Raw genomic sequence first — 57671 nt, forward strand, 5'->3', positions numbered from 1 at the left:
TACCGCCACCGATGCCCCCGCTGGTACCGGCGAACCCGATCAGTCCACCGGCCGCGCCGCTGCCCCCGCTGCCACCGACGCCACCGACACCGCCAGTGCCACCGGTGCCACCGACCCCGCCCGTAGCGCCGTCACCGCCGAGGGCAACTCCGCTGCCGCTAATAGCCGCTCCGCCGGCACCACCGACACCGCCGGCACCGCCGATGCCGCCGAGTCCGCCGACGCCGCCGATTCCACCAGCACCTCCGGCGCCACCGATACCGATGAACGCCCCGGCCGCACCGCCGTTGCCACCGACACCCCCGCTGCCGCCCGCGCCGCCGGTCCCGCCACCACCACCGAGGCCTCCAACACCACCCTCACCCCCGGTCGCAACCGCTGTCGTGTCAGCCCGACCCTCCCCGCCGGAGCCGCCAGCACCACCCGCAAAGCCGGGCGCGCCGGTACCGCCGGTCCCACCGATCCCACCGGAACCACCGTCACCGCCATTGCCGACGAACATGCCGCCGCGCCCGCCGCTACCGCCAGCACCGCCAGTACCGCCACTGCCTCCCGCCACGCCTAGTGCCCCGTTGCCAGCGCCGCCCTGGCCACCGATGCCCCCCATGGCGCTACCAGCACCTGTGTTGTGCCCTACACCGCCTATACCGCCCGCACCACCGGCGCCGCCGTCCACGCCCCCGGTAACGCCGCTGCCGCCGTTACCACCGGTGACGACGACATTGCCCATGATGGTGCCGTTGTTCGTGACTGTCGCCTGCCCGCCGGCCCCGCCGGCGCCGCCGTTGCCGCCTTCGGCACCGGCGGCACCACCACTACCGCCATTACCGCCGGTGAAATTGAGGTTGCCCTTCCCGACCGTGCCAAAATTTGTGAAACCCACTTCCCCGCCGTGCCCACCGGTGCCGCCGGCCTCACCGGCACCCCCGTCGACGCCGGGGCCGCCGTTGCCGCCGGTGAGACTGAAAGGACCGAGTCCGCCGAAATTCTCTACGTAATGAGGCATGCCGTTGGCGCCGGGACCGGCCGCCTCACTTGAGCTCGGGTTCATCCCGTCTGTCCCCGCCAGACCGGCACCACCGTCGCCACCGGCACCGCCGGAACCGAACCAGTTGGCGTTACCCCCATTGCCGCCCGGCCCGGGCAGACCGCCACGGACGCCCGGCGCCGCCGACCCGCCGTGCCCACCGTCACCGCCGTCGCCGAGCAAAATCCCACCAGCCCCGCCAGCACCACCGGCGGCACCGACACCACCATCACCGCCCCAACCACCGCTACCGAGATACCTGGCGGCGCCGCCCATACCCCCAACCCCGCCCCCGCCTAGAGCGTTACCGAAGCCACCATGCCCGCCAAATCCACCATTGCCGAGCACGCCGCCAACCCCACCGGTTCCCCCCGTGCCGCCGATGCCACCCAGCGCCGACGAGGGCCCACCCACACCACCCGTTCCCCCGTTGCCGATGAGGCCCCCAGCCCCACCGACACCGCCAGCACCCCCGACGGTCGCGGCCACCATCGCAGCGCCGCCAGCCCCACCGGCCCCTCCATTGCCCAGCAACCAACCTCCGCTACCACCAGCACCACCAGCAGCACCGACCCCACCTGCCCCACCGACGCCGCCATCGCCGAGCAGCCCCGCCGCCCCGCCCGCACCGCCGTTTTGGCCCGCCGCGCCCGAGCCGCCATTACCCCCACTACCGAACAACAGACCACCCGGGCCACCCGCCGCCCCTGTTCCGTCAGCCCCGTCGGCGCCGTTGCCGATGAGTGGGCGCCCTAAGAGCGCCTCGGTGTGCGCGTTGATCGACGCCAGCACGTCCCCCTCGACACTTTGCTGCGCGGCGTTGACGGCCTCGGCGGCCGCATAAGCGCCCCCGTTGGCGCGCACGGCCTGGACGAACTGGTCGTGAAATCCCGCCACCTGGACGCTGAGCGCTTGATAGTCGCGGGCGTGGCCAGAAAACAACGCCGCAATGGCCGCCGACACCTCATCACCCCCGGCGGCCAGCACCGCGGTGGTCGGGGATGCCGCGGCGATGTTGGCTGCGGCAAGTGCCGATCCGATCGCGTGCAGATCGGCGGCAGCCGAGATCAACATCGCCGGAGCCACGGTCACATACGACATCTCAGTCCCCTTACTGGGTTGGTTCCGGGCTGAGACCAGCCCGGAAAGTTTCGGTGCCGCAATACACGTACGTGTGATTGCCGGACACTATGTCCGGGGTGTGCCGGCCGGAATGGCTCTGGGAGTGCCCGCACCGATGGCGACCGTTGTGGTGATCGGTGGATGACGAAACATGTGATGCGACAAAGGCAGACGGGCTCATCGGGTGTGATATCGGGACGCGCAGGTATCGAGTCCGGGCGCGGTCGTGCGGCGTGGCCCCGACGTCGCTAAGTGCCACCACGACCTCCCCTTGAGATACATTTAATGAAGTAAACATCGGAGGATGGCATTTGGCAACTGCCGCCTCCTGGATCAGGCCCGCGCAGTAGGACAGAAAAGCGTTGTAGCAGAGCATCGTTAGGTCGATTAGGTGAACCTGCAGACTCATCGATGCGTCGCGGACAGCCAGGGTGAAATGGAATGCTCAGGCACGAAAACCAAGAGTTGAGCAGCGCCCATCGTCTGTTGGACCAGCCGGTAGCTTTGGTGCGGCCGGGTGCTGTCTTCCGGTGTGACGCGTTCGCGTGTGCGGTGCTTGCAGCGGGCTATCCCTGACACCTGTGTACCGGGTTTGAACCCGCGGCACCGCAGATACGCTGCGACGACGTTGGTCCGCGCTGCGCTGTCGCGGTTGCGATGTCGCGTACGTCAGCGCCTTCTAGCGCCACCGGGTCTGCGGATCGGCTGCCGCCCGTCTGCCGCGCAGCGCAGCGGTCGCCTGCGGCCGCCGATCACTAAATCCAACCCACAAACCGATAACTTCAGTTATAGTAGTTTTTTCCGCTGGCGCTAGCCCGCCACTGCAGGGCGATGCGCTGGGTGTTTCCACGATCGGTTCATTGAGGACCGGATCGGAGGGTGGCGATGTCGTACTTGGTGACGGTTCCGGACACAGTGGCAACGGCGGCAACGGATCTGGCGCGTATTGGCTCGACACTGAGCGCAGCCAATGTGGCCGCGGCGGTGCCCACGACAGGGGTGGCAGCCGCGGGTGCCGATGAAGTATCAGCGGCGATCGCGGCACTGTTTTCCGCCCACGCTCAGGCCTATCAGTCGCTCAGCGTGCAAGTGGAGGGGTTTCACACCCGATTTGTCCAAGCCCTCGCCCGTGCTGGGGGTGCGTACGCGGCCGCCGAAGCGGCTAACGCCGCGCCGTTGCAGGCGGTGCCGCCTGAGGTGTTGGCGGTAATCAATACGCCCACCCAGGCGCTGTTCGGACGTCCGCTAATCGGCGACGGTGCCAATGGGACCGCACCGGGACAGGCCGGTGGAGCCGGCGGGTTGCTGTACGGCAACGGCGGCAACGGCGCGGCTGGGGTGAACCCCGGGGTGGCCGGAGGTGCTGGTGGTGCCGCGGGGTTGATCGGCAACGGCGGAGCCGGCGGCACCGGTGGTGCCTCGGCGGCCGGCGGTGTGGGCGGTCGTGGCGGCTGGTTGTTCGGCAATGGCGGCATCGGCGGCACCGGCGGGTCCAGCGTCACCATGGGCAGCGATGGGGGACTAGGTGGCGCCGGCGGTGCCGCCGGATTATTCGGGTTCGGCGGCCCGGGCGGGGCCGGGGGTGCGGGTGCGGACTTGGTATTCCGGTCCGGCTCCTCCGGCGGCGCCGGCGGCGCAGGCGGCCAAGGCGGGCTGCTGTTGGGCGGTGGTGGAAGCGGCGGGGCCGGCGGAACAAGCGGTGCCGGCGGTGCCGCCACCCCCTTCGGCGGGATCGGTGGTGCCGGCGGGGCCGCTGGCCTGCTCGGGGCCGGCGGGGCCGGCGGGGTCGGCGGGGACGCCCTTGGTCCTCTTGGTGAGGCCGGCGGCAACGGCGGGGCGGGTGGCACCGGCGGGTGGCTGTACGGCGACGGCGGGGCCGGCGGGAGCGGCGGGAACGGCAGCACGGACCTTCTCGGGGAGATATTTCCCGGGGCCGGTGGTGCCGGCGGGGCCGGGGGGGACGCCGGACTGATCGGTAACGGCGGGAGCGCTGGGGCCGGCGGGACCGGCGGGAGCTCCCGAGAGCTTGGTGTTACCGGCGCGGACGGCGGACTCGGCGGGAGTGGCGGATCTGGCGGGTGGCTGTACGGGTCCGGCGGGTCCGGCGCGGCCGGCGGCGCCGGCGGCGCCGGCGCTGGCGGTGGCGGGGCCGGCGGTGGCGGCGGTGGCGGCGGCGACGCTCGGTTGATCGGTAATGGCGGTAGTGGCGGTAGTGGTGGTGCTGGCGGGACCGGCGAACTGGGCACTCCGGATGGGACTGGTGGGGCCGGCGGTGCGGGCGGCACCGGCGGATCCCTACTTGGCGCCCCCGGCGGGACCGGCCTCCCAGGCTGACAGTCCGGCACAAGACTGCTGCCGCGAATCTTTCGAGAACTGGGGCGGCCGCGAAACGCTGGCTGAATCGGGTCCTGCAGAATGCCGGGCTGGCGCGATTGCCCAACACATCGAGTACAAGTCCCCATTGGCCGATGTCACCATCGTTGAGGCGATCGCTTTCCGGCGAGCTATCGACTGTTCAGCGGCGCCGGCCACCGTGTGGGCTTCGTTGGCGATCTCCGTCGAGGCGTTCACGCTAGGCGCCGGTTCGGCCTGTGGCGCCGCTTCGGCACTGGCCGCGGGCCGACGACTCACCCAACTGAGATGGCACCCAGCACGTACACCGACAATGGCAGCATCCGCCGTCACGGATCCGTCATCGAGAGGCGTCGGGTCGCGACACCGCAGTCGACAACGACGTCGGCACGGCGATCAGGGTTGGCGACGCCCACCCGCTATCCAGCAACCGTAGCCGCTGACCGGTTAGGGCGACCCGTTGATCCCGTCGGTGCCCAGCAACAGCCCCCCGGTGCCGCCGGTGCCCGGGTCGCCGTCGAATCCGCCGGCGCCGCCGGCGCCGCCGTTGCCGCCGTTGCCGATCACCACCGCGTCGCCCCCCGCACCACCGTCCCCGCCGAACAAGGCGCCGACACCGCCGGCACCGCCAGCACCGCCGTTGCCCATCACTTCCCCGCCCAGGCCACCAACCCCACCAGCACCCCCGAAGCGGCCGTAGCCGCCGGCGCCGCCAGCTCCGCCGCCACCCAGCCACCTGGCATCGCCGCCGGCGCCGCCATCTCCACCTCGTTCACCGGCACCCCCGAACCCACCAGCTCCGCCACTGGAGAACAACAACCCCGCACTGCCCCCGACCCCACCATCCCCACCAACCCCACCTATGCCGCCAGTCCCGCCGACACCGCCCGCACCGAACAGCAACCCGGCACTACCGCCGGCCCCACCATCGGCCACACCGACTGCGCCGGTGCCGCCGGAGCCGCCGGAGCCGCCGGGGCCGCCCAGCAGCCCCGCGTCGCCGCCGACTCCACCGACACCCCCAGCAGCGCGGGAAGGACCTCCTCCGCCGTCCCCGCCGGTCCCGCCGCCGGCAGCGAGTAGCCCACCGAAGAGCCCGCCGGCGCCGCCGGCCCCGCCAGCACCACCGATGCCGCTGAAGGTTGCCCCGCCGAAGCTTGCCCCGCCGTTCCCACCGGCCCCGCCGGCGCTCAACAACCCCCCGGCGCCGCCAATTCCGCCAACCCCGCCAACACCGTCGCTCTCGGCGATCCCGCCGACCCCGCCGGCTCCACCATCACCGACCAGCCACCCACCGGCCCCGCCGGCCCCGCCAGCCCCACCAACTCCGCCGAAAGCCCCACCCGCCCCACCAGCCCCGCCGGTACCCCACAGCCCGCCGGCCCCGCCGGCCCCGCCAGCCGTACCTAAGTCGGTTGCGCCGGACCCGCCGGCCCCACCGTCACCGAGCAACCAGCCCCCAGGCGCGCCGCTGGCCCCGCTACCCGCGGCGCCGGGAGTACCGTTCCCGATCACCGGGCGCCCCGTCAGATCCTGGATGGGCGCGTTGATCGTGCCGATCACATGCTGCTGCAGCGTGTGCCACGTTGAGGTAGTGGCCTGGGCGTTGAAGCCGTCCAGACCCACCAGCACACCACTGACACCGCCGACACCGTCGACGCCCACCGTTGCGCCGGTCCCGCCGATGCCACCGTTGCCGCCGTTGCCGATCAGCACCCCATTACCCCCAGCACCGCCGACACCGCCACTATTGTCCAGGTCGCTGCCGCCGGCCCCACCGGCGCCGCCGGCCCCCCCATTGCCGATCAGCAGCCCGCCCCGGCCTCCGCCACCGCCGCCACCGCCGTCGCCTGATGGGCCAGTGCCGCCGGCGCCGCCGGCCCCGCCGTTGCCGAACACGCCGCCTGATCCACCGGCACCACCGTCGCCTCCGATGCCCAAAGCGGTGGTGCCGCCGGTCCCGCCGCTGCCGCCGCTGCCAAACCAGCCGCCATCACCACCATGACCGCCATCACCACCATTGGCAACACCAATCGCACTACCGAATCCGCCGGTCCCGCCGACCCCGCCGCCGCCGAACAACAGACCGCCATCACCGCCAGCCCCACCAACTCCGCCAACCCCGCCCTCCGTGCTAGTGGCGCCGCCGGCCCCGCCCGCGCCCCCGTACCCGGTCAGCATGCCGGCATCGCCCCCGTCCCCACCAGCACCCGCGGTCGTACCGCGACCGCCGTCACCGCCGTCGCCACCACCGGCCCCGACCAACCCAGCCAGCAATCCGCCAGCTCCGCCAGCTCCACCAGCCCCGCCAGTTGAATTGTCCCCAAATCCGCTGCGTCCGCCGGTCCCGCCGGCACCGCCGGCACCTAACAACCCTCCAGCCCCCCCAGCCCCGCCAGCCCCGGCGACAACACCGCTCGCGCCGATCCCGCCGGCCCCGCCGGTACCCCACAACCAGCCACCAGGCCCCCCGACACCACCAGCACCACCCGTCGATCCGGCGCCCATCCCGGCCCCACCGGCTCCACCCGCGCCGCCAGCACCGATCAACCCCGCGGCACCACCGGCCCCACCGGCCCCACCGGTTTGACCGGCCGCGCCGGACCCCCCGGCCCCACCATTGCCGAGCAACCAGCCCCCCGGTGCCCCCGCAGCCCCGGTGCCCGGGGCCCCGTTAGCGCCATTGCCGATCAACGGGCGCCCGGTCAATGTCCGGATCCGCGCATTGACCGGGCCCAGTGGGTCAGTGAGGGCGGCGACACCAGCGGCCTCGGCACTGGCGAAGGCATCCGCCCCCGCGGTCAACGCTTGTACAAACCGGGCTTCAAACGCCGCTGCCTGCGCACTCGCGACCTGATAGGCCTGCCCGTGCGCGGAAAACAACGCCGCGATCGCCGCCGACACCTCATCACCGGCGGCCGCCACAATCCCCGCCGTCGACACGGCCGCCGCCGCGTTCGCCTCACTGATCGTCGACCCGATACCGGCCAGATCCGACGCCGAGGCCACCATTTCCTCTGGTACTGCCACCACAAACGACATCACGGTCTCCTCACAATCGATTGAGCCGCGGCCGACTCCCGCAGTACAGCGCCGGCGCCGCGCATACTGTCACCATCTGGTCGCGTCAGCCAGGACACATGATCGTGCGGCCGCTGCAGCCACATACGGCAGCCGAGCAAACCGCCTCGGCGTCGGCGGACGTCGCCAGCCCCACCATTGCCGTACAGCAGCCCACCGTGACCCCCAGCCCAGCTTGTTCCGGGCTGCGTGGCCGACCCGGCCATCGCCGCCGTTGCCCCACAGGAGCCCGCCGTCGGCATCGTCCCCTTCAGTCGTGGTCGTCTTGGCGCCGTTGCCGACGAGCGGGCCTGGTGCGAGTCTGTGGACACAGTCGGTGCGCTCGATGCTTCTGAGCAAGCCGGCCGCATCTTCGACCCCGATGGCCGCTGCGAAGCACTCGGCGGGCTCACTGCGACTCCGACGAATGGCATGCCCCCCCTTTCCGGAAATACAATAAATGAAGTAAACACCCTCGGGATGGGGTTGGCAACCGTTCGCCCCTTCTCCGCCCAAAGAAGATGCAGGAAATCTTCTGCCACAGAGAGTGATTGGATTTGGTCGGCGACAAACACGGCTCGTCGATGCGTCGCAGAAGCCGCTCGGAGGCGCCGGGAGGCGTTTTCGGGGTTGCCGCCGTTCCGCCCGCCGCCATGCCGATCGCCCCTTGGAATGGGTCAGCCTGGGTGGCGGTATGGGGGCGATGGGTGATCGGTTGGGTGGGTCGACAAACACGCTCGTCGCGGATCGAATGCGTTACAAGTCAGGTGGCCCACCGTGGCATTACTGAACGGAGTTCGTATCTGCCTCATCGCAAGTGCGGCTCGACGTCGTTGTTCGCCGCGCTGCGCTGCCGCGGTCGCGCTGTCGCGATCACGCTGCCCGTCTGGCTATTCGAAAGCTACCGGGTTTCTGATTGGCGGTGCGCCGTGGGCACAGGTGGCTGCCGCTAGTTGGCGAGCCCAACTTCGCGAAAATTTACTTCAAATACTGAAGTCTTCTTGCGTTGTGATCGTCCACCGATTCTGCAGGTATCACAGATACGAGGGCGGGCGTCGATGATCGGCGACCGTCATTTTGAGATTCATCGCGACACGGTTCAAGAACCGGATCCGCGAACCCGACTCGCGGCCATGGTCTTAGCGTGTACCGACGAGTTGCGTCGTTCTCACTTCGACTGTGTCAGCCTGGGAGGCGTTGCAGACGCGATGGGTCGTTGGTCGGTTGGTTGATTGGTTGCTTGGCTATGCGCTGCGTGCGTGTCCATCATCGACCCTTCTTCCTTGAGGACGTCAATTCGTGCCTGCTGGCTAGGGCAACCCGTTGCTTCCGTTTTGGCCTAGCAGGACCCCGCCGTTGCCGCCGGTGCCCGGGTTTGCAGGGGGGGTGCCGGTTCCACCGTTGCCGCCGTTGCCGCCGTTGCCGATGAGTGCGGCGTTGCCGCCGGTCCCGCCGTTGCCGCCATCGGTCGTAGCGCTTGCTCCGCCGCCGCCGCCGGCTCCGCCGTTGCCCAGCAAGAACCCGCCAACGCCGCCGGCTCCGCCGGCACCTCCGTCACCGTTGAGGTTGCTTCCGCCGGCGCCGCCGGCCCCGCCGCTGCCAAACAGGCCGCCGTTGCCACCAGACCCGCCGAACCCGCCTGACTCGCTGTTGAGGTCCCCGCTGGCCCCGCCCGCCCCGCCGACCCCGCCGGTCCCGAACAGCAGTCCGGCGAAACCGCCCGCCCCGCCGCCGCCGCCCAAACCCTGGCTGAATCCGCCGGCGCCGCCGGCCCCGCCGCTGCCGAACAGCCCGGCTAGGCCACCCAACCCGCCGGTGCCGCCGAAGCCAAGGTTGCTCAGACCGGTTCCGCCGGCTCCGCCGGACCCGCCGGGACCGGCGAGCAGGTTGCCGAAGAACGCGCCGTTTCCACCGCCGTCACCGCCGTTGCCCCCGACGGACCCGGTCCCGCCCGTGCCACCGTCCCCGCCGCCGGCGCCGACCAGCCCGCCGAGCATCCCGCCGGCGCCGCCTGGCCCGCCGGCTCCGCCGAATAGGGGGCCAAAGCTAGTCCCGCCAATCCCGCCGCCCCCGCCACTGCCGAACAATCCGACGGCGGCGCCACCGGCCCCGCCGGTTCCGCCGACACCGTCGGCCGCGGTTGCGCCGGTCCCGCCGACCCCACCGTCGCCCAACAGGGCGCCGCCGGCCCCGCCGGCGCCGCCGGCTGGGCTCAATCCGCCGGGAATATTGGGGTCTGCTGTGCCGGCCCCGCCGGCCCCGCCGGTGCCTAGCAGCCCAGCCGCCCCGCCGATACCGCCGTTTTGGCCCACCATGCCTGACCCGCCGGCCCCGCCGTCGCCGAGCAACCATCCACCGGGTGTGCCGTTGGCGCCCGTGCCGGCTGCCCCGGGGGTGCCGTTGCCGATCAGCGGGCGCCCGGTCAGGTCCTGGATTGGAGCATTGATCGCGTTGATTACCTGTTGTTGCAGGGTGTGCAGGGGCGAGGTGCTCGCTGGGGCGTTGAATCCGTCCAGCCCCACCAGCAGCCCGCTGGTTCCACCGGCACCGTCGCTGCCGGGCATTGGGCCGGTCCCGCCGCTGCCGCCATTGCCGCCGTTGCCGCCGTTGCCGCCGTTGCCGATCAGCACACCGTTGCCACCCGCACCGCCGCCGCCACCGCTGGTGGTGCCTTGCCCGCCGGCTCCACCGGCACCGCCGTTGCCGATCAGTAGCCCGGACCTGCCGCCGCTGCCCCCAGCACCCCCATCGAGAGTTCCGAATCCGCCAGCCCCGCCGATGCCGCCGTTGCCAATCCAGAGAGCGTCACCAGCGGCCCCACCTACCCCGCCGCTAGCGGCACCGGCACCACCGGCTCCGCCGGCACCGCCGCTGGACAGCAGCAGTCCGGCGTTGCCCCCGATCCCACCGTTACCGCCGAGCCCACCGCCACCGAGGCCGGCGCCGCCCGCCCCGCCGGCCCCGCCCGGACCGAACAGGACGCCGGCTTCGCCGCCGGTTCCGCCGGCCCCGCCGACGCCACCAGAACTGCTGCTTCCGCCGGCCCCGCCGGCCCCGCCTGCGCCGCCCGGGCCGGCGACCAGCCCGGCGTCGCCGCCGGACCCACCAACACCCCCAAGGGTGTCGCCGAACCCGCCGATGCCGCCATCGCCGCCGCCGGCACCGACGAGTCCGCCCAACAACCCACCGGCCCCACCGGCCCCGCCTGCCCCGCCGGTTGAGTTGGCGGAGGTGCTGCTGCCGCCGGACCCACCGACCCCGCCCGCCCCGAACAGCCCACCAGCCCCGCCGGTACCGCCGAACCCGCCAACCCCGAAGTCACTCGTCGAGACCCCTCCGGCGCCGCCGGTCCCACCGGTGCCCAACAACCAGCCCCCAGCCCCACCGGCGCCACCGGCGCCACCGTTACCAAGCGTTGAGCTGCCGCCAGCCCCGCCAGCACCGCCGCTGCCGATGAGCCCCGCCGCCCCACCGGCACCACCGTTTTGGCCCGCCGCACCCGACCCACCGGCCCCACCGTCGCCGAGCAACCACCCACCGGGCGCGCCGTTGGCCCCAGTCCCTGGGGCCCCGTTGGCGCCGTTGCCGATGAGTGGTCGGCCGGTCAACGTCTGGGCGGGCGCGTTGATCGCGGTGAGCAGATCCTGTTGCACACTGTGCATCGACCCAGCTGCAGCGGCCTCCGCAGTGACATACAACCCCGCGCCGGCGGTCATGGCTTGGACAAACTGCTGGTGAAGCGCCGCCGCCTGCGCACCGAGCACCTGATACGCCTGTGCGTGGGCAGAAAACAGCGCCGCGATAGCCGCTGACACTTCATCAGCACCGGCCGCCGACAACTCTGTGGTCGTGACCGCGGCGGCCGCATTCGCCGCGCCGATCGTTGACCCGATACCGGCCAAGTCCGACGCCGCCGCCATCACCATCTCTGGTTGCGCCACCACAAACGACATCACGGTCTCCTCACACAACGTCGAGCCACAGCCGACTCCCGCATCACGGAGCCACTGCAACGCATACCGTCACCACCTAGCCTCGCCAACCAGCACAACCGAACTTCCGGCCACTACGTCTACATCCGGAAGGCGAGCGAACCGACCCAACAACGGTGCCACCGACAAGCTGTGCGCCATGGTGCACCGGCTAGCCGGCGGGCCCGGGCATGCCAAACAGCAGACCGCCAGCGCCGCCGGCGCCCGCGAGCCCGGGGCCCCTACTACTCGGGCCGATCCCAGCCAGACCACCCGGGCCACCAGGCCCACCATTACCAATCAATCGGGCGTTGCCTCCGTGACCACCGTCACCACCTCTGCCGGCGCCCTCGTTGGTGGCGTCGCCGCCTTGGCCACCGGCCCCACCGGCCCCGCCGTTGCCGAACAACCAGCCGCCGTTGCCGCCGTTGTTACCGGCGCCAGCGTCGCCACCGAAGTCCCCATCGCCACCATGCCCACCGGCACCTGCGTTGCCCCCATGGCCCAACAACCCGGCATCCCCACCCCATCCACCGAACCCGCCTGCCCCGCCGAAGTCGTCCACGGACGAGCCGGCGTCCCCGCCGTTACCGCCGTCCCCGCCACTGCCGAACAGCAAGCCGGCGCGGCCGCCGTCGCCGCCAATACCGCCGAACCCGCCGATCTGGCCGGGGTTGGTTACGTTGGCGCCGATTCCGCCGTTCCCCGCGTCCCCACCGTCGCCGAACAACAGCCCGGCTGCACCGCCATGGCCGCCGGCACCACCGAAGCCGCCGGCGCCATCAGCCATGTTGACGCCTCCATCCCCACCGTCGCCGCCCGCCCCACCGATCCCCCCGAATAGTCCGGCGGCACCACCGTTGCCACCCGCCCCGCCGTCCGCCGAATTGCCGGGGTTCGGCCCGGCGTTGCCACCCAGGCCGCCAGCCCCACCGCTCCCGTACAGCAACCCACCGCGGCCCCCAGCCCCACCGGCACCACCGGCTGCGACCGTGGACGAGCTGAAGCCGGCCCCGCCGTGGCCGCCGTTGCCGATCAACCCGGCAGCACCGCCGTTGCCGCCAGCGGGGTTGGCGGCGTCGCCGGCCGCGCCGTTGCCCCCGTTGCCCCACAGCAGTCCGCCGTCGCCACCATTGCCTCCCGGCGTGGTCGCATTCGCGCCGTTGCCGATCAGCGGGCGCCCCAAGAACGTCTGGGTGGGCGCGTTGATCACCGCGAGCACGTCCTGCTCGACGCGCTGCAGCGAAACGTTGGCGGCCTCGGCCGCCGCATAGGCGCCCCCGTTGGTGCTCAGCGCCTCGACGAATTGGTCATGAAAAGCGGCTATCTGGGTGCTCAGCAGCTGATAGTCGCGCCCGTAGCCAGAAAATAGTGCCGCGATGGCCGCCGAGACCTCGTCAGCACCGGCGGCCAGTACCGCGGTGGTCGGGGCCGCTGCGGCGATGTTCGCCTCGGCAACTGCTGACCCGATCGCCTGCAAATCGGTGGCGGCCGAGGTCAACATCTCGGGAGCCACGCTCACATACGACATCTCAATCCCCTCACTGGGTTGGCCTCGGGCTACGACCGACTCCCAGTTGGTTGGTGCGGGAGTACAACTAGCTACGTTTTCCGCCACGGGTAGCCGCGGTCGCCGGGTTCGGCGCAGGTGAACAAACCGTTGGCATCCTCGACCGCGGTGGCCGCTCGTACGCGGTCCGCGGCGTCGGTCACGATGTCGCTGAGTGGCACCGCAATCCCCCTATTCGATACGGTTAATGAAGTAAACACTGTCTCGGGGGCTTTGGCAACTGACATCTCCGCGAGCAGGCCCTGCCGGGCAGGAAAGGTGTTGCCGCATTTCACCCTTGGGTGCGATGGGCGAAACAGCTGGCTCGTCGATGCTTTGCAGACAACAGTCGGAGGTAGCGCGGGGCGCGTTGTCGTAGCTACCCGCCGATGAACTTGCGTTCCTGCCGATGGCCGTCGACCGCGTGCACCACGTGCGCGAACGAGGCGTCGGCGTGGCGTCGCCCGCGTGCGTCGGCGTCGTGCAAGAGATCGCTATCGTGGTTGAGGCTTGAGTCGGCCGTCGCTGAGGGGCGCCGGTCGCGCGTGGGAGGTTGGGGAGCATGGCCGTGGTCAAGGCTGGCGGCGCGGCAGCAGCGTTGTCGAGCCCGATCGAGCAGACGATCGACCTGCTCGGAGACCGTCTCACCGTGGCGATCCTGCGTGAGGCGTTTGTCGATCACGTCCGCAAGTTCAGTCGGTGGATCGACCGGACGGGGGCACCGCCGGCGGTGTTGACGACGCGGCTCAACGCATTGGTCGAGGCGGGGCTGATGGTGCGCGAGCCCCCGTCGGCCGGTCGGGAGCACCATGAGTATCTGCTCACCGATCTCGGCCTGGCCATATGGGAATTCCTGGTCAGCGTGTGGTGGTGGCAGCGGGAGTGGTCGCCGGCCGGTGCTTTGCAGCCAGAATTGGTGCACCTCGACTGTGGCCACCGCGGACCCCCCGAGCTGATGTGCCGGCATTGCAACCGCACTGTCAAGGCTCGCGATGTCGAGGTGGAGCTGGATTCGAGTTCACTGGTATTTGCCGGACACAGCGGCCGCCGTCGTTCGACGCGCACCAACCCCGAGCCACGCCGAGCCGACCTACAATTCACCGAGGTCATGGAGGCCATCGGCGACCGGTGGAGTGCGCTGGTCACCGGCTTGGCGCTGTCCGGGGTGTCCCGGTTCAGGGAGTTCCAATCGATTCTGAAGATTTCGCCGACCACGCTCAGCGAACGCCTGATGAGACTGACCGACGCAGAGATGCTCACCCGCGGAGACGACGAGCGCCAGTATGCGTTGACACCGCGTGGCCGGGCACTCTTTCCGATCTTTGCTTTCCTGCTGGCGTGGTCGCAGCGTGCCCACCCCGATACGGCTACACCGGGCTTGGGCCTGCGTCATCGCAGGTGCGCTGCGACGTCGTTGGTCCCCGCGCTGCGCTGTCGCGGTTGCGATCTCACAATGACGCGCACGTCGGTGCGTTTCGAGGGCCACCCACTCTCCCGATAGGCCGCCGCGTACCACCGGGCCGCACAGCGGGCTCCTCTGCTGCCCATGACCAAGACCATCGTCCAGATCAGTTACTTCAATTACAAAAGTATTGATGGTGATGGTCCGATGGTTATTGCAATGGTCCCGCCGTGGGGAGCGTCGATGCTCGGCTTCGCTCCAACAGCGGCGCCGAAGCCAACCGATGCCAAACCGACAATCAGGTCCTATGACGATGTGACACTTGAGCTCTACGCGCCGGGGTCCAATGCGATCGCCGCACGCACGGCGTCACCGAACGCCGTCCAACCGCTCCACGTGAGCCACAGCACCACCCCCAACGCCCCGGCCTTCATGACCGCCTCGGCAGCGGTCGATTTCAGGTTCGCCGCCGTTGAAGACCGTGATGGTTGCGCGAAACGCCGAGCCGGTTTGTTTGCGGACACCGTTGCGGTGTCGAGGTGTTGAGGAGGGCCGAGATGTCGTAGGTGACCGCGGTTCCGGCGATGTTGACGTCGGCCGCAACAGATCTGCAGGCGATCGGCTTGGCGCCTGCGGAGCGCCACTATTGCCGCGGCGTCCATCGATGCCGCCCGCGGCGACCGCTACCGTGACCTCTGGCTCGCGCCTAGATGTGCCATCGACCTTTCCTCTTGTACCGACCAGACCGGTTGTGCGGGCACCCACGCCAACCGCGCCCTCAGCGTCTCAGCGAGTGCAGGACAACGAGTGCGCGGTCGCAGCGAGTTGACTACTATAGATGAAGTTAATGGCTTGCGGGTTGCCTTTGACGATCGGCGGCGGAAGACGACCGCTGTGGCGCACGGCGGCGGACAGGTGATAGCCATTCAGGCAATCGACTGACCCTCGAAAAGCACCGAGCGCGACATCGCAGCCGTAGCACGCAGCGCGCTTGCGATGACGCAGGCTCCCAACCCGGGTACAGCGGTGTCAAGGAGGGCTCGCCCCGACTACACCCGTGCGCAGGCGAACACCGGAAAGCAGCGCCCGGCCACATCAACGCACGCAGCCGGTCCGGCAACCGTAAGCGCTGTTCAAATCTTGTTTTTCGCGCCGCCCGCGTTTCGTGTCACCGTCGCAGGGCACCATACGGCGCGGCGCGGACACCACTGAGGCAGCAGTCGAACCCCAACCCCGGTCGACCCTCACCAGCGCCCACGGCGACTCGCCATTATGGCGGTACCACAGCATTCGGAGGAGTGGTGGATGGCCGTGACCGCGCTGGTGGCATGCGCCCGGATCACCACCCCGACGCGGGGATCGAACCAGTCGATCGCGGCCCGTCAGTTCGATCATCGCCATGCCCGCGCGGCCATCGGCGGGTAGCTACGACAACACACCCTGCGCTACCTCGAACGGTTGTCCGCAACAAATCGAGGAGCCGACGGGTCCGCCTATCCGAACCAATAATGAACTGCTACTTAGCTTTTGCTACGCCAAGCGGTCTTCTCGAAGAAGCTCCAGTTGCGAAAGTCACCTCGTCGATGTTTACTTCATTAACTGTATTAGCTTGAGGGGGTCGTGGTGGCATTCAGCAACGTCGGGGCCTACGCAGCCGGCCGCTGGCGATCGGCGATCGCAGTCGACGATGTCAACGGTTCGCGCACCCACACCGCACCCAGCGACCGCGGCCACCCACCGCGCCAGGCCTGCCCGACCACACCCGGACTCCAGACCCGCGTCCCAATATCGCGCCCGATGAGCCCTTCTGTCCTTGTCGCACCACACATCTCGCTATCGGTCAATCACCACCACAGTCGCCGCCAGTGCGGGCAACCCGAGAGCCATTCCGGCCGGCAAACCGCGAACAGGCTGTGCAGAAAACACACGCACCTGGATTGCCGCGGCACCAACACTCTCCGGGTTGGCCACAGCTCGAAACCAACACAATGAGGGGATTGGAATGTCGTATGTGAGCGTGACTCCCGAGATGTTGACCTCGGCCGCCACCGATTTGCAGGCGATCGGGTCAGCAGTTGCCGAGGCGAACATCGCCGCAGCGGCCCCGACCACCGCGGTACTGGCCGCCGGTGCTGACGAGGTCTCGGCGGCCATCGCGGCACTATTTTCTGGCCACGCTCGCGACTATCAGCTGCTGAGCACCCAGATAGCCGCTTTTCATGACCAATTCGTCGAGGCGCTGAGCACCAACGGGGGCGCCTATGCGGCGGCCGAGGCCGCCAACGTTTCGCTGCAGCGCGTCGAGCAGGACGTGCTCGCGGTGATCAACGCGCCCACCCAGACGTTCTTGGGGCGCCCGCTGATCGGCAACGGCGCGAATGCGACCACGCCGGGAGGCAATGGTGGCGACGGCGGACTGCTGTGGGGCAACGGGGGCAACGGCGCGGCCGGCGACGCCGCCAACCCCGCCGGCGGCAACGGCGGTGCTGCCGGGTTGATCGGCAACGGCGGCCACGGCGGACAGGGCTTTGCCGGGTCCAACGGCAACCCCGGCGACCCCGGCGGCACCGGTGGCGCCGGTGGGGCCGGCGGGCGCGGCGGCTGGCTGTACGGCAACGGCGGTGCCGGCGGGCACGGCGGGCAAGGCGGCACGGGCGGCACTGGCGATCAAACCGGCGCGAACGGCGGCCCGGGGGGCGCCGGCGCTGTCGGCGGGGCCGGTGGAGCCGGCGGATGGCTGATTGGCGACGGTGGTGGCGGCGGGCACGGCGGCGCCGGCGGGCACGGCGGCGCCGGCGGCATTGGCGGTCAATCCGGCAGGGACGGCGGCCAGGGGGGCGCCGGCGCCGGCGGCGGGACCGGTGGAGCCGGCGGATGGCTAATTGGCCACGGTGGTAACGGCGGCGCCGGCGGGCACGGCGGCGCCGGTGGGCAAGGCGGCACCGGCGGCACCTTCGGCATCTCCGGCGACTTCGCCGTGGGGAACGGCGGCGACGGGGGCGCCGGCGCCGTCGGCGGGGCCGGCGGAGCCGGCGGATGGCTAATTGGCCACGGTGGTAACGGCGGGCACGGCGGCGCCGGCGGGCACGGCGGTATCGGCGGCGACAGTGACCCTTTCGCCGCCGGTAGGGGCGCCGGCGGCGATGGGGGCGCCGGCGCCGTCGGCGGGGCCGGCGGATGGCTGGTTGGCAACGGCGGTGACGGCGGCGCCGGCGGGCAAGGTGGAACCGGCGGCGCCGGCATCTCCGACACGCCCGTCGGCTTGGCCGGGGGGAACGGCGGCGCCGGGGGCGCCGGTGGAGCCGGCGGGTGGCTGGGAGGCCACGGCGGCGGCGGCGGCGCCGGCGGCGACGGCGGTGACGGCGGTGACGGCGGCGGCGGCGCCGGCGCTGCCGGCGGTGACGGCGGCGCTGGCGCTCTCGGCGGGACCGGTGGAGCCGGCGGGTGGCTGGGAGGCCACGGCGGCGCCGGCGGACAGGGCGGCGCCGGCGGGCAAGGCGGCACCGCCCTGCCCGCCGGCGGTGACGGCCTCGCCGGCGATGGGGGCGCTGGCGCTGCCGGTGGTGGCGGTGGGGCCGGCGGGTTGCTGATCGGCAGCGGTGGGGCTGGCGGCAGCGGTGGGCAAGGCGGCGCCGGCGGCGACACCCTCGCCGGCGGTGTCGGGGGCTTCGGCGGAAACGGCGCTGCCGGAGCTGCAGGCGGGGCCGGCGGGTGGCTATACGGCAACGGTGGCAACGGTGGCGACGGTGGGCAAGGCGGCACCGGCGGCACCGGCCCATTCGGCAGTGGCGGTGGCGGCGGTGGCGGCGATGGCGGTGATGGCGGCGACACCCAGCTGATCGGCAACGGCGGCCAGGGCGGGGCCGCCGGCACCGGAGTGCCCAACGGGACGGGCGGGGCCGGCGGTACCGGCGGGCAGCTGTTCGGCACACCGGGAAGGCCCGGGTAACCACTTGCGACCCAAAGCAGTTGCGGCGCAGAGCCCGCTGTTATGGAGCGCGCCGAAAGCGGTACGTGTTCCTTTGGTCCCATGACCGGGCCCGGCACTGGGATGGTGGGGGTATGACCGCGATCTCGCGCAGCTCGACTATCGAATCGGCGGTAGGAGGCGACCGAGCTTCGCGCCGATTGATGCGGTCGTGTTCTTCCTTGCGCGACAAGGCAACGCACGAGTTTCGGCACTTACTCGAGGACGGCCGTGATTGCAGGCTTGCGCCCGGCATCGCTGACCATGGCACCGAGGCCACGGGGAAACCACCGCCAGCCTGCCAGGAACATCAAGCCCAGCGACGCGGTGGCGATGAGTAACGCCACGCGGATACCGTCGATGAAATCGTCCTCCGCGATCGCGACAGGATCGCGGTGCGCGATATGTCGCCGCGGCACAATGCCGCCGACATGAGCCCGCGGGTTGGCGCTGTCAATGATGATCTCGGCAATGGTGTGCCGCTGGACCGGATCAGGCACCGCGAGCTCCAAGTGCGATTCGAGTGTGACCGACAGCCAGCCAGCCAGGACAGAACCCAAGACCGCGAACCCAATCGTCGAGCCGATGGCCCGCTGGGCGCTCATGATCCCGGAAGCCATGCCCGCGCGTTCCGGGGGGACCCTAGTCATGGCGAGGGTCGTGATCGGCGTAAGGCACAGTGCAGCACCGGTACCGCACAGGCCCAGTCCGACGAGGACCACAGCCGAGCTCCGGTGCTCGCTGGCGATCAATGTGAGCAAACCAAGCATCAATAGGCAGAGCCCCACAAGAATGAGCACCCGTACGCCGACCCGGCCAACTAGTTGCCCAACCAGCGGCGACACCACGACCACGGCCGCGCTGAACGGGAAGATCACAATGCCGGTCGCACTAGGGGTAAGGCCACGCACGTTCTGCAGGAACTGCGTGGTGAGCAGCAGCATCCCGTGGACCGCGAAGAACACCGTGCAGATGGTGGCGATGGACAGTGCATACGAGGTGTCGCGGAATAGGCTCAGGTCCATCATCGGATCCGATGATCTGCGCTCGTGCCACAAGAACACGGCGGAGCCAACGGCGGCCATCACGAGAAGCGCGAGGATCCGAGGCGACGTCCATCCGATTTGGGGGCCTTCGATGATTGCGTATACCAAGGTCCCCACACCAATGATGAACAGCAGCTGCCCGGATAGGTCGATACGGACCGCCCGCTCGTTGCGCGACTCTCGCACGACGCCGCGTGTCAGAAGCAGGACGAGAACCCCGATTGGCACGTTGACATAGAAGATGCTGCGCCACCCCCACTGGTCGACCAGCAGACCGCCGAGCGTCGGGCCTGCGGTCGTGCCGACGCTGGCGATGGCTGTCCATATGCCTAGTGCTCGCGCCTTGTCCTTCGCCTCCGGAAAAGCCGCGCTGACCAGGGCGAGGGAGGTCACACTAACGGTCGCAGCGCCCAATCCCTGCACGCCGCGCGCGAGAGTGAGGACCACGATCGAGGGGGCCAAGCCGCAGGCCATGGATCCGACCGTGAATACCGAAACACCTGCCAAGTACCAGCGGCGGCGGCCATGGAGGTCGGCGAGCGTCGCCGCTGACATGATGCAGACGGCCATGGCGAGGCTGTAGGCGGCCACCACCCACTGCAGGCCGTCCTCCCCTACGCCGAAGCTTCGCTGGATGTCGGGTAGCGCCACGTTAACGATGAGCGCGTCCAGGAAGATCATGAACAGACCGAGGCCGGTGGCTATAAGGGTGAGCAGCTGCCTGCGGTTCATGAGCAGCACGCTTCACACGGACCTGTTCGGGGCCGTTGCGGCGAAGCCGGTCCAGGCGGCCCCGGCACAGTTGGCCTTCGCCGCGCCGCGAAGGTGCGTGAAATGACGATCGAGAACATGGAGGCTCACCGTGTATCCGAGACGACTTTCGAGGGAATCGGATGATTACCACTCAAATCACTACTGTAAATGAAGTACAATCGCCAGGGTTGGTTTTGTCAATCGGAAGCGAGAGACGCCCTCCGCGGTGCGCGGCTGCGAGCGCGCCCCGAGCGCCATATCGCAATGACGTGCACAGTGCACCACGGTTAGCAACGACGTTGAACGGCGCCCACGATGGCACACGCCCAAACTGGCCGACGCGCGCCGGATCCAGCGATTGTGGCCACTTAGTGCGGCGATCGGCTTGCCCGCGCGGTCATCGGTGGGTCCCGATCACAACACACCCCACGCGACCTTCAACGACGTCGCTGACGCATCGACGATCCAGCAGGGCTCGCCGATCGGACCCAACACCAAAGTGCACCAATACCTTTCCTGCACCATCGGGTTCGATGGAGGACGCGAACGTGGCAAGATTGCTATCACAACCAACTTAATTCACTAGATGTACCTCAGGGATGTACCTAAGGGACTGCCGAGTCGGTCAGCGATGTCGCAGCCGACCGCAGGTTTCATGGCGGCAATCGCTGTTGCAATAGATCGCGGCTGCCAAGCAACGCGTCCTGGCGGCCGCGCGCATCCCGTAACGACCGGGTCGAACACCAGGTGTGGGCGGGAGCGTTGCTCTACTTTGGCTGGAACGGGGGCTCGTGACGAATCGCGCAATGACCTCCACGATCGCGGCCCGGCTCCGCATTGGACGCGACGGGCCACACCACTTGTCGGCTAACCGGCCCATCCGATGCGTCCGCGTGCTGACCAGGGAGGCAACCAGGCAGGGCGGCGTTCACATTGCCGACCGGATGAACGACACAGTGCCGGGCAGCAAGGCCCGGCACTGTGTCGGCGTCGAGCTGGGTCAGCCGCGGCGGCCGCAGACCGGCCAGGCGCCGATGCCCTGCGAGTGCAGCACGTTTTCGGCCACGCGGATCTGCTCCTCACGGCTCGCGGCGTGCGCGGAGCCCGCGCCACCGTTGGCCGCCCAGGTGCCCGCGCTGAACTGCAAGCCGCCGGAGTAGCCGTTACCGGTATTGATCGACCAGTTTCCGCCGGACTCGCACTGCGCGATCGCGTCCCAGTTCACGCTGTACGCGATCGGTGCGGGCGCCGGTGGTTCATCCACCGGGGGCATACCCGGAGGCGGTGGGGGCGGCAGATTCGGGTCGATGTCCATCGGTGCCGGCGCTAAAGGCGCGTCGACCGGCGGAGCCTCGGGTGCCGGCGGCAGGTTCGGGTCGAAACCGGCGGGCGCCGGTTCCGGAGCCGGTGGCGCATCGACCGGCGGAGCCTCGGGTGCCGGCGGCAGGTTCGGGTCAACACCGACCGGCGCCACGTCCGGGGCGGGCGGCAGATTCGGGTCGACACCGACTGGCGCCGCATCCGGAGCCGGCGGCAGGTTCGGGTCGACATCGACCGGCGCCGCATCCGGAGCCGGCGGCAGGTTCGGGTCAACACCAACTGGCGCCGCATCCGGGGCCGGCGGCACGTTCGGGTCAAGGCCTGGTGCGTCAGAACCGGGCGCCGCGGGAACGTTCGGGTCCAAGCCCGGGTCCGCGTTGGCGACACCGACAGACGGCACCGTCGCAAGCGTCCCTGTGATCGCCGCGACGATGAGCGTCTTACGGACGTTCTTCAAGATTGTTCCTTTCGCCGTTCGCGCGCGCCAAGACCCGCCCACGGGTGTGGGTGGAAGAGTTGTCGGTTCGGGGTTGTCTTGAGACGTGCCGTCTCGTTCCGGCACGACAGCGGAGGGCCTGGCCTGCCCGTCGGGCGTTTCGCCCGGACGCTGCGGCGCACTCATATCAATCCATGCCGTCCGCAGCTCCGCTCACACGCGGGTCCGTGGATTTAGTTTTTCCGTTGCCCGTCTGGGGCCAAAAGGACCGTACGATAACGATTTGGATAAGTCATCTAGTCCAACAGCTATATCGGTTCTATAACGGGCCGATCACGGCATGATTGATGAATTGTTTTTGCAGGTCAATCGCACCGTTTTGCCAAGAGACTCCCGGCGCGGAGGCACCGTTAGCGTGAGCCGAATCACGCAGATATTGTGAACTGGCCCACAGGTCACCAGCCAAAGCCGGCATCGGCAGCCCCCTATCCGCTCGCGCGAAACAGTGAGCTAGCTCACAGCGCAGCCGCGGCGAGCCCGCGGCACCCGGGCCTGGGCCGCCTCGGGCGAACCTCGAAGTTGATGAGATCACTAGTCGAATTTCACTGCCGTACAGGGCATTTCGTTGCACCACCACGCACCGCTGCCCGGCAACCCCTGCAAAGTTCAGAAGCAACAGGCACGGCGTCGAACGCCGCTGACTTCCGGACCCTTTCGACCGCTAGCGCGGGGACGAAACCAACCCGGCCAACGGGCACTGGTCCACCGATTCGACGCCCTCCCCCGGTCCCGCGCCCGCCTCTACTACGGAAATGGTGTTTGCTGGAAGACTCTGAGTCGTGGCACGTTGGATGACGGATTCCCGACGCTACCGACGCCGCCCTCGCATCGCGTGCCAATCGACATACGTTCCCCCCCAAGGGAATACGACCACCACACGAGGACACCCCGGCGCCCTGGCGCCGACAACCGGAAAGATTAATAGTCTGCCCGTGATCCGATATAACGTTTCTGTGATAAAGCCAGAAGAAGACGTGACTACCCTGGAAAATTAGCGAGTATCGTTACGAAATTAGATTAACCATCGATTGGTCGATCAAATTCGCGGATTCTTTGGCGATTATGGAAAACCCGGGGATACCCGAGCCAGCACGCGAACTACACCAGTGCGCGCACAGCGCTCAAGTCCGTCATCGAGTTGACGTTGGCCAGCGGGCGCGAATCTGACATCACTATCTGTTGCGCGTCCGACGCGTCCACCAAGGCGCTCATCCTGCGCTGACCAGCGGCGACTAGCGCCTCAACCCGATCCGCCAGCTCGGTCCGGTACACCGCGGCCAGGTAGTGGCTGCGACCGTCCCAGGGCAGCACGACGTCGGCGTTCGTCACTGCGGCGCGCTGCGCTAGGTCGTCGATCAATTCGACTGTCAAAGAAGGCATGTCAACGGCACTGACGAAGGCGAACTCGGCGCCGGCTTGCGCTGCGGCTCGTAATCCACGGCCGAGCGCCGGCAACGGTCCCAGACCCCGCACCTCGTCACGGATGACCCGAACCTCTAGTGGCGGCAAGGGTTGCCCCGGAGCAGCCATCACAAAAACGGGATTGCAGCGCTGACCGACTACGCCGAGTACGTGCTCGACCAGGGTAACGGTGCCCCCTGGGTACGGCAGAGTGGCTTTGTCGCGGCCCATTCGCCGGGATTCACCTCCCGCGAGGACAACCCCGGCCAGTGGCACCGTGTCCGACATGTCCTGGGCCACGTCAGTCGACGGTCCAGGTGTCACGCCCATGCAGCAGCGATTGCAGCGCGGCGGCGTCGGAACTATTCGATGCCTGGGCGGCGCTGACCTGTGAGCGCGCCGCGTCGTCGTAGGTCGGCCTGCTGACGTCACGGAATATGCCAAGCACGGTGTGGTCGAGGTTCTGGTCGGACAGCCGTGAGAGGGTGAACGCGTAGGCCGAGTCGTCGGCGTGCGCGTCGTGCACCACGATCTCCTCGACGGCCACGTCGGCCGTCTTGGCCACATCGAGGCCGAAGCCGGATTTCACGACGCAGTACTCGCCGCCCGAGCCGAAGATGATGGGCTCGCCGTGGCGGACGTTGATCACCCGATCCTCGGCGCCCTCCTTGCGCAGCGCATCGAACGAGCCGTCGTTGAAAATCGGGCAGTCCTGCAGGATTTCGACCAGCGCCGAGCCGCGATGCGCCGCCGCGGCGCGCAGCACCTCGGACAGGCCATTGCGGTCTGAGTCCAGTGCGCGCCCGACGAAGGTGGCCTCCGCTCCTAGCGCCAGCGACACCGGGTTGAACGGTTGATCCAGTGAGCCCATCGGAGTGGACTTGGTGACCTTGCCGACCTCTGACGTCGGTGAATATTGGCCTTTGGTCAACCCGTAGATCCGGTTGTTGAACAACAGCACCGTGATGTTGACGTTGCGTCGCAGCGCGTGGATCAGGTGGTTACCACCGATCGATAAGGCATCACCGTCACCGGTGACCACCCATACCGAGAGATCCTCGCGGGCCAGCGCCAGACCGGTCGCGATCGCCGGCGCGCGGCCGTGGATCGAGTGAAAGCCGTAAGTCTCCAGGTAATAGGGGAACCGGCTCGAGCAGCCGATACCGCTGATGAACACGATGTTCTCGCGGCGCAGCCCCAGCTCGGGCAGGAAGTTGCGGATAGTGTTGAGGATGACGTAGTCGCCGCATCCCGGGCACCAGCGCACCTCTTGGTCGCTCGCGAAATCCTTGCCCTTCTGCGGTTGGTCCGTTGTGGGCACCCCAGTGTGTTTTGACAAGGTAGGCGTCAGACCGAGGTCTGTGCCCGCGAGGTCGTCGGTCACGTCAGTCATGAGTGCCGTTCCTCCTCATCGCTCCGTTGTGCATCGTCGCGGCGCGCCTCATGCGTCAGCGCCCGATTCGACCATGGCCGCCGACAATTTGGCGACCATCGTCTTGTCTTGCTCCAGTTCGGCCAGCCTCCCGGCCATAGCGGCCCGGATAAAACGCCCGATCTCGTCGGCCAGGAACGAGACGCCCTTGACCTTGGTGACCGATTGCACGTCAACCAGGTACTTCCCGCGCAGCACCAGCGCCAGCTGACCCAAGTTCATCTCCGGCGCCACCACCTGGGGATAACGCCGCAGCACTTCACCCAGGTTCGCCGGAAACGGGTTGAGGTAGCGCAGATGAGCATGCGCCACTTTGGTTCCCCGGCGTCGGGCACGCCGACATGCTTCACCGATCGGGCCGTAGGAACTGCCCCACCCGACGATCAACAGTTCGGCATCCCCGGTGGGATCGTCGACCTCCAGATCGGGAACGTGGATACCGTCGATCTTGGCCTGCCGCAAGCGGACCATGAGATCGTGATTCGTCGGGTCATAGGAGATGTCGCCCGAGCCGTTGGCAGCTTCCAATCCGCCGATGCGGTGTTCGAGACCGGGAGTACCCGGGACGGCGAACTGCCGGGCAAGGGTTTCCCGGTCGCGGGCGTATGGCTCGAAGGGCTCGTCCGGCTTGGCGAAGGTGTGCGCGATGGGCGCCAACGCGCTGATGTCCGGGATTCGCCAGGGTTCCGAGCCGTTGGCGATGGCACCGTCGGACAGCAGAATCACCGGCGTGTGGTACGAGACCGCAATGCGCACCGCCTCCAGCGCGGTTTCAAAACAGTCGGCGGGCGACCGCGGCGCCAACACCGCTAGCGGTGACTCACCATTGCGGCCGTAGAGTGCCTGCAGCAGGTCAGCTTGCTCAGTTTTCGTGGGCAGACCGGTCGATGGCCCGCCCCGCTGCACGTCGATAACGATCAACGGCAATTCGGTCATCACGGCGAGTCCAAGGGCTTCGGACTTCAACGAGATACCCGGACCCGATGTGCTGGTGACTCCCAGCGCGCCGCCGTAGGCGGCGCCCACCGCGGCGCAGATCCCGCCGATCTCGTCCTCAGCCTGGAAGGTGATCACGTCGAAGTTCTTGTGCTTGGACAACTCGTGCAGGATGTCCGATGCCGGCGTGATGGGATAACTGCCCAGCACGACCGAGAGGTCGGCCAGCTGGCCGGCCGTGACGATGCCGTAGGACAGTGCAGTGTTCCCAGAGATCTGCCGGTACTCGCCCGGCGGCAAGGTCGCCGGTGGTACTTCGTAGGTCGTGCCGAACGCCTCAGTGGTCTCGCCGTAGTTCCAACCCGTCTTGAGCGCCACGACGTTGGCCTCTGCGATGTCGGGCTTGCGGGCGAACTTCTCCCTGATGAAGGTCTCAGTAGTGTCGATCGGCCGCCCGTACATCCACGACACCAGGCCTAGCGCGAACATGTTCTTGGCGCGCTGGCCATCTTTCTTGGACGTGCCGATCTCCTCGACGGCCCCCAGCGTCAGCGTGGTCATCGGGACCGCGTGGACGACGTATTCTTCCAGCTCGTCGGACTCCAACGGGTTGGTGACGTAGCCCACCTTGGTCAGGTTGCGCTTGGTGAACTCGTCAGAGTTCGCGATCACCATTCCGCCGAGCGGCAGATCGCCGATGTTGGCCTTCAGCGCGGCCGGGTTCATCGCGACGAGCACGTCGGGCCGGTCGCCGGCGGTCAAGATGTCGTAGTCGGCGATCTGAATCTGAAAGGACGAAACCCCGGGCAAAGTGCCTGCGGGAGCACGGATCTCGGCGGGGTAGTTCGGCTGGGTCGCCAGGTCGTTTCCGAAAAGCGCTGCTTCCGAAGTGAATCGATCACCGGTCAGCTGCATCCCGTCGCCGGAATCGCCGGCAAAACGGATAACCACATTCTCTAGGCGCTGCCGCTGGGGCTCAGCGTGCGACTCCGTGGTGTCAGACCCTGGCCTGGCTTCGCTGCCATTGGGATCCACGTTCTCGCCTTCCGTCTGTCATCGGGACAGGCACTCCGCACTGCAGCTTCAGGCTACGCGTCGCCGGAGACGGCATCCCGCTCTCGTCGTTTTGTGTCCCCCTGGCGGTACCGATTATGACACTTCGTTAAGAGATGTATGGCCGCTTTTTAAGAGTTTCACGAGGTGCCGGGCCGTCTCCGGCCCGTTCTACGGGTTGTGTCCACAGATAAGACGACGTCAGAGGGGTGGCGACGGTGACGACACCAAGAACTGTGGTGTTGGTCACTTTTGTGAGCACACAGTGCGCGGAGGGTTTGCGCACCCCGTCACCTTCTGGATGACCGCGTCGGTTCAGCCACCGGGCAACACGCGCGATTCTGCGGGAGACCGTACTACTGCGACTCGAACCAACGAGTCCAGACGATGAGCGACAACAGACCTCGCGTGGCACACGGGCCAATGCCAGGACATATGTGCATTGTGCACAGTACATAGCGCCGCAAGAGGTTAAACGCGCTGTGCAAAATGCTCTTGGCCGACGGTGGTCGGAGGTGATGAATTGGCGGGGATGGCTGTTGACAAAAAAATTGTGAATGGAACCGTGAAGGCGGAGTCATGCCCCGATAGAGCGAGGGTTTATCGCAGCCTACGGGACTTTGCTCCGGACAGCTGGAACCTGCCGGGCGGCCCGATGCCGACCGGCTTGAGTTACGACTGTCTAAGCCCTGCCGAAGAGTCGAGAATCAACGACATGAATCACTATTACGTAATGGTCGATTCGGTCGACGGGGAGGCGCTGGGGCGGGCAAATATCTATAGCGTTAATTTTGATCTTGCCACCACGGATCGCAAACTCACTCCAGACTGGCGAACTACGATCAAACGCTGGTTCCCGGGGTTTATGAAATTTCGCTTCCTGGAGTGCGGAATGCTCACTATGACTGGCAACCCGCTAGCGCTGCGGTCCGACACAAGCTTGGAGCGGGTACTGCCCGTGGTAGCCGACCAGATGGTCCAGTTGGCGCAAGCAGACGAATCGGATTTCCTGATGATCCGCGACGTCGAACCAGAACACTATCACCGCTACCTCGACATCCTGCGCCCGTTCGGATTCCTTCCCGCGCTAGGCTTTTCCCGAGTCACCACGAACATCACCTGGCCCTGCCTGCACGACGCGCTGGGCAGCATGCGTCACAAGAAACGCAACCAGTTGGCCAATTCATTGCGATTCCACGAACGGTTCGGCATCGAGCTCGAGGAACTCGACGAGTATGCCGAGCACGCAGCCGTGCTGGCCCGACTATGGCGAAACGTGATGAGAGTCGCCAAGGACTACCAACGCGAGGACCTCAACCCTGAGTTTTTCGCGGCCTGTTCTCGACACATGCGCGGGCGCAGCAAACTTTTCTTGTTCCGCTACCACGGCACACCGGTGGCGTTCATCTTGAACATGTGGGACACAGATGAGAATTACGTGGTTCTCGAGTGGGGCGTCGACCCTACTTTCGAGCATTACCGGCAGGCGAATCTGTACCGAGCGGCGCTGGTGCTCAGCCTAAACCACGCTATTACCCTGGGAAAACGACGGATGGAAATGGGTGTCACGACCTATTTCCCGAAGCTTAGTATTCCCGGTGCCCTAGTAATACCGACCATCTATTTCCTGCGGCACCGCACGGATCCGGTGCACACGACAACGCTGGCCCGAATGATGATGCATAATATCCAACGTCCATCTTTACCGAAGGAGATGTCGGAACAATTCTGCCGCTGGGAAGAGCGCATACGCCTGGACCAGGACGGGTTATCCGAACACGATATCTTTCGCAAGATCGATCGCCAGCACAAGTACACCGGGCTGAAGCTCGGGGGAGTTTACGGCTTCTATCCGCAGTTCACCGGGCCGCAGCGATCCACGATTCCCGTGGCGCAGTTGGGCGAGATTGTCTTGCTCGGCACCAACTCCTATCTGGGCCTGGCTACTCACCCGGAGGTCGTAGCGGCCTCGACCGACGCAACCAGGCGATACGGCACCGGATGCTCCGGGTCGCCGCTGCTCAACGGCACCCTCGACCTCCACGTAGCGCTCGAGGAAGAACTCGCCGCCTTCTTGAGCAAACCGGCCGCCGTGGTGTGTTCCACCGGCTACCAGAGCAACCTGGCCGCAATCAGTGCGCTGTGCGAATCCGGCGACATGATCATTCAAGACGCGCTCAACCACCGCAGCCTGTTCGACGCCGCGAGATTGTCCGGCGCCGACTTCACCGTGTACCGCCACAACGACATGGACCACCTGGCGCGGGTGCTGACGCGCACCGAGGGGCGCCGCCGGATCATCGTCGTGGACGCGGTGTTCAGCATGGAAGGCACCATCGCTGACCTAGCTACCATCACCGAGCTAGCCGCCCGGCATGGATGCCGGGTGTATGTGGACGAGTCCCACGCAATGGGGGTGCTGGGCCCCAACGGGAACGGCGCAGCAGGCGCCCTGGGTGTCTTATCGAGCGTGGATCTGGTCATGGGCACGTTCAGCAAGTCCTTTGCCTCCATCGGCGGGTTCATCGCCGGCGAGCGGCCGGTCATCGACTACATCCGCCACAACGGGGCAGGCCACGTCTTCTCTGCCAGCCTGCCGCCGGCCGCCGTCGCCGCAACGCATGCTGCACTACATGTCAGCCTGCGCGAACCCGACCGCCGCACGCGAGTGCTCGCCTCCGCGAGCTACGCAGCCACCGGCATGGCCCGGCTGGGTTACCAGGCCGAGTACCACGGCACACCGATCGTGCCGGTCGTCTTGGGCAATCCCACCCTCGCGCACGCGGGCTACCTGCGCCTCATGCGCTCGGGGGTCTACGTCAACCCGGTCGCTCCCCCGGCCGTACCGGAGGAGCGGTCCGGCTTCCGCACTAGCTATATCGCTGAGCACCAACAACGCGACCTGGACCGGGCATTGGACGTGTTCGCCGACCTGGCCGAGGACTTGATCCCCCAAGGAGCCACGCTATGAACGACATCATCAACACCACCATCCAGCGAATATTGAAGACCGAGCGCGGCATCACCGCCAACCAGGTCCTGGTTGATGACCTGGGCTTCGATTCCCTCAAACTGTTCCAGCTGATCACCGAGCTCGAGGACAGATTCGACATCGCCATTTCGTTTCGCGACGCACAAAGCATCAAGACCGTGGGCGATGTCTACACGAAAGTCGCGCGTTGGTTCCCGCATACCGATGCGCCGAAGACACTAGCGAAAGGGGCACAATGAGCGACGCCGCGAACATCGACCTGGTCCGGAGAACGTACGCCGCGTTCAGCCGCGGTGATCTATCCGAGTTGGCGCGATGCTTTGCCCCCGATGTGGAGCACATCGCCCCGGGCAAGCACGCTCTGGCCGGAGTGCTCCGCGGCCGAGACCAGGTATTGGCCCGCCTGAGCGCCACCAAAGCGGCCTGCGATGACACCCTGACGGTCACACTCGAAGAAGCCTTCACCAACGCGGACGGCCAGGTCATCGCCGTGGACCGGTCAGCGGCCAGCCGGAACGGCAAGGTCCTCGACGAACGCGTGGCGATCCTGTTTACCATCGCCGACGGTCGTGTCACCCGCTTCAGTGAGTTCTTTGCCAACCCATCGGTACTGGAAGATTTCTGGGCATGACCGCGGCCTTGCTCTCACCAGCGGCCGCGTGGCAGCAGATAGCGGGATGCACGGACCGCACGCTGACGATCGCCGGCGAGGACACCCAGGTCCTCAGCTACCACGAGCTCATCGCGCGAGCTGCGGCGCGCGTCCCAGCGCTTCGCCATCGTGGCGTCGAGCGCGGCGAACCCGTACTGATCACCGTCCGCACCGATGTGGAATTCCTGTCCTGTTTCTTCGGACTGATGCTTCACGGCGCTGTACCGGTACCCATCCCCGCACGCGAGGCGCTCAAGACCAGCGAGCAATTCCTCAGCCGGCTCACGCCGCTGCTCAGCCACCATCGGATGCTGATCTGTCGCCCAGCCGAACAAGACGAAGTCCATACCACCACCACCGGGTGCCAGATCAGCACATTTTCCTCCCTGGCCGAAGCTCGCGACGAGGAGTTTGGCCGCGCCGCGGCCCGACAACTCGCCCGCACCGGCACCGCCGACTGGCCGCAGTGCACCCTCGACGATGACGCCTACGTCCAGTACACCTCGGGGAGCACCGCCGCACCGCGCGGAGTGGTCGTCACCTATCGCAACCTGCTGTCCAATATGGACGCGATGGCCCGAGGCATGGAATTGCAGCCCGATGATGTCATGGCGAGCTGGCTACCGCTGCACCACGACATGGGGCTGGTGGCCAGCCTTATGGTTGCCCTATTCAGCGGAACGAGCGCGATGTTCACCACGCCACACCGGTTCCTGTATGACCCGTTGGGATTCCTGCGACTGCTCACCAGCTGTGGAGCCACGATCAATTTCATGCCCAACTTCGCGTTGGAGTGGCTGATCAATGCCCGCAACAGGCACAGTGCCGATCTCACAGGCATCGACCTGCGCGCCATGCGCCGCCTGTTCATCGCTTCCGAGCCGGTAAACGCCGCGGTTATGCGCAGATTCCTGGCCGGATTCAGCGACCTTGGACTGAAACCCACCGCCCTCTGTTCGGCCTACGGCCTAGCCGAGTCAACGGCCGCCGTCACGTTGTCGGCCCCCGACACCGGTTTCCGCACGGAATCCTATTCAGGCGCAGAGGTGGTCACCGGCGGTCGTGTGTTGGACGGCTACGAGGTGAGCATCGACGCACCACCGGGCCAACGGGTCGGAACGATCAAGGTACGCGGCGGCAGCGTTGCGGCCAAAGCCTACGTGGACGGCAACAAGGTGGACGCGCTAGACGACGAAGGCTTCCTCGACACCCACGACCTCGGCTTCCTGGAGCATGACGAGTTGGTCATACTCGGCCGCCAAGACGAGGTGTTCATCATCTATGGGGAGAACAGGTTCCCCTATGACATCGAGTGCATCGTTCGCCGAGAGTCCAAGCAGCACCGGATCAAAGTCGCTTGTTTCGGGATCGGCGAACGCGTGGTGGTCGTGCTGGAGAGCAAATCGGACATTCCTCTCGACGAGACCGAAGCCGAGAGGCTAAGACTGCAGGTCATCGCCGCGACAGGGCTCCAGCTGGCCGAGATCATCGTCGTTCAACGTGGCAGCATTCCCACCACCACCAGCGGCAAGATCAAGCGGAAAGCCGTCGCCCAGGCTTATCAAACCGGCACATTGGCCCCCGAGTGCACCTACAACTGGACGTAAACACCTCTTCGGCCGGCGCGAAGTCGACAGGCCCAACCTGCTGGCACCGTGAACAACGGCACGCGGTCGCCCTACTACAGCGAGTCCTGATCCGAACGCGGGACTGGCGATCGCGTTGGCGGACCCTCGCCGGCGTGGGTTCCCCCCGCGACCACCGCCCCGGGGGCGGTTTCCGGCATCGCGATCAGGTAGAGGAGGAAACCCGCGCCGGCCAGGGCACCCAGCGACATAAACGCAACGTTGTAACCCGCCTCGACAACGACCCAGCCGGAAACGAGATTCGATAGTGCGGCCCCAATGCCCGTCGCCGTAGTGACCGCTCCGAGGCTGATGTTGAAATGGCCGGTTCCGTGCGTGACATCCTGGACGACAAGGGGAAACAGTGCCCCGAAGATTCCAGCGCCAATTCCGTCAAGCAGCTGCACGCCGACAAGCCAAAAGGAGTTATCCGACAGCGTGTAGAGGAACCCGCGCGCAGTCAAGACAGCAAACGCAACCAGGAAAATCGGCTTTCGGCCCCAGACATCGGCCTTGGTCCCGACCGCGTAAGCCACCGGCACCATCACGACCTGCGCCGCGACAATGCAGGACGACATCAACGCCGTACCCTCCTGCTTGTTCTGCAACGCCAGCACCTGGCCAACCAGCGGCAGCATGGCCGCGTTGGCGAAGTGAAATGCTACGACCGCCGCCGCGAAAATCATCAAGTTCCGGTTCTGCAGCAGCACCGAGATTCGCGACGGTTGCCGATGCGGTTCCCCTGGTGCGTGGTCCATTCCGCGTGCCACATCATGGTCGATCGCATCGGACGGGATCCGCAACACGGCCACCAGACTCAGCGCCGCCATGCCGGCGAGCACCCAAAATACGACGACCGGCCCGAAAAAGTAGGCCAGTCCGCCGGTGGCGGCAGCCGCTGCCGCATTACCCGCGTGGTTGAACGATTCGTTGCGGCCGATCCGTTTGGCGAAAAACTGCGGGCCGACGATACCCAATGTGATCGCGGCCAACGCGGGCGCGAAGACCGAACTCGCGATCCCGGTGAGGATCTGCAGCAACGAGATCGATTCCAGGTCGGGAAAGAGCGGCATCGCCAACGCGCTCGCGGTGACTATCACCGCACCGGTGCCGACGAGCGCTCGCTTGGCCTTCGTACGATCCACGAAAGCGCCCATCGGCGTCTGCGACACGATCGCCGCGATCCCGCCTACCGCCATGACAAATCCAATGGAGGCTTGGTCCCAGTTGCTGGTCACCAGCAGGTAGATCGACAGGTAGGGACCTAACCCATCGCGAACGTCGGCCAACGAGAAGTTCACCAGGTCCAGGGCGTGGACCACCCGCCGCGGCACCCGGACCGCGCCGGATGACGTGGTGCTCACGGCGTCACCAGACAGGTTGCCGACACGGCGACGCGCTACGGGTGCTCGAATCGCAACCCAAAGCGGTCGGCATCACCGCGGGTTAGGCGCTCTTGTCTCGGCGCTCCGAGCGCGACGGCTTGCGCGGCACAATCGTCGGCAACACGTTGTCCTGCACGGTCTCCTTGGTGACCACCACTTTGGCGACGTCATCGCGACTCGGGATGTCGTACATCACGGGCAGCAGGACTTCTTCCATGATCGCCCGTAGGCCGCGCGCGCCCGTGCCGCGGTGAATCGCTTGGTCGGCAATCGCTTCGAGTGCGTCGTCGCTGAACTCCAGCTCGACCCCGTCCATTTCAAATAGCCGGGTGTACTGCTTGACCAGGGCGTTCTTTGGCTCCGACAGAATCTTGACCAGCGACTCCTTGTCGAGGTTGGTCACCGAGGCAACCACCGGTAGCCGGCCAATGAATTCCGGGATCAAACCGAACTTGATGAGATCCTCCGGCATCACTTCGGCGAAGTGGTCGGTGGTGTCGATCTCGGTCTTGGAACGCACCTCGGCGCCGAAGCCCAAGCCCCGCTTGCCGACGCGCTCGTAGATGATCTTCTCCAACCCGGCGAACGCACCCGCGACGATGAACAACACGTTGGTGGTGTCGATTTGGATGAACTCTTGATGCGGGTGCTTGCGGCCGCCCTGCGGGGGAACCGAAGCCTGGGTGCCCTCCAGGATTTTCAGCAGCGCCTGCTGAACGCCCTCACCGGAAACATCGCGGGTGATCGACGGGTTCTCGCTCTTGCGCGCGATCTTGTCGACCTCATCGATGTAGATGATGCCTGTCTCCGCGCGCTTGACGTCGTAGTCAGCGGCCTGGATGAGCTTGAGCAGGATGTTCTCGACGTCCTCGCCAACGTAGCCGGCCTCGGTGAGCGCGGTGGCGTCGGCGATGGCAAAGGGCACATTGAGCATCTTGGCCAGCGTCTGGGCCAGGTAGGTCTTGCCGCACCCGGTAGGCCCGAGCATCAAGATGTTGGACTTGGTCAACTCAACGGGCTCGCACCTGGTGTCGCGGGTCTTCTCGCCCGCCTGGATGCGCTTGTAGTGGTTGTAGACCGCGACGGCCAGCGTCCGCTTGGCGGTGTCCTGTCCGATGACGTAGCTCTCCAGGAATTCCCGGATCTCGACCGGTTTTGGCAGTTCATCAAGTTTCACATCGTCGGCGTCGGCGAGTTCCTCTTCGATGATCTCGTTGCACAGATCGATGCACTCATCGCAGATGTAGACACCGGGACCCGCAATGAGTTTCTTCACCTGCTTTTGGCTCTTCCCGCAGAACGAGCACTTCAGCAGGTCACCGCCGTCTCCGATGCGCGCCATGATGCTTTCGGCCTACTTCCTGTTCGCCGTTCGTCGTGGTGTGCCGCATGTCTGCCCCGACGCTACCCGCTCGCTACGGCCTGTCGCGACCGTTAGCGCCGAATAGCGTCCTAGTTATTTCGGGGCATTCACGCCTCTCGTCTGACTGCAACATATCGTCCGCCGGCCCCCTTCTCCGGTGGAGACGCGCAATCCGTGTCTTTGGCGTGTCGCGGTCGTTATGCGTCCGAGGCGCGCCAGCTGGCGGACCGATGGCTACCAGGCCCCCAGCGACAACCCTACAGTGCTCTTGTGGGATTGGTCAGCGATTCCGTGCTGATCAGCGATGGCGGTCTGGCAACCGAGCTCGAGGCACGCGGGCACGACCTGTCCGACCCGTTGTGGTCGGCCCGGCTGCTGACCGACGCACCACACGAGATCACCGCCGTGCATACCGCGTACTTTCGCGCCGGTGCCACGATCGCCACGACCGCCAGCTACCAGGCTTCGTTCGAGGGCTTCGCTGCACGCGGGATTGGTCGCGACGATGCCGCCACGCTGCTACGTCGCAGCGTGGAACTCGCGGTACGTGCCCGCGACATCGCGCGAGAGATGGTCGATTCCCCGGTAGGCGATCTGTCGGTGGCCGCCTCGATCGGGCCGTATGGCGCCGCTCTCGCCGATGGGTCCGAATATCGCGGCCGCTACGGACTCAGCAGCGCGGCCTTACAACGGTGGCACCGACCGCGGTTGGAGGTCCTGGCCGGCGCAGGCGCCGACGTGCTAGCGCTGGAAACCATCCCCGATGTCGACGAAGCCGAAGCCCTCGTGAGCCTGGTGCACGAACTCGGCGTGCCGGCCTGGCTCAGCTACACGATCGACGGGACCCGGACCCGCGCCGGGCAACCGCTCACCGACGCGTTCGCGGTGGCCGTGGGGATCCCCGAGATCCTCGCCGTCGGCGTCAACTGCTGCGCGCCCGAGGCCGTGCTGCCGGCCATCTCCCTGGCCCGAATAACCAAACCGGTGATCGTCTACCCGAACAGCGGCGAGCATTGGGACGACCGGGATCGCCGGTGGGTGGGTCCACGGCTGTTCTCTGGATCGTCCGCGCAGCTTGCCCGGGAGTGGGTCGCTGCGGGCGCGCGCATCGTCGGCGGATGCTGCCGCGTACGGCCAGCCGATATCGCAGAGATCGGACGAGCACTCGCCACTGCGCCGCCTGAAAGCTGATAATTCGTGGCCCGGCGCGATCGGTACCTGTCCATCATTTCCCGGCGCTTTCCCTGCGCCGCCGCGAGCGCCGGAATCAAAGATCCGGCATCAAGAAAAACCTGTCCTAAATCGCTCTATTGCCCCGTCGCAGATTTACCTAGGGTTAGCACCTGTGAGAGCAAGACCTGAGCTTGGAATTGAGCTCGGAATTGAGTGCGGAATTGAGATCGGAGAATATCAAATATGGCTGAGGTCGCCGACAACAAGAACTCGCTACCCCTCACCGACCGCGAAGACCGGGGTGCGACTACCGCGGTACGCGACGACTCGCGAACCGCCATGACACCGCGCCAACGGCTGACGGTGGTGGCGATGGGGCTCGGGATCTTCATGGTGTTCGTCGATGTCAACATCGTCAACGTCGCGCTGCCCAGCATCCAAAAGGTGTTCCACACCGGCGAGCAAGGACTTCAGTGGGCGGTCGCAGGCTACAGCCTGGGGATGGCGGCGATATTGATGAGCTGCGCCTTGCTGGGCGATCGCTATGGGCGCAGGCGCGGATTCTTCTTCGGAGTCACGCTCTTCGTCGCCAGCTCTGTGGTCTGCGTGCTGCCCGTTACCCTCGCAATCTTCACGGCCGCGCGAGTGGTCCAGGGTTTGGGAGCGGCGTTTATCTCAGTGCTGTCGCTTGCTTTACTAAGCCACACTTTTCCCGATCCGCGCATGAAAGCGCGCGCGATAGCCGACTGGATGGCCATCGGCATGGTTGGTGCGGCGTGTGCCCCCGCTCTGGGCGGGCTGATGGTCGAGACGCTCGGTTGGCGCAGTGTATTCATGGTGAACGTTCCGCTCGGCGTGATCGTGTGGGTGCTGACGGTGCTCGGTGTCGACGAGTCCCAGGATCCTGAGCCAACCCAACTCGACTGGGTGGGCCAGCTGACTTTCATACCCGGCATCGCGGTGATCGCATACACCATCATCGAGGCCCCCCGGTTCGAGCGGGAATCCGCCGTGTGGGTGATGTCGCTGCTGCTGCTAGCTGCGGTGCTGTTGTGGCTGTTTGTTCGACACGAACGCCGCGCCGCTTTCCCACTTGTCGATCTTCACTTGTTCGCCGAGCCGACGTATCGATCGGTACTGATCGTCTACTTCGTGGTGATGTCGTGCTTTTTCGGGACTTTGATGGTGATCACCCAGCACTTTCAGAATGTGCGCGACTTATCTCCGATGCACGCGGGATTGATGATGCTGCCGGTCCCCGCGGGATTCGGGGTGGCGAGTCTGCTAGCGGGCCGGGCCGTCAATACATGGGGTCCCCGACGCCCGGTGTTGGCGTGTCTGGCGGCGATGCTCGTCGGGTTGACGCTATTTGCCACCGCGATGGGCCACGCGCCCGCGGTGGCGCTGCTTGGGCTGACAGTATTCGGCGCCGGCGCTGGGGGCTGCGCTACGCCACTGTTGCATCTTGGCATGACCAAAGTTGACGATCATCGAGCCGGCATGGCCGCCGGAATGCTCAACCTGCAGCGGTCGATGGGCGGAATCTTTGGCGTTGCCCTCCTCGGCACCATCGTGGCCGCATGGCTCACGACCGCGCTGCCAGGCAACATGGCCGACGAAATCCCCGATCCCGTCGTCCGCGAAATAGTCGTCGACACGATAGTTGACAGCGCCAATCCGCATGCGCATGCGGCATTCATCGGGCCTCGGCACCGAATAACAGCCGCGCAAGAGAGCGAAATTGTGATCGCCGCCGACGAAGATTTCATGCGCGGCATCCGGCTCGCCTTGGCCATCGCGGGGGGGATGCTGGCAGGCGCATTCGTCCTCGGTTGGCGGCGGTTCCCCCGCGGCGGCCACGAACTCGCCGCCTAGCCCCCACAGGGGTCGCTGCTGGGGCTTCAGGCCGGCTGGGCAGACAGTTTGCGGTACTCCAGGACGGTGTCGATGATCCCGTAGTCCTTGGCTTCTTCGGCGGTGAGGATCTTGTCGCGGTCGGTGTCCTTGCGGATTACCTCGGCGTCCTTGCCGGTGTGGCGGGCCAACGTCGACTCCATCAGGGTGCGCATCCGCTCGATCTCGGCGGCCTGGATCTCCAAATCGGAGAACTGGCCCTGGATGACGCCCGAGAGCGATGGCTGATGTATCAGCACACGCGCATTGGGCAGCGCCATCCGCTTACCCGGTGTTCCGGCGGCCAGCAACACCGCCGCCGCCGAGGCGGCCTGTCCCAGGCACACGGTCTGGATGTCGGCCCGCACGTATTGCATGGTGTCGTAGATCGCCATCAGCGAGGTGAACCCGCCACCCGGCGAGTTGATGTACATCGTGATGTCGCGGTCGGGGTCTAGCGACTCCAGCACCAGCAGCTGCGCCATGATGTCGTTGGCCGAAGCGTCATCGACCTGGACACCCAAGAAGATGATGCGCTCCTCGAACAGCTTGTTGTACGGATTGGATTCCTTGACTCCAAAGCTGGAGTGTTCGATGAACGACGGCAGGATGTACCGCGCCTGAGGCTGGATCTGAGGGTTCTGAGTACTCACTGCACTTCTCCGTTGACGTGGGCGCGGGTGATGATGTGGTCGACAAAACCGTATTCCAGGGCTTCGGCAGCGGTGAACCATCGGTCACGATCCGAATCCGCCTCAATGCGCTCGATCGGTTGGCCGGTGAATTCGGCGTTGAGCCGGAACATCTCTTTCTTGATGACCGTGAACTGCTCCGCCTGGATGGCGATGTCGGCTGCGCTGCCCGTCACCCCGCCCAGCGGCTGATGCATCAGAATGCGAGCGTGTGGCAGCGCATAGCGCTTGCCTTTGGTACCCGCCGCCAACAGGAACTCACCCATCGAGGCCGCCATGCCCATCGCGTAGGTGGCGATGTCACAGGGCGCCAGCACCATGGTGTCGTAGATCGCCATGCCGGCGCTGATCGATCCACCCGGAGAGTTGATGTACAGGGAGATATCCTTGCCGGCGTCTTCGGCGGCAAGCAGCAGAATCTGTGCACACAGCCGGTTGGCAATCTCGTCATTGACCTCCGAGCCCAGGAATATGATGCGCTCGGAGAGCAAGCGCTCATAGACCGAGTCCGTGAGACTCAAACCCTGCGAGGTCGAACGCATGTCAGTCACGACTGGGTTACCTGCTTTCTCGAGTTTCCATATCCACCGACACTAGCCAAACGCCCGGGCTGTTTCGCGGTCGCGGACCGCTGAAATCGCCGCGTTCGCTCACAGCGTCATGTTGTCGCGTCGTCGGATGCGGCCGGCGAGGGCTCCTCCCGCGCCGGCTCGGCCTCCTCAACCTCGCCTGCCGGCTCGGCCTCGTCGGCCACGGAACCTGAATGGTCGGCCTCCTCAGCCTCGCCTGCCGGCTCGGCCTCGTCGGCCACGGGACCTGAATGGTCGGCCTCCTCAGCCTCGCCTGCCGGCTCGGCCTCGTCGGCCACGGGACCTGAATGGTCGGCCTCCTCAGCCTCGCCTGCCGGCTCGGCCTCGTCGGCCGCGGGACCTGAATGGTCGGCCTCCTCAGCCTCGCCTGCCGGCTCGGCCTCGTCGGCCGACTGGCCCTCGGGAGACTGGCGTTTGCCGAAGAGCTCACTGGTATCAATGGTGTCACCGTTCGTATCGGTGATCGTGGCCGCGTCCGCCACCGCCTTAACCGCCAGCTCGCGCCGCACGTCAGCGAACATGGTCGGCAGCTGATTGTTCTCCTGGAGGTAGGAAAAGAGCTGCTGAGGCTCCACACCGTACTGCTGCGACGTCGTCATCAGACGTTCAGTCAGATCATCCTGGCCTACCTGGACCTCAAGGTCATCGGCCAAAGCATCCAGCAACAGCTGCCTCTTGACATCCTTTTCTGAAGCGCTGCGCGCCTCGACGTCGAACGCCTCGCGCGACGAACCTTGCTCGGAAAGCAGCTCGTTGAATCGGGCTTCGTCGTGGTCGAGACCGCTGAGCGCGCTGTGCATCACACTGTCGACTTGAGCCTGAACGTATGACTGCGGAACGGGCACCTCGACTCGGTCGAGCAGCGCGTCCACCGTGGCATTGCGCACGGCTTCGGCCTGCTGAGCGCGCTTGGTCTGGCGCACCTGGTCGCTGAGGTTTGCCCGCAACTCGTCGATAGTGTCGAACTCACTCGCCAACTGCGCGAATTCGTCGTCGGCCTCCGGCAGTTCGCGCTCTTTGACCGACTTGACCGTAACGGTGACCTCCGCTTCCTGCCCCGCGTGCTCGCCAGCCGCCAGCTTCGCACCGAAAACCCGCGACTCCTCCACGGACAATCCGAGGAGTGCGTCGTCGAGTCCGGCGATGAGCCGGCCGGAGCCGACCTCATGGGAGAGGCCCTCAGCCGCAGCGTTCGGCACCTCCTCTCCGTCGACCGTGGCGGACAGGTCGATGGAGACGAAGTCGCCCGCACCTACCGGCCGGTCTACCGCGGTCAGCGTGCCGAACCGAGCACGGAGCGCCTCAAGCTCGGCGTCGACCTCCTCGTCGGTGACCTCGATTGCGTCCACCGACACCTGCAGCGCGCTCAGATCCGGAAGCGCGAGCGTGGGGCGGACGTCAACCTCGACCGTGAAAGCGAGGTCCTCACCATATTCTTTCTTGGTGACGTCGATATCGGGGCGGCCGATCGGTTGGATTTCCGATTCGGCCACCGCCTGCCCGTACCGGGCGGGCAGCGCGTCGTTGACGACCTGGTCGAGCATCATTTCCCGGCCGAAACGCGCTTCGAGCAACTTGGCCGGCGCCTTCCCCGGCCGGAAGCCTGGCAGGCGCACCCGTTTGGCCAGCTCCTTGTAGGCCCGACGAAAATCAGGCTCCAGCTCGTCGAAAGGCACCTCCACATTGATACGAACCCGGGTGGGGCTCAGCTGCTCGACAATGCTCTTCACGGGTGTGCTCCTCGGTGTCGTTCTGGCGGTCGGCTGGTCGGGGTGACAGGATTTGAACCTGCGGCCTTCCGCTCCCAAAGCGGATGCGCTACCAAGCTGCGCTACACCCCGCGCTGACCTCGCGATCCTACGGCCCGGCGGCAACAGCCCCGCAACGACCTCGTAGTAAGCCCTTGGTCTCTTCGACCGGGTCGAAAGCGTCGGCTGTTCCGTGTCGTCGAGGCGCAGAACAGGCCGGAGGTCTTTCCAGACGCACCGCCGCTCCCGCCAATAACGCCGAATGGACCAGCAGCGAGGACATTGGCCACGCTCCGGGATGCACCAACGCAACAATCTGTGATCTATGCCACAGTAGCGACGGCCATCGTGCTCTCAACACCGGCATCCACACGCCGCGACATCATGGAGCTCGTCCAGCCAACGTCGCAACCAAACGCGAACACGGGAATGAACACGCGATTGGATGTAGGCCGCCAAGGCATAGCGTCGCGCCTCGGGCATTCCTCACGAGAAGGTCTCAAGACGGATCCGATTAGATTTGACGTCCGCTGGCACGTACAGTCTCGCTCGACTAGTACACGCGGGCGTAGCTCAATGGTAGAGCCCTAGTCTTCCAAACTAGCGACGCGGGTTCGATTCCCGTCGCCCGCTCGGAGCATGCATCTGCCGCACAGAAAGGCACCATGAGCCACCCATGAGTGACTTTGACATCAGCGGCACGTGCGCGCCGGACTTCGCTAAGGTGCGCGACGCGTTCGAACGCAACTTTGTCCAGCGTAACGAGGTCGGCGCAGCGGTCGCCGTGTGGGTGGACGGAGATCTCGTCGTCAATCTTTGGGGCGGCTGCGCCGATAGCGCCGGCACCCGCCCGTGGCGCCAGGACACTCTGGCCACCGTGCTGTCCGGCACCAAGGCCCTCACAGCCACGTGCGTTCACCAGCTGGCCGACCGCGGCGAACTTGATCTGCACCAACCGGTGGCCCGGTACTGGCCCGAATTCGGGCAAGCCGGCAAGGAAGCCATCACGCTGGCGATGGTGATGAGCCACCGGTCCGGCGCAATTGGGCCGCGCAACCGGATGACCTGGGAGAAGGTCGCCGACTGGGAATTCGTGTGCGAGCAACTGGCCGCCGCGGAACCCTGGTGGGAGCCGGGCACGGCGCAGGGCTACCACATGACCACCTTCGGATTCATCCTCGGCGAAGTGTTCCGGCGAGTTACGGGGCGCTCGGTCGGCCAATACCTGCGTACCGAGATCGCGGAACCGCTGGGCGCCGACGTCCACATCGGGGTATCTCCCACCGAGCAACGCCGCTGCGCCGACCGGATCAACAAACCGCATGCGCGAGACCTGCTCGACGACGTGCAAGCCCCCGGCTACCCGACCAGCCTCGCGGAGCACCCCAAGGCCGGCCTGTCGGTGTCGATGGGGTTCGCCCCCGACGACGAACTCGGCTCCAACGACCTGCAACTGTGGCGCCAACTGGAGTTCCCCGGAACCAACGGGCAGGTGTCGGCACTAGGGCTGGCGACGTTCTACAACGCGCTCTCCCAGGAGAAACTGCTCAGCCGGGAGCACATGGACCTGGTCCGGGTCTCCCAAGGTGGTTTCGACGTCGATCTGGTGCTCGGCAAGCGGGTCGCCGACCATGGCTGGGGTCTGGGCTACATGCTCAACCAGCGCGGGGTCAACGGACCCAACCCGCGGATTTTCGGCCACGGCGGACTGGGCGGCTCGTTCGGGTTCGTCGACCTGGAGCACCGCATCGGCTACGCGTATGTGATGAACCGTTTCGATGCCACCAAAGCCAACGCCGACCCCCGCAGCGTCGCCCTGTCCAACGAGGTCTACACCGCACTCGGAATAAGCCCCACCTGACTACCTCGTCACGTTTGGCAGGCCGGGCACCAGAAGACATTGCGGCCCTCAAGCACGGACGTGCGGATCGCGCCCGCACACACTCGGCAGGGTTCACCCGCGCGGCGGTAGACGTAGGTGCGAGGCCGCCCGGGCAGGTAGGACGGCGGGCCATGGTCATGCTCCGGGCGGACCACCACGATCTTGCCGCGCCGTAGGCCAATCTTCATCAGCGCTACCAGATCGGCCCACGCCGCGGCGAACTCGGCCTCGACGACCCCGCGACCAGTCCGGTAGGGGTCAATCCCGTGGCGAAACAGCAACTCGCTGCGATACACATTCCCAACACCGGCTATCACCGTCTGGTCCATCAGGAGAGCGCCAATAGGCCTGCGGGACTTTGCGATCCGCATCCAAGCTCGCGAAGCATCGGCATCCGTGCGCAACGGGTCGGGTCCGAGTCGGGCAACCACATCGACGACTTGACTTTCGTCGATCAGCTCGCACACCGTCGGGCCCCGCAGGTCCGCGCCGTAGTCGGCGCCGACCATCCGCATCCGCACCTGCCCGACGGGTTCGGGAAGGTGCGCATCGGTCGGGCGCGCCCATTCGGTGAAGGTGCCGTAGAGCCCGAGATGCACATGAACTACCCGACCCCCAACCGCGCCATCGCCGTAGTGATGAAAAAGATGCTTGCCCCAAGCGCTAGCGCGCCGCAACACCCCGCCGTCCACGACGGCGGCGGAATCGGCGAACCGGCCCTGTGGGCTCGACACTGCGACTGGCGCACCGGCAAACCGACGCCGGTGCAGGCGAGCCAGCCGATGCAGGGTATGCCCTTCGGGCACGGGCTACTCCTGAATTGTGGTCCTGAACTGTGGTCCTGCTTGTCGCCTCAAGAGCTGGTGCCAGGTACCGGCGGCGCCTCGTGGGTCCGTTCGTATTCGGTGAGAATGTCGATGCGCCGTTGGTGCCGTGGCGCCTGAGACCATGGCGTGGAAACGAAGGCATCGACGATGGCCAGTGCCTCGGCAACGGTATGCATACGCCCGCCGATGCCGATCAGCTGGGCATTGTTGTGCTCACGGGCCAGGCTCGCGGTCTCGACGCTCCACGCCAGGGCGCAACGGGCGCCAGGGACCTTGTTGGCGGCTATCTGCTCGCCGTTGCCGGATCCGCCCAGCACGATCCCCAGGCTGCCCGGGTCGGCCACCGTACGTGCCGCAGCGGCGATGCAAAACGGTGGGTAGTCATCGTCGCCGTCGTAGCTGAAAGCGCCACAGTCAATTGGCTCGTGTCCGGACTTCTTCAGGTGATCGACGATCTGCTGCTTAAGTTCGAATCCGGCATGGTCGGCACCCAAGTAGACGCGCATGCCGGACATTCTGCACGACAAAGAATCCGACACCATCGCCCTATCCGCGTGGGGTAGGCGCCCGGGGTGGCCGAACTAGCCCGGCGCGTCTGGCTAGTCGTATTGGGGCGGTTCGGTCCGGGTCCGCTTGAGCTCAAAGAAGTGCGGATACGCCGCAAAGGTCACCGAAGCGTCCCAGAGTTTGCCGGCGTCCTCGCCGCGCGGGATCTTCGACAGCACCGGGCCGAAGAACGCCACACCGTTGACGTGGATCGTCGGTGTGCCGACGTCGTCGCCCACCGCGTCCATCCCCGCGTGGTGACTCTTGCGGAGGGCGTCGTCGTAGGCATCTGTGCTAGCGGCCTCGGCCAGTTCGGCGGGCAGACCTGCTTCGGCGAGAGAGGCCGCGATGACATCGTCGAGGTCCTTGTTCCCCTGGTTGTGAATCCGCGTGCCCATCGCCGTGTACAACCGGTCCAAGACACCAGCGCCATGAGCCTGCTCGGCGGCGATTGCCACCCGTACGGGCCCCCAAGCCTTGCCCATGAGCTCGCGATACTGTTCGGAGAGCCCTTCCCGGCCTTCGTTGAGCACCGCCAGGCTCATGACGTGGAAGTTCACCTGAATGTCGCGGACCTTCTCCACCTCAAGGATCCAGCGCGACGTAATCCAGCACCACGGACACAGCGGATCGAACCAGAAATCGGCTTGCGACTTCTGCAAAGACTTCTCGGGGGCCTTCTCGGGCATTGTGTGGTCCTCTCGTACGTGAAACAGCGGCGTCCGCTCACCACAACCACCGCCGCAGCCAGACTGTTCCCGTCGAACGCTGTCGAGTTGCGGCGTCCGGCTGTGACGAACCATTCGGAGCTCGCGGACCAACCCACCGCCTGACACGGGCGCCGCGCTCCTGCCGTTATGTTGGAATCCGTGGCCCTTCCTAACCTCACTCGGGACCAGGCTGTCGAACGCGCCGCGCTGGTCACCGTCGGCAGCTACCAGATCAACCTCGATGTCACCGCTGGCCCCGATGCCAGCGGCGCGCCGGGCGAACACACCTTCCGGTCCACTACCACCGTCGTCTTCGACGCGCTGGCCGGCGCTGACACGGTCATCGACATTGCCGCCGAGACGGTGCGCAGCGCTACCCTCAACGGCCGGGAATTGGACGTCTCTGCCTACGACGAATCGACCGGGATCCCGCTGCGCGGGCTGGCCAACCGCAATGTTGTGATCGTCGACGCCGACTGCCGCTACTCCAACACCGGCGAGGGCCTGCATCGCTTCGTCGACCCGGTGGACGGGGAGACCTACCTGTACTCGCAATTCGAGACCGCCGACGCCAAACGCATGTTCGCCTGTTTCGATCAGCCCGACCTCAAGGCCACTTTCGACATGCGGGTCACCGCTCCCCGGCACTGGAAGGTCATCACCAACGGCGCGGCCACCAACGTCGCGCAGACCGGCGCGGGTACGGTACATACCTTTGCCACCACTGTGCGGATGAGCACCTACCTGGTGGCCCTGATCGCCGGACCGTATGCCGCGTGGGACGACACCTACCGCGACGAATACGGGGAAATTCCGCTGGGTATCTACTGCCGGACCTCGCTGGCCGAACACATGGACGCCGAGCGATTGTTCACCCAAACCAAACAGGGATTCGGCTTCTACCACAAGCACTTTGGCGTGCCTTACGCATTCGGCAAATACGACCAGCTCTTTGTTCCCGAATTCAACGCCGGCGCAATGGAAAACGCCGGTGCGGTGACTTTCCTGGAGGACTACGTGTTCCGCAGCAAGGTCACTCGGGCATCGTACGAACGGCGGGCCGAGACGGTGCTGCACGAGATGGCGCACATGTGGTTCGGCGACCTGGTCACCATGACCTGGTGGGACGATCTGTGGCTGAACGAGTCCTTCGCCACCTTCGCGTCGGTGCTGTGCCAGAGCGAGGCCACCGAATTCACCGAGGCCTGGACAACATTCGCAAACGTAGAAAAGTCGTGGGCTTACCGGCAGGATCAGTTGCCTTCCACGCACCCGATCGCTGCCGAAATCCCGGACCTGGCCGCGGTCGAAGTGAACTTCGACGGCATCACCTATGCGAAGGGCGCTTCGGTGCTCAAGCAACTCGTCGCGTACGTCGGGCTGGACCACTTCCTCGCCGGGCTGCGCGACTACTTCCGCACCCACGCATATGGCAACGCCACATTCGACGATCTGCTGACGGCACTGGAGACCGCTTCGGGCCGCGACTTGTCGACATGGGGGCGACAGTGGCTGAAAACAACCGGTCTCAACACATTGCAACCAGACTTCGATGTCGACGCCGACGGCCGGTTCACCCGGTTCGCGGTACAGCAGAGCGGCGCCGCGCCCGGTGCCGGTGAGACCCGGGTGCATCGGCTGGCGATCGGCATCTATGACGACGACGGGTCGGGCAAGCTGGTACGCATCCATCGGGAAGAGATCGACGTCGCGGGCGCAGTCACGGAAGTTCCTGCGATGATTGGGGTTTCGCGGGGAAAACTGATTCTGGTCAACGACGATGACCTCACCTACTGTTCATTGCGGTTGGATACCGAGTCGCTGCAGACGGCGATGAGACGCATCGCCGACATCGCCGAGCCGCTGCCGCGCACCCTGGTGTGGTCGGCGGCCTGGGAGATGACCCGCGAAGCCGAATTGCGCGCCCGCGATTTCGTCTCACTCGTTTCCGACGGCGTGCACGCCGAGACGGAGGTTGGGGTGACACAGCGGCTGCTGCTGCAGGCGCAAACCGCACTGGGATCCTATGCGGAACCGGATTGGGCCCACGAGTACGGCTGGCCGCAATTCGCCGACCGGCTGTGGGAATTGGCGCGCGCCGCGGCGTCGGGGTCGGATCATCAACTCGCGTTCATCAACGCGTTGTGTTCGTCGGTGCTGTCGCCGCGGCACGTGCAGACGCTGGCTGCGCTGCTCGACAGTGACCCCACGGAGCTGGGGATGACGGGCCTGGACGTCGACACCGACCTGCGCTGGCGGATCGTGACCGCCTTGGCGCGAGCGGGCGCTATCGACTCTGACGAGCAACAGACACCGACGATCGACGCTGAGGCCGAACGCGACCCGACGGCGACTGGCAAGCGCCACGCCGCTCAAGCCCGCGCAGCGCGCCCGCAATTCGAGGTCAAGGACCGCTCGTTTACCACGGTCGTCGAGGACGACACCCTCGCCAATGCCACCAGCCGTGCGATCATCGCGGGCATTGCCTCCCCGGGACAGGGAGCCCTGCTCCAGCCGCTCACGGCACGCTACTTCGATGCGATTCCCGGGGTGTGGGCACGCCGGTCCAGCGAAGTCGCACAAACGGTGGTGATCGGCCTCTACCCTCACTGGAACATCAGCGAGGAGGGCATCGCCGCCGCCGATGATTTCCTGGCCGCCCCGGACTCGGAGGTCCCGCCGGCATTGCGCCGGCTGGTGCTCGAAGGCCAGGCGGCGGTGAAGCGCTCGCTGCGCGCCCGAAAGTTCGACGCTGTCGCCTAGCCGGCGCGGCGAGCGGCAGCGGGTCCGGCTAGCCGGGGGAAATTCCTGCGCTGAGTACGCGGATCGCGCTGACCAGCCCGTCGACCAGGTCGCCCTGCTCGAACGCGGAGGCAGCTGCGGCTACCCCCAGGGGAGCGGCCGATTCGGCGCCGCGACCGCGGACCTGCGAACCATAGACGACCTCGATGGCGCACTGGTTGGGCGAGACCGCGATCAGCACGGCATTGTCCGGCGTCGGCACCTTGGCCAGGATTTCGCGAGCGCGTACCGCAGTGTCGCTGCCCAAGTCGCCGAGGTAGATCGCGAACCGCGCCTTCGACGCTCGTGAGCTGTAGGTCAGCGCGTCGTCCAGGGCCACGAGGTCGTTGATCGGGAACGGGTAGTGCACGGACAGTTCCCCGGGCTCGGTAACCGCGGAGATCCGTCCGCTGGTGGTCAGCACTGAGCCTTTAGGAAGCTCGGGGTGCTCGATCGTCGCAACCTCACCATGTGCCACTGGCGCCACCTCCAACTGTGAACTCTGCCGCGTCATGCCCACCGTGCCCGCCGTGGGAGTCACCGACCACTTCGTCGGTGGCGGCCCAGAGGATCGGCGGATGTGTCCACTGCTCCGAGAGAGTGTAGGTCGCCGGGTGGGGTCCCTTGCGGGACCAGATCGGCACCGCCAGCACGACCACCAGCAATAACGGGATTCCGACAAAGAAGAGGTGGATCTCCATAGCGCTCACGAAGCAAACCGTATCCCACTGGGGCGGCGATTGGCGCAGCTGGACACAAGGTGGACACGAGATTGGTTCACCGGAGCACTAAACGAGTCGGGCGAAATCAGGCGGCGGGGTGGGATCAGAATCCCATCACGTCTGCGGTCAGGCGGCGCCTTCACCGAGGTATCGCGCCCAGGAGGGATCAAGCTCCTTGACCGTGGACAGCAGTCGCCAATGCTGTCCGCTCGGCGGCAGTGGCGCACGACGTAACGCCCAACCGAGTTCGGTGAGCAGCTTGTCCCCTTTGCGGTGATTGCACGGCGAGCAGCAGGCGACGCAGTTCTCCCAGGAGTGGCCCCCACCGCGGCTGCGGGGCACTACGTGGTCGACGGTGTCGGCCTTGGCGCCGCAATACGCGCAGCAGAATCGGTCCCGGTGCATGAGGGCCGCGCGGGTCATCGGGACCCGTGCCCGGTAGGGAACCCTGACGTAAGACCGCAGCTGGATCACCGACGGCACAGCGATCGATCGCGTGGCCGAGTGGATGACCGGGCCGGCCGGGTCGTCGTGGACCACATCAGCCTTACCGCAGACCACCATGACGATCGCCCTGCGCATCGGCAATGCAGTGAGCGGCTCGTACGTCGAGTTCAGCAGCAGCACTCGCCGACGGTTCCAGATCGATGCGGTCTCGTGGCGATTGGGCGGATGGGTGCCGACGCTGTGCAGGCATGACGCGGGCCCGGGTACACCCGCCGCGGGACCGGAACTGCGGTGGCCGCGGCGCTTCTTGCCGTGCGCCATAGAACCTCCGCCGAACAGTCCACCACGATTCGCCACTAATCGCACGACAATTGTCACGGCCGCGCCGTGTCGATCGGATGAACAGCCGGGGGGCTGGCCGGGCGGCTGCCGCAAATGGACCACAATGGCGGGGATGGATCAACAGCAACAGTCGTTCTATGACGCAGTCGGTGGCGCCGATACCTTTCGCACCATCGTGTCGCGGTTTTATGCGCTGGTCGCCGAGGACGAGATACTGCGTCAGGTCTACCCCGAGGATGACTTGCCGGGCGCCGAGGAACGCTTGCGGATGTTCCTCGAGCAGTATTGGGGTGGCCCGCGCACCTACTCGGAGCAGCGCGGCCACCCCCGGCTGCGGATGCGCCATGCCCCGTTTCGGATTTCGCTGATCGAACGCGACGCTTGGCTGCGGTGCATGCACACCGCTATTGCCTCCATCGATTCCCAAACCTTGGACGACGAGCACCGGCGCGAATTGATCGACTACCTCGAAATGGCAGCCCACTCGCTGGTGAACTCCCCGTTTTGATGGACCACGACCAGCGACCGGCTCGGACGGGCCCCGGCTCTCCTCGCGCCAGCGCTCGTCGACCGGAGCCGAATCCGATGGGCTCCGGCTCTCCTCGCGCCAGCGCTCGTCGACCGGAGCCGAATCCGATGGGCTCCGGCTCTCCTCGCGCCAGCGCTCGTCGACCGGAGCCGAATCCGATGGGCTCCGGCTCTCCTCGCGCCAGCGCTCGTCGACCGGAGCCGTGGTGGTCGCGCGCGGTCTTTTACCAGGTCTATCCCCGATCGTTCGCGGACAGCGACGGCGATGGGGTCGGCGACCTGGACGGGTTGACCGACCGGCTGGATCACCTGGTAGAGCTCGGTGTCGATGCGATCTGGCTCAACCCGGTCACCGTGTCGCCGATGGCGGATCACGGCTATGACGTCGCCGATCCCCGCGACGTCGACCCGTTGTTCGGCGGAATGGTCGCCCTCGAACGGCTGATCGCCGCGGCGCACCAGTTGGGCATCAGGGTCACCATGGACGTGGTGCCCAACCACACCAGTTCGGCGCATCCCTGGTTTCAGGCGGCACTGGCCGCCGGCCCGGGCGGCACGGCACGCGACCGCTATTTGTTCCGCGATGGCCGGGGCCCCGATGGGACCGTGCCGCCGAACAACTGGAAATCGGTGTTCGGCGGTCCGGCCTGGACTCGGGTGGTCGAGCCGAATGGCAAACCCGGCCAGTGGTATCTGCATCTGTTCGACACCGAGCAGCCAGATCTGAATTGGGACAACCCGGAAGTCTTCGCTGATTTCGAGAAAACGCTGCGCTTCTGGTTGGAACGCGGGGTGGATGGTTTCCGCATCGATGTCGCCCACGGCATGGCCAAGCCGCCGGACCTGCCGGACTCACCAGACCTCGGCATCGCGGTGTTGCAGCAGTCCGATGACGACCCGCGCTTCAACCACCCGAGCGTGCACGCGATACACCGCGACATCCGGACCGTGATGGATCGATACCCCGGTGCGGTGAGTATCGGCGAGGTGTGGGTACAGGACAATGCCCGCTGGGCGGAGTACTTACGGCCAGACGAACTACACCTCGGCTTCAATTTCCGGCTGGCGCGGACCGACTTCGATGCGACCGAGATCCGTGACGCGGTCGAGAACTCGCTGGCGGCCGCGGCGATCGAAGCCGCCACGCCAACCTGGACGCTGGCCAACCACGACGTAGGCCGGGTCGTCACCCGCTACGGCGGCGGCGAGGTCGGGCTGGCTCGGGCACGAGCCATGGCGATGGTGATGCTCGCCCTGCCAGGTGTGGTCTTCCTCTACAACGGTCAGGAGCTGGGGCTGCCCGACGTGGAACTGCCGGATGAGGCGCTGCAGGATCCGACCTGGGAACGGTCGGGACATACCGAACGCGGCCGCGACGGCTGCCGTGTTCCCATTCCGTGGTGCGGCGACAATCCCCCGTTTGGGTTTTCCACGCACGCCGACACTTGGTTACCAATGCCGCCGGAGTGGGCCGCGCTGAGCGTGGAGGAGCAGTCCATCGACCCCGACTCGACGCTCTCATTCTTTCGACACGCGCTCCAATTACGCAGGGGACGTGACGAATTCGACGGGACCGATGTCCAGTGGCTCACCGCACCGAAAGACACGCTGATATTCCGCCGCGGTGGCGGGCTGATGTGCGCACTGAACGCCGGTGACCGTCCACTGGCACTACCGGCCGGAGAACTGTTACTGGCCAGCGCGCCGTTGGCCGACCACACATTGCCGCCGGACAGCGCAGCTTGGCTGGTGTAGCGACGAGCGCGGCCAATAACGGATCGGCAGCCCGATCCCCGGAGTGATCAACGTTCGGACCGAGGCGTTGCTGGGGCGCCCGCTGATCGGTGACGGCACCAACGGCCGGCCGGGTCACAACGGTGGCGGGCAGGGGGCAGCAGCACGTATGGCCCCGGCGTCGGTGGCGGCGACGTCGGCGCCACCGACGCCGGGGAGCCGGCCGCACCCGAAGGGACCGCCGGTGCCAGCGGTCTTGGCTGGCTGCTGTTCGGCCCACCTGGCAACCCCGGCTAGCCATGTGCCCCTGTCTGCGTGGGTAGGTAACAACCAGCGCGGCAAACCCCGGCGGGTACCACGCGATCCCGATACGCTGACCTCACAGCTCCCGCTGTGACGGCGACACGCCCGGCTCAGCGGTCCACGGAGCTTCCTCGGAGGTCAGCGATGGCGAATGTGACGGCGGCACCGGAGGTTCTGATTGCCGCAGCGGCCGACCTGGACGGGATCGGCTCGGCACTGAGTGCGGCCAATGGTGCCGCGGCGGAGCCGATCACGGAAGTGCTGGCAGCCGGCGCCGACGACGTGTCGGCCGCCGTCGCGGCGGTGTTTTCCGGGCACGCGCATGCGTATCAGACACTCAGCGCCCAGATGGCGGGGTTTCACCAGCAGTTCGTAGGAGCCCTTAGCGCCGCCGGAGCCTCTTATGCGTCGGCCGAGGCGACCAACGCCGCTCCGCTACAAGCCGTTGAGCAGCAGATCCTCGGAGCCATCAACGCGCCTACCCAAGCATTACTCGGGCGCCCGCTGATCGGCGACGGCGCCAACGGGGCGCCCGGACAAGACGGAGGAGCCGGCGGGTTGCTTTTTGGCAATGGCGGCGCCGGCGGCGCCGGCACCGAAGCCAACCCCACCGGGGGCAATGGCGGGGACGCCGGGCTGATCGGCAATGGCGGAGTCGGCGGGGCCGGATTCAGTCCAGACACCGGGACTGGGGCCGATGGAGGCACCGGCGGTGCCGGCGGCCGTGGCGGATGGCTGTACGGAAGCGGCGGTGCTGGTGGGATCGGCGGCACCGGCGGCGGCGGCACCACGGGCGGCGCCGCTGGTCACGGCGGTGGGGGTGGCGTCGGCGGCGCCACCGGGCTCTTCGGCTACGGCGGCGCCGGTGGTGGCGGAGGTCAGGGCGGTGGGGACAACTTCGCACTGACTGCCGGGGCGGGTGGTGCCGGCGGCGCCGGCGGGCAGGGCGGACTGCTGTACGGCAACGGCGGTGCCGGCGGCGTTGGTGGAGTCGGTGGCAGCATTACCAACGCGGAAGCCGGGGTCACCGGCGGTCTCGGCGGCAGCGGTGGTGGTGGCGGCGCCGCCGGGCTGTGGGGTGATGGCGGTGCCGGCGGCGCGGGCGCCGCCGGCGGCAACGGCGGCGGGGGGCTGGACAGGAGCGTCGGCGACGGCGGCAAAGGCGGCACCGGAGGTATTGGCGGAGAAGGTGGGTTGCTGTTAGGCAACGGAGGCGCCGGCGGCACTGGCGGGCAAGGCGGCATCGGCCGCTTCAGCGGTACAACCGCGGGCGCGGGTGGCACCGGGGGCGCCGGCGCGGTCGGCGGGTCCGGTGGGGGGTTGTGGGGTAACGGCGGCGCGGGCGGCGCGGGCGGCGACGGCGGCGCTGGTGGCGACGGCGGACTCGCCGGCGAGGGCGGACAAGGCGGCCAGGGCGCCATCGGCGGTGCCAGTGGGTGGCTGCTCGGCGACGGCGGCACCGGGGGTCACGGCGGGGCAGGCGGGCGAGGCGGCGACACCAGTGGTGGAGCTGGCGATCAAGGCGGCAACGGTGGGGCCGGTGGGGCCGGCGGAGCCGGCGCGAACGGCGGTTTGCTGATCGGCAATGGCGGGGCCGGCGGCTCCGGAGGTGACGGCGGGCAAGGCGACGGATCCGTCTCGGCTCCGTTGGGCGACGGCGGATCCGGCGGCTCCGGGTCCGCGGGCGGTGCCGCCGGGTGGTTGTTCAGCACTGGCGGCCACGGCGGCACCGGCGGCAACGGAGGCAGCGGCGGGACATTCGGGGGTGGCGGTGCCGGCGGCGACGGCGGCAACGCCCAGCTGATCGGCAACGGCGGGGCCGGCGGGGCCGGAGGGACCGGGCCGCCCGATGGGACCGGCGGCGAAGGCGGCGCCGGCGGGCTACTCTTCGGCACACCCGGCACACCCGGCACGCCCGGGTAGCCAGCAGGAACGGTTCGTCGCGCGGGTCCGCCCAGCCAGCCCCGGGTGGATGTCGCTAGAACCGCCACCGTCTCCATCACGAGAGCAACCTAGAACTCCGCGGTGACCGCTCGGGTGAGGTTGACCAACGAACTCCGCCCGACCGCGCGGTCGGCAGTCAGAGATACCATCGGCCGATGTCCGATATCCCGTTCGCCGAGCCCTATCCCGAGCCGGGTCCGCAGGGGTTCCCTGCCCAGCCACAATGGGCGGGGCCGCCGCAGCCACCACCGCCAGCGACGCCGGACGGGCCTCGACGTTGGCCCATCGTGGCAGCCCTGGCGCTGGCAGTCGTCGCATTGAGCGTCGGATTTGTGGGATGGTTTCGTCCGCAACCGGACAGCAACCGATCGCCGTTGGCATCCGATCCAACGTTCACCAGCCAACAGATTTCCGACGCGAAAGACAGCGTCTGTGCCACGCACCGGCTCGTGCGCCAGGCAACCGTGTCGAACACCAATCAGATCAACCCGGTACCCGGGGACGCGATCGGCGATCTGGCGGTAGCAGTCAACGCGCGCCTGGCCCTGTACAGCGGAGGCGACTACCTCCTGAATCGGCTCACCGCGGAACCAGCGACTCCTACCGAGTTGAGCGATGCCGTCCGCAAACTCGCACACGTGCTCCAGGAGCTCGCGATCAGCTACCTGGCCGGAGCCCCCGATTCCGTCGTAACTCCGCTGCGTCAGGCCTCGGATGAGCACACCCGAACGGTGGACTTGCTATGCACATGACTGCTGTGGCGACACGACAATCCGGACCGTCACCGCAGGACCAGCGCGGGATGGCCGCGACGTCGATACACAGACCCAAACCGAGCGTCCAGACGCAACCACGCCGGCAGCACCCGGACGCGGATCATCTCATCGGCATCGATCGAGTCCGGTGACTGCGGCAGGAAACCCATTGCGGTCAAAGCGAACACACAGCGCATCGGCAGCCCAACGACAATGTCGCCGGAGCTGACCTGCACAACCTCCTGGTCGAGCAACGACACCGGCGGACCAGACGAACTGCCGTGCTCCTTGGCCAGTTGCGCCCCGCGCTGCGCGAGCTCGAGCATCACCTGAGCGGGCACGTCGTCGACGTGGGTGAAGCCGGCTTCCGGGGGCAGCACGCCCCGCCACGCCGAGTCCATCGAGTAGCCGGGATCGACATAGCTCGAGGTATCCATCGTCGCCAGCCCTTGTGCCAGTTCCCGCGCGCCGACCGACAAGTCGTCGGGACGAACGGTGCCAGCCACCACCCGGCTGGCCAACACGTCGAAACCCGTTGCTACCCATACCGAAAGCAACCCGGCAGACCGTGCGCGGATCCGGATGACCGCAGCATCGTCGAGCCGCAGAACGTGGTCCACAAACGCGACCAGATCGCTGCGGTGCGCCGTGTCCGGAAGCCACAGCCCGCGCTCGGCTTCGTCCCCCGCTCCCACCCCTATTCCCTTCGCCACCGTTGCAGGTACTCCCGATGATGTTGTGACAACCGCACCAGCCGCTGTTCATCGATATGAAAGGCGGCCAGTTGTGACTCGGCGATGACGGCTGGCTTTGAGTCGGGCTCGGCGCTGACCGATCGCACCTCATACCCGAGGGTGAAGTCCACCGCCCGCAACCGCTTCACCCATATTGTCACTTGCAGCGGCGAATCCGCCAGCCGCAGCTGACCTTTGTAGGTCACCCGGACATCGGCAATCAGCAGGCCGGTAGAGGTGATGCCGGGACCGAATGCGTCTTTGAGGAACGGAACACGCGCCTCTTCCAGAATCGTGACCATGGTGGCGTGGTTGATGTGCTGGTACATGTCGATGTCCGACCAGCGCACTCCCACCGGCGCGACGAACCCGACGCTCATCCCGCGATTCCCCGGCCACTTGTTCGAGTCATGCGCCGGATCTGCCGCGCCGCCACGGACAACGTTGCCAGATCCGTCTGGCCGCTGGCGCGGATATCGTCCAGCGTCCGGCGCGCCCGCGCCAACCGCGAGGCGCTGACCTGCTCCCACTCGGCGATTTTCTCTTCACTACTTTCCCCCGGCTCTCCCACAGCCAGCACGTCGAAACACAACGATCGCAACGCGCCATAGATGTCGTCGCGAATCGCCAAGCGCGCCAACGAATGCCAGCGGTCTGTTCGGGGCAGGCCGGACACCGCCGTCAGCAGGGCGTCGGTGCCCAAGCGATCCATCAGAGCGAAGTAGGTGTCGGCGACCTCTGCGGTGTCGATATCGGCGATGTCGGCAATGTCGATGATGTCGAGCAAGCTATAGCGATAGAGGCCGGCTGCCACCCGGTAGGCCAAGTCGTCGGACACGCCCTGCGAGATGAAACCCGTGGCCGTCTTTTCCACGATCGCCCTGTCGTCGCCGCGCAACCACTCCGACATCCGCGGCGTCAGCGCTTTGACCTTTGCGGCGAAACGATTGATCTCGGCGCCGACGGCCAACGGCTGCGGGCGATAATTGAGCAGCCAGCGTCCGGCCCGGTCGATCAGCCGGCGAGTATCCAGCGTCAACCGGTCCGACAGCGCTACCGGGAGGTTCTCCGAGCGGATCCGGCGCCAGAGATGCCCCACACCGAAGATCGCATCGGTGGCGATATAGGTGCGCACGGCATCGATCGAGGTCACACCGACGTCCTCGGCGAGCCGGAAGGCGTAGGTGATACCGGCGGTGTCCACGAGGTCGTTGATGAGCATCGTGGTGACTATCTCGCGGCGCAGCTGATGCGAGCGGATATCCGGGGTGAAACGATCTCGCAACGGCTTCGGGAAGTACTGCGGCAGCCTGGACGCGAACACTTCCTGGTCGGGTAGCTCAGTGGCCAACAACTCCTCTTTGAGCCCCAGCTTGACGTGCGCCATCAACGTTGCAAGTTCGGGCGAGGTGAGCCCGATGCCGGTCTCCGACCGCCGCACGATCTCCTTCTCCGACGGCAGCGCTTCCAATTCGCGGTTGATGCCGCGCTCGGCCACCAGGTACTTGATCTGCAGGTCGTGCACCGGCAGCATGCTGGCCGCGTTGGCACGACTCGTGCCCATCAGGTCGTTCTGATCCTCGTTGTCGGTGAGCACGAGGTCGGCGACCTCGTCGGTCATCGACTCCAGCAGCTGGCTGCGTTCAGCAGCGTCGACCTTGCCCGCGCTCACCAGCGAGTCGATCAGGATCTTGATGTTGACCTCATGGTCCGAGCAGTCCACGCCCGCGGAATTGTCCAGCGCGTCGGTATTGATCCGGCCGCCGGCCAGATCGAATTCGACGCGGCCCAAGGCCGTTACCCCGAGATTGCCGCCCTCGCCGATAACCTTGGCGCGTACTTGATTCGCGTTGACACGCACCGGATCGTTAGCGCGATCGCCGACCTCGGAATCGGGTTCTATCTCGGCTTTGATGTAGGTGCCGATACCGCCGTTGAACAGCAGATCCACGGGCGCCTGCAGGATAGCGCGAATCAAGTTGGGCGGGGCCATCTCGGTAACGTCTCCGTCGATCCCCAGTGCGGCACCGACCTCCCGACTGACCGGGACGGCCTTCTGCTGGCGGCTGTACACCCCGCCGCCCTCGCTGATCAGGGACTTGTCGTAGTCCTCCCAGCTGGATCGGGGCAGGTCGAACATCCGCCGACGTTCCTCCCAGGATCGGCCAGCATCGGGGTCCGGGTCGAGGAAGATATGCCGGTGGTCGAACGCCGCAATCAGCCGGATGTGCTTGCTAAGGAGCATGCCGTTGCCGAACACGTCGCCACTCATATCGCCAACGCCCACGACGGTGAAATCCTGGGTCTGCGTGTCGACTCCGAACTCGCGGAAATGTCGTTTGACGGCTTCCCAGGCGCCTCTCGCGGTGATGCCCATGACCTTGTGGTCGTAGCCCACCGATCCGCCCGATGCGAA

General features: G+C 66.8%; 39 protein-coding genes, 2 tRNA genes and 2 pseudogenes (2 of these 43 only partly in view). 18 read left to right on the top strand and 25 right to left on the bottom strand.

Features of this window, described 5'->3' with window-relative positions; genetic code table 11:
- Positions 1-2128, bottom strand: partial view of a PE family protein gene (locus F6B93_RS15460; RefSeq protein ID WP_211695861.1) — the 5' portion only. It extends 209 nt beyond the left edge of the window; only the first 2128 of its 2337 coding nucleotides appear in the window; it begins with the start codon at positions 2126-2128; the stop codon falls past the left edge of the window.
- A gap of 906 nt (positions 2129-3034) precedes the next feature.
- Between F6B93_RS15460 and F6B93_RS15465 the strand changes: the two are divergent.
- Positions 3035-4480, top strand: a pseudogene (locus F6B93_RS15465) (PE family protein); the annotation flags it as partial.
- 468 nt (positions 4481-4948) lie between these two features.
- Here the strand turns inward: F6B93_RS15465 and F6B93_RS15470 are convergent.
- The 4 genes from F6B93_RS15470 to F6B93_RS23435 all read right to left on the bottom strand — a co-directional run bounded on the left by F6B93_RS15470 (position 4949) and on the right by F6B93_RS23435 (position 13263).
- Entirely contained in the window at positions 4949-7543 is a 2595-nt protein-coding gene (locus tag F6B93_RS15470) for a PE family protein (protein WP_211695863.1), read from the bottom strand.
- Between the two features lie 1328 nt (positions 7544-8871).
- The gene (locus F6B93_RS15475; RefSeq protein WP_211695864.1) at positions 8872-11514 is read right to left on the bottom strand and encodes a PE family protein; all 2643 of its coding nucleotides are present in this window, start codon (positions 11512-11514) and stop codon (positions 8872-8874) included.
- A 190-nt stretch (positions 11515-11704) separates the two neighbouring features.
- Complete coding sequence (locus F6B93_RS15480; protein WP_211695865.1) at positions 11705-13063, bottom strand: PE family protein; 1359 nt, start codon at positions 13061-13063, stop codon at positions 11705-11707.
- 71 nt (positions 13064-13134) lie between these two features.
- Entirely contained in the window at positions 13135-13263 is a 129-nt protein-coding gene (locus F6B93_RS23435) for a hypothetical protein (protein WP_281426093.1), read from the bottom strand.
- Between the two features lie 380 nt (positions 13264-13643).
- Here F6B93_RS23435 and F6B93_RS15485 point away from each other — a divergent pair, with 380 nt between their 5' ends.
- The 3 genes from F6B93_RS15485 (at position 13644) to F6B93_RS15495 (ending at position 18432) form a co-directional block, all read left to right on the top strand.
- On the top strand, positions 13644-14582 hold the full coding sequence (locus F6B93_RS15485; protein ID WP_211695866.1) for a winged helix-turn-helix transcriptional regulator: 939 nt from the start codon (positions 13644-13646) through the stop codon (positions 14580-14582).
- 45 nt (positions 14583-14627) lie between these two features.
- Entirely contained in the window at positions 14628-15029 is a 402-nt protein-coding gene (locus F6B93_RS15490; protein ID WP_211695867.1) for a hypothetical protein, read from the top strand.
- A 1456-nt stretch (positions 15030-16485) separates the two neighbouring features.
- Positions 16486-18432: a PE family protein gene (locus tag F6B93_RS15495; RefSeq protein ID WP_211695868.1), complete on the top strand. Its 1947-nt coding sequence runs from the start codon at positions 16486-16488 to the stop codon at positions 18430-18432.
- A gap of 233 nt (positions 18433-18665) precedes the next feature.
- Here the strand turns inward: F6B93_RS15495 and F6B93_RS15500 are convergent, their stop codons facing one another.
- The 5 genes from F6B93_RS15500 to F6B93_RS15520 all read right to left on the bottom strand — a co-directional run bounded on the left by F6B93_RS15500 (position 18666) and on the right by F6B93_RS15520 (position 26869).
- On the bottom strand, positions 18666-20228 hold the full coding sequence (locus F6B93_RS15500) for a DHA2 family efflux MFS transporter permease subunit (protein WP_211695869.1): 1563 nt from the start codon (positions 20226-20228) through the stop codon (positions 18666-18668).
- Positions 20229-21249: 1021 nt separating this feature from the next.
- A complete protein-coding gene (locus tag F6B93_RS15505; protein ID WP_425518557.1) occupies positions 21250-21786 on the bottom strand; it encodes a transglycosylase family protein in 537 nt (178 codons plus the stop codon).
- A 1377-nt stretch (positions 21787-23163) separates the two neighbouring features.
- Entirely contained in the window at positions 23164-23754 is a 591-nt protein-coding gene (mobA, locus tag F6B93_RS15510; RefSeq protein WP_425518558.1) for a molybdenum cofactor guanylyltransferase, read from the bottom strand.
- A 13-nt stretch (positions 23755-23767) separates the two neighbouring features.
- Positions 23768-24859 (bottom strand): 2-oxoacid:ferredoxin oxidoreductase subunit beta, encoded by a 1092-nt coding sequence (locus F6B93_RS15515; protein WP_211695870.1) that lies wholly within the window; start codon positions 24857-24859, stop codon positions 23768-23770.
- A 48-nt stretch (positions 24860-24907) separates the two neighbouring features.
- A complete protein-coding gene (locus tag F6B93_RS15520; protein ID WP_211695871.1) occupies positions 24908-26869 on the bottom strand; it encodes a 2-oxoacid:acceptor oxidoreductase subunit alpha in 1962 nt (653 codons plus the stop codon).
- 673 nt (positions 26870-27542) lie between these two features.
- Between F6B93_RS15520 and F6B93_RS15525 the strand changes: the two genes are divergently transcribed.
- From F6B93_RS15525 to F6B93_RS15540, 4 genes are read left to right on the top strand one after another with little or no spacing between them, the layout of a single operon-like run.
- Positions 27543-29858 carry an 8-amino-7-oxononanoate synthase family protein gene (locus F6B93_RS15525; protein WP_211695872.1) on the top strand — a complete coding sequence of 772 codons (2316 nt, stop codon included), beginning with the start codon at positions 27543-27545 and terminating at the stop codon, positions 29856-29858.
- The gene (locus tag F6B93_RS15530; protein WP_211695873.1) at positions 29855-30118 is read left to right on the top strand and encodes an acyl carrier protein; all 264 of its coding nucleotides are present in this window, start codon (positions 29855-29857) and stop codon (positions 30116-30118) included. Before F6B93_RS15525 ends, F6B93_RS15530 begins: the two co-directional genes overlap by 4 nt.
- Positions 30115-30510, top strand: coding sequence for a nuclear transport factor 2 family protein (locus tag F6B93_RS15535; protein ID WP_211695874.1), 396 nt, complete (start codon positions 30115-30117; stop codon positions 30508-30510). The genes F6B93_RS15530 and F6B93_RS15535 overlap by 4 nt, the downstream gene beginning before the upstream one ends.
- Complete coding sequence (locus F6B93_RS15540) at positions 30507-32138, top strand: AMP-binding protein (protein ID WP_211695875.1); 1632 nt, start codon at positions 30507-30509, stop codon at positions 32136-32138. Before F6B93_RS15535 ends, F6B93_RS15540 begins: the two co-directional genes overlap by 4 nt.
- 74 nt (positions 32139-32212) lie before the next feature.
- Here the strand turns inward: F6B93_RS15540 and F6B93_RS15545 are convergent, their stop codons facing one another.
- Positions 32213-33520, bottom strand: a complete 1308-nt coding sequence (locus F6B93_RS15545; RefSeq protein ID WP_425518460.1) for an MFS transporter — start codon at positions 33518-33520, stop codon at positions 32213-32215.
- Between the two features lie 82 nt (positions 33521-33602).
- Entirely contained in the window at positions 33603-34883 is a 1281-nt protein-coding gene (gene clpX / locus F6B93_RS15550) for an ATP-dependent Clp protease ATP-binding subunit ClpX (RefSeq protein WP_211695876.1), read from the bottom strand.
- Positions 34884-35174: 291 nt separating this feature from the next.
- Between clpX and mmuM the strand changes: the two genes are divergently transcribed.
- Together mmuM and F6B93_RS15560 are read left to right on the top strand one after the other, a co-directional pair.
- On the top strand, positions 35175-36095 hold the full coding sequence (mmuM, locus tag F6B93_RS15555) for a homocysteine S-methyltransferase (RefSeq protein ID WP_211695877.1): 921 nt from the start codon (positions 35175-35177) through the stop codon (positions 36093-36095).
- A 321-nt stretch (positions 36096-36416) separates the two neighbouring features.
- The gene (locus F6B93_RS15560) at positions 36417-37952 is read left to right on the top strand and encodes an MFS transporter (RefSeq protein ID WP_211699535.1); all 1536 of its coding nucleotides are present in this window, start codon (positions 36417-36419) and stop codon (positions 37950-37952) included.
- 26 nt (positions 37953-37978) lie between these two features.
- Here the strand turns inward: F6B93_RS15560 and clpP2 are convergent, their stop codons facing one another.
- From clpP2 to F6B93_RS15580, 4 genes and pseudogenes are all read right to left on the bottom strand, one after another.
- Entirely contained in the window at positions 37979-38623 is a 645-nt protein-coding gene (gene clpP2, locus F6B93_RS15565) for an ATP-dependent CLP protease proteolytic subunit ClpP2 (RefSeq protein ID WP_211695878.1), read from the bottom strand.
- Positions 38620-39204: an ATP-dependent CLP protease proteolytic subunit ClpP1 gene (gene clpP1 / locus F6B93_RS15570; protein ID WP_211699536.1), complete on the bottom strand. Its 585-nt coding sequence runs from the start codon at positions 39202-39204 to the stop codon at positions 38620-38622. Before clpP1 ends, clpP2 begins: the two co-directional genes overlap by 4 nt.
- Before the next feature lie 410 nt (positions 39205-39614).
- Positions 39615-40982 (bottom strand): annotated as a pseudogene (gene tig, locus F6B93_RS15575) (trigger factor); the annotation flags it as partial.
- Between the two features lie 34 nt (positions 40983-41016).
- Positions 41017-41093 (bottom strand) — tRNA-Pro (locus F6B93_RS15580).
- Positions 41094-41562: 469 nt separating this feature from the next.
- Here F6B93_RS15580 and F6B93_RS15585 point away from each other — a divergent pair.
- A tRNA-Gly gene (locus F6B93_RS15585) sits at positions 41563-41633 on the top strand.
- 43 nt (positions 41634-41676) lie between these two features.
- Positions 41677-42861, top strand: coding sequence for a serine hydrolase domain-containing protein (locus tag F6B93_RS15590; protein ID WP_211695879.1), 1185 nt, complete (start codon positions 41677-41679; stop codon positions 42859-42861).
- Positions 42862-42869: 8 nt separating this feature from the next.
- Here the strand turns inward: F6B93_RS15590 and F6B93_RS15595 are convergent, their stop codons facing one another.
- From F6B93_RS15595 to F6B93_RS15605, 3 genes are all read right to left on the bottom strand, one after another.
- Positions 42870-43688, bottom strand: coding sequence for an Fpg/Nei family DNA glycosylase (locus F6B93_RS15595; RefSeq protein ID WP_211695880.1), 819 nt, complete (start codon positions 43686-43688; stop codon positions 42870-42872).
- A gap of 47 nt (positions 43689-43735) precedes the next feature.
- Entirely contained in the window at positions 43736-44215 is a 480-nt protein-coding gene (locus tag F6B93_RS15600) for a ribose-5-phosphate isomerase (RefSeq protein ID WP_211695881.1), read from the bottom strand.
- Between the two features lie 93 nt (positions 44216-44308).
- Positions 44309-44944, bottom strand: a complete 636-nt coding sequence (locus tag F6B93_RS15605; protein ID WP_211695882.1) for an Rv2466c family mycothiol-dependent reductase — start codon at positions 44942-44944, stop codon at positions 44309-44311.
- Positions 44945-45124: 180 nt separating this feature from the next.
- Here F6B93_RS15605 and pepN point away from each other — a divergent pair, with 180 nt between their 5' ends.
- Complete coding sequence (gene pepN / locus F6B93_RS15610) at positions 45125-47728, top strand: aminopeptidase N (protein ID WP_211695883.1); 2604 nt, start codon at positions 45125-45127, stop codon at positions 47726-47728.
- Positions 47729-47756: 28 nt separating this feature from the next.
- On the opposite strand, the gene F6B93_RS15615 is transcribed toward pepN, so the two are convergent.
- From F6B93_RS15615 to F6B93_RS15625, 3 genes are all read right to left on the bottom strand, one after another.
- Entirely contained in the window at positions 47757-48224 is a 468-nt protein-coding gene (locus F6B93_RS15615) for a DUF5130 domain-containing protein (protein ID WP_211695884.1), read from the bottom strand.
- Positions 48211-48447, bottom strand: coding sequence for an aa3-type cytochrome oxidase subunit CtaJ (gene ctaJ / locus F6B93_RS15620; RefSeq protein ID WP_211699537.1), 237 nt, complete (start codon positions 48445-48447; stop codon positions 48211-48213). The genes F6B93_RS15615 and ctaJ overlap by 14 nt, the downstream gene beginning before the upstream one ends.
- A 147-nt stretch (positions 48448-48594) precedes the next feature.
- On the bottom strand, positions 48595-49236 hold the full coding sequence (locus F6B93_RS15625; protein ID WP_211695885.1) for an HNH endonuclease: 642 nt from the start codon (positions 49234-49236) through the stop codon (positions 48595-48597).
- 133 nt (positions 49237-49369) lie between these two features.
- Between F6B93_RS15625 and F6B93_RS15630 the strand changes: the two genes are divergently transcribed.
- The 5 genes from F6B93_RS15630 (at position 49370) to F6B93_RS15650 (ending at position 54518) form a co-directional block, all read left to right on the top strand.
- The gene (locus tag F6B93_RS15630) at positions 49370-49765 is read left to right on the top strand and encodes a globin (RefSeq protein WP_211695886.1); all 396 of its coding nucleotides are present in this window, start codon (positions 49370-49372) and stop codon (positions 49763-49765) included.
- Between the two features lie 128 nt (positions 49766-49893).
- On the top strand, positions 49894-51540 hold the full coding sequence (locus F6B93_RS15635; protein ID WP_425518461.1) for a glycoside hydrolase family 13 protein: 1647 nt from the start codon (positions 49894-49896) through the stop codon (positions 51538-51540).
- 43 nt (positions 51541-51583) lie between these two features.
- Positions 51584-51916, top strand: coding sequence for a hypothetical protein (locus F6B93_RS15640; protein WP_211695888.1), 333 nt, complete (start codon positions 51584-51586; stop codon positions 51914-51916).
- Between the two features lie 50 nt (positions 51917-51966).
- Entirely contained in the window at positions 51967-53745 is a 1779-nt protein-coding gene (locus F6B93_RS15645; RefSeq protein WP_211695889.1) for a PE family protein, read from the top strand.
- A 176-nt stretch (positions 53746-53921) separates the two neighbouring features.
- Complete coding sequence (locus tag F6B93_RS15650; RefSeq protein ID WP_246540801.1) at positions 53922-54518, top strand: hypothetical protein; 597 nt, start codon at positions 53922-53924, stop codon at positions 54516-54518.
- A 29-nt stretch (positions 54519-54547) separates the two neighbouring features.
- On the opposite strand, the gene F6B93_RS15655 is transcribed toward F6B93_RS15650, so the two are convergent.
- The 3 genes in view from F6B93_RS15655 to F6B93_RS15665 are tightly spaced (at most 2 nt apart) and all read right to left on the bottom strand, a layout consistent with a single transcriptional unit that may run on beyond the window.
- The gene (locus F6B93_RS15655) at positions 54548-55216 is read right to left on the bottom strand and encodes a DUF8010 domain-containing protein (RefSeq protein WP_211695890.1); all 669 of its coding nucleotides are present in this window, start codon (positions 55214-55216) and stop codon (positions 54548-54550) included.
- Positions 55217-55218: 2 nt separating this feature from the next.
- The gene (locus F6B93_RS15660) at positions 55219-55635 is read right to left on the bottom strand and encodes an acyl-CoA thioesterase (RefSeq protein WP_211695891.1); all 417 of its coding nucleotides are present in this window, start codon (positions 55633-55635) and stop codon (positions 55219-55221) included.
- On the bottom strand, positions 55632-57671 hold the 3' portion of the coding sequence (locus tag F6B93_RS15665) for an NAD-glutamate dehydrogenase (RefSeq protein ID WP_211695892.1). Its footprint extends 2802 nt past the window's final position; 2040 of the gene's 4842 nt are visible here — the last part of the coding sequence; its start codon lies beyond the right edge, outside the window; its stop codon occupies positions 55632-55634. The genes F6B93_RS15660 and F6B93_RS15665 overlap by 4 nt, the downstream gene beginning before the upstream one ends.

Source organism: Mycobacterium spongiae (assembly GCF_018278905.1).
GTDB lineage: Bacteria > Actinomycetota > Actinomycetes > Mycobacteriales > Mycobacteriaceae > Mycobacterium > Mycobacterium spongiae.

Coding starts and splice junctions, on each gene's coding strand:
- F6B93_RS15540 (WP_211695875.1), top strand. CDS start 30,507: ATGACCGCGGCCTTGCTCTCACCAGCGGCCGCGTGGCAGCAGATAGCG.
- F6B93_RS15630 (WP_211695886.1), top strand. CDS start 49,370: ATGGATCAACAGCAACAGTCGTTCTATGACGCAGTCGGTGGCGCCGAT.
- F6B93_RS15490 (WP_211695867.1), top strand. CDS start 14,628: ATGACCAAGACCATCGTCCAGATCAGTTACTTCAATTACAAAAGTATT.
- F6B93_RS15590 (WP_211695879.1), top strand. CDS start 41,677: ATGAGTGACTTTGACATCAGCGGCACGTGCGCGCCGGACTTCGCTAAG.
- F6B93_RS15625 (WP_211695885.1), bottom strand. CDS start 49,236: ATGGCGCACGGCAAGAAGCGCCGCGGCCACCGCAGTTCCGGTCCCGCG.
- F6B93_RS15500 (WP_211695869.1), bottom strand. CDS start 20,228: ATGAACCGCAGGCAGCTGCTCACCCTTATAGCCACCGGCCTCGGTCTG.
- ctaJ (WP_211699537.1), bottom strand. CDS start 48,447: ATGGAGATCCACCTCTTCTTTGTCGGAATCCCGTTATTGCTGGTGGTC.
- F6B93_RS15535 (WP_211695874.1), top strand. CDS start 30,115: ATGAGCGACGCCGCGAACATCGACCTGGTCCGGAGAACGTACGCCGCG.
- F6B93_RS15470 (WP_211695863.1), bottom strand. CDS start 7,543: ATGTCGTTTGTGGTGGCAGTACCAGAGGAAATGGTGGCCTCGGCGTCG.
- clpP1 (WP_211699536.1), bottom strand. CDS start 39,204: ATGCGTTCGACCTCGCAGGGTTTGAGTCTCACGGACTCGGTCTATGAG.
- clpX (WP_211695876.1), bottom strand. CDS start 34,883: ATGGCGCGCATCGGAGACGGCGGTGACCTGCTGAAGTGCTCGTTCTGC.
- F6B93_RS15485 (WP_211695866.1), top strand. CDS start 13,644: ATGGCCGTGGTCAAGGCTGGCGGCGCGGCAGCAGCGTTGTCGAGCCCG.
- F6B93_RS15635 (WP_425518461.1), top strand. CDS start 49,894: ATGGGCTCCGGCTCTCCTCGCGCCAGCGCTCGTCGACCGGAGCCGAAT.
- F6B93_RS15475 (WP_211695864.1), bottom strand. CDS start 11,514: ATGTCGTTTGTGGTGGCGCAACCAGAGATGGTGATGGCGGCGGCGTCG.
- F6B93_RS15495 (WP_211695868.1), top strand. CDS start 16,486: ATGTCGTATGTGAGCGTGACTCCCGAGATGTTGACCTCGGCCGCCACC.
- mobA (WP_425518558.1), bottom strand. CDS start 23,754: ATGTCGGACACGGTGCCACTGGCCGGGGTTGTCCTCGCGGGAGGTGAA.
- F6B93_RS15560 (WP_211699535.1), top strand. CDS start 36,417: ATGACACCGCGCCAACGGCTGACGGTGGTGGCGATGGGGCTCGGGATC.
- F6B93_RS15650 (WP_246540801.1), top strand. CDS start 53,922: ATGTCCGATATCCCGTTCGCCGAGCCCTATCCCGAGCCGGGTCCGCAG.
- F6B93_RS15605 (WP_211695882.1), bottom strand. CDS start 44,944: ATGCCCGAGAAGGCCCCCGAGAAGTCTTTGCAGAAGTCGCAAGCCGAT.
- F6B93_RS15645 (WP_211695889.1), top strand. CDS start 51,967: ATGGCGAATGTGACGGCGGCACCGGAGGTTCTGATTGCCGCAGCGGCC.
- F6B93_RS15660 (WP_211695891.1), bottom strand. CDS start 55,635: ATGAGCGTCGGGTTCGTCGCGCCGGTGGGAGTGCGCTGGTCGGACATC.
- F6B93_RS15525 (WP_211695872.1), top strand. CDS start 27,543: ATGCCGACCGGCTTGAGTTACGACTGTCTAAGCCCTGCCGAAGAGTCG.
- F6B93_RS15480 (WP_211695865.1), bottom strand. CDS start 13,063: ATGTCGTATGTGAGCGTGGCTCCCGAGATGTTGACCTCGGCCGCCACC.
- F6B93_RS15600 (WP_211695881.1), bottom strand. CDS start 44,215: ATGCGCGTCTACTTGGGTGCCGACCATGCCGGATTCGAACTTAAGCAG.
- F6B93_RS15530 (WP_211695873.1), top strand. CDS start 29,855: ATGAACGACATCATCAACACCACCATCCAGCGAATATTGAAGACCGAG.
- F6B93_RS15515 (WP_211695870.1), bottom strand. CDS start 24,859: ATGACTGACGTGACCGACGACCTCGCGGGCACAGACCTCGGTCTGACG.